At 60.3% G+C, this 57,671-nt stretch carries 46 protein-coding genes, 1 pseudogene and 1 riboswitch (2 of these 48 only partly in view); of the genes and pseudogenes, 32 read left to right on the top strand and 15 right to left on the bottom strand.

Annotated elements, in window-relative coordinates; genetic code table 11:
* The 4 genes from mscK to AC0J6G_RS14430 form a co-directional block, all read right to left on the bottom strand.
* Positions 1 to 941 carry the 5' portion of a mechanosensitive channel MscK gene (mscK, locus tag AC0J6G_RS14445; RefSeq protein WP_475248814.1) on the bottom strand. 2,425 nt of this gene lie to the left of the window's left edge, so 941 of the gene's 3,366 nt are visible here — the first part of the coding sequence; it begins with the start codon at positions 939 to 941; the stop codon falls past the left edge of the window.
* Positions 942 to 974: 33 nt separating this feature from the next.
* Positions 975 to 2,720 carry a potassium/proton antiporter gene (locus AC0J6G_RS14440; RefSeq protein ID WP_475248812.1) on the bottom strand — a complete coding sequence of 582 codons (1,746 nt, stop codon included), beginning with the start codon at positions 2,718 to 2,720 and terminating at the stop codon, positions 975 to 977.
* Positions 2,721 to 2,861: 141 nt separating this feature from the next.
* Entirely contained in the window at positions 2,862 to 4,664 is a 1,803-nt protein-coding gene (locus tag AC0J6G_RS14435; RefSeq protein WP_475248810.1) for an acyl-CoA dehydrogenase, read from the bottom strand.
* Between the two features lie 209 nt (positions 4,665 to 4,873).
* Positions 4,874 to 5,917 (bottom strand): NAD(P)H-dependent flavin oxidoreductase, encoded by a 1,044-nt coding sequence (locus AC0J6G_RS14430; protein ID WP_475248808.1) that lies wholly within the window; start codon positions 5,915 to 5,917, stop codon positions 4,874 to 4,876.
* Positions 5,918 to 6,031: 114 nt separating this feature from the next.
* Between AC0J6G_RS14430 and AC0J6G_RS14425 the strand changes: the two genes are divergently transcribed.
* Positions 6,032 to 6,877, top strand: a complete 846-nt coding sequence (locus AC0J6G_RS14425) for a 23S rRNA (adenine(2030)-N(6))-methyltransferase RlmJ (protein ID WP_475248806.1) — start codon at positions 6,032 to 6,034, stop codon at positions 6,875 to 6,877.
* A 63-nt stretch (positions 6,878 to 6,940) separates the two neighbouring features.
* Entirely contained in the window at positions 6,941 to 8,551 is a 1,611-nt protein-coding gene (locus AC0J6G_RS14420) for an FMN-binding glutamate synthase family protein (protein ID WP_475248804.1), read from the top strand.
* Between the two features lie 68 nt (positions 8,552 to 8,619).
* On the opposite strand, the gene AC0J6G_RS14415 is transcribed toward AC0J6G_RS14420, so the two are convergent.
* From AC0J6G_RS14415 to AC0J6G_RS14405, 3 genes are all read right to left on the bottom strand, one after another.
* Entirely contained in the window at positions 8,620 to 8,817 is a 198-nt protein-coding gene (locus AC0J6G_RS14415) for a putative motility protein (RefSeq protein ID WP_475248802.1), read from the bottom strand.
* Between the two features lie 39 nt (positions 8,818 to 8,856).
* Entirely contained in the window at positions 8,857 to 9,504 is a 648-nt protein-coding gene (msrA, locus tag AC0J6G_RS14410) for a peptide-methionine (S)-S-oxide reductase MsrA (RefSeq protein WP_475248800.1), read from the bottom strand.
* Between the two features lie 66 nt (positions 9,505 to 9,570).
* Positions 9,571 to 12,213, bottom strand: coding sequence for a sensor domain-containing phosphodiesterase (locus tag AC0J6G_RS14405; protein WP_475248798.1), 2,643 nt, complete (start codon positions 12,211 to 12,213; stop codon positions 9,571 to 9,573).
* 131 nt (positions 12,214 to 12,344) lie between these two features.
* Between AC0J6G_RS14405 and AC0J6G_RS14400 the strand changes: the two genes are divergently transcribed.
* Complete coding sequence (locus tag AC0J6G_RS14400) at positions 12,345 to 12,821, top strand: hypothetical protein (protein ID WP_475248796.1); 477 nt, start codon at positions 12,345 to 12,347, stop codon at positions 12,819 to 12,821.
* Positions 12,822 to 13,055: 234 nt separating this feature from the next.
* On the opposite strand, the gene aceF is transcribed toward AC0J6G_RS14400, so the two are convergent.
* Together aceF and aceE are read right to left on the bottom strand one after the other, a co-directional pair.
* Positions 13,056 to 14,732 (bottom strand): dihydrolipoyllysine-residue acetyltransferase, encoded by a 1,677-nt coding sequence (aceF, locus tag AC0J6G_RS14395; RefSeq protein ID WP_475248795.1) that lies wholly within the window; start codon positions 14,730 to 14,732, stop codon positions 13,056 to 13,058.
* An 11-nt stretch (positions 14,733 to 14,743) separates the two neighbouring features.
* Complete coding sequence (gene aceE, locus AC0J6G_RS14390) at positions 14,744 to 17,389, bottom strand: pyruvate dehydrogenase (acetyl-transferring), homodimeric type (protein WP_475248793.1); 2,646 nt, start codon at positions 17,387 to 17,389, stop codon at positions 14,744 to 14,746.
* A gap of 264 nt (positions 17,390 to 17,653) precedes the next feature.
* On the opposite strand from aceE, the gene glnE reads away from it, so the two are divergent.
* The 13 genes from glnE to AC0J6G_RS14325 all read left to right on the top strand — a co-directional run bounded on the left by glnE (position 17,654) and on the right by AC0J6G_RS14325 (position 33,340).
* Positions 17,654 to 20,602 carry a bifunctional [glutamate--ammonia ligase]-adenylyl-L-tyrosine phosphorylase/[glutamate--ammonia-ligase] adenylyltransferase gene (gene glnE, locus AC0J6G_RS14385; protein WP_475248791.1) on the top strand — a complete coding sequence of 983 codons (2,949 nt, stop codon included), beginning with the start codon at positions 17,654 to 17,656 and terminating at the stop codon, positions 20,600 to 20,602.
* 85 nt (positions 20,603 to 20,687) lie between these two features.
* Complete coding sequence (gene ilvE / locus AC0J6G_RS14380) at positions 20,688 to 21,611, top strand: branched-chain-amino-acid transaminase (protein ID WP_475248789.1); 924 nt, start codon at positions 20,688 to 20,690, stop codon at positions 21,609 to 21,611.
* Positions 21,612 to 21,735: 124 nt separating this feature from the next.
* Positions 21,736 to 22,770, top strand: a complete 1,035-nt coding sequence (waaF, locus tag AC0J6G_RS14375) for a lipopolysaccharide heptosyltransferase II (RefSeq protein WP_475248787.1) — start codon at positions 21,736 to 21,738, stop codon at positions 22,768 to 22,770.
* Between the two features lies 1 nt (position 22,771).
* Positions 22,772 to 23,773, top strand: a complete 1,002-nt coding sequence (gene waaC / locus AC0J6G_RS14370; RefSeq protein WP_475248785.1) for a lipopolysaccharide heptosyltransferase I — start codon at positions 22,772 to 22,774, stop codon at positions 23,771 to 23,773.
* On the top strand, positions 23,773 to 24,894 hold the full coding sequence (locus tag AC0J6G_RS14365) for a glycosyltransferase family 4 protein (protein WP_475248784.1): 1,122 nt from the start codon (positions 23,773 to 23,775) through the stop codon (positions 24,892 to 24,894). Before waaC ends, AC0J6G_RS14365 begins: the two co-directional genes overlap by 1 nt.
* On the top strand, positions 24,891 to 25,697 hold the full coding sequence (rfaP, locus tag AC0J6G_RS14360) for a lipopolysaccharide core heptose(I) kinase RfaP (RefSeq protein ID WP_475248782.1): 807 nt from the start codon (positions 24,891 to 24,893) through the stop codon (positions 25,695 to 25,697). Before AC0J6G_RS14365 ends, rfaP begins: the two co-directional genes overlap by 4 nt.
* Positions 25,697 to 26,431: a lipopolysaccharide kinase InaA family protein gene (locus AC0J6G_RS14355; protein ID WP_475248780.1), complete on the top strand. Its 735-nt coding sequence runs from the start codon at positions 25,697 to 25,699 to the stop codon at positions 26,429 to 26,431. The genes rfaP and AC0J6G_RS14355 overlap by 1 nt, the downstream gene beginning before the upstream one ends.
* The gene (locus AC0J6G_RS14350) at positions 26,428 to 27,180 is read left to right on the top strand and encodes a lipopolysaccharide kinase InaA family protein (RefSeq protein ID WP_475248778.1); all 753 of its coding nucleotides are present in this window, start codon (positions 26,428 to 26,430) and stop codon (positions 27,178 to 27,180) included. Before AC0J6G_RS14355 ends, AC0J6G_RS14350 begins: the two co-directional genes overlap by 4 nt.
* The gene (locus AC0J6G_RS14345; protein ID WP_475248777.1) at positions 27,180 to 28,628 is read left to right on the top strand and encodes a lipopolysaccharide kinase InaA family protein; all 1,449 of its coding nucleotides are present in this window, start codon (positions 27,180 to 27,182) and stop codon (positions 28,626 to 28,628) included. Before AC0J6G_RS14350 ends, AC0J6G_RS14345 begins: the two co-directional genes overlap by 1 nt.
* 14 nt (positions 28,629 to 28,642) lie before the next feature.
* On the top strand, positions 28,643 to 30,397 hold the full coding sequence (locus AC0J6G_RS14340) for a carbamoyltransferase family protein (RefSeq protein ID WP_475248776.1): 1,755 nt from the start codon (positions 28,643 to 28,645) through the stop codon (positions 30,395 to 30,397).
* On the top strand, positions 30,384 to 31,298 hold the full coding sequence (locus AC0J6G_RS14335; RefSeq protein ID WP_475248775.1) for a glycosyltransferase family 2 protein: 915 nt from the start codon (positions 30,384 to 30,386) through the stop codon (positions 31,296 to 31,298). Before AC0J6G_RS14340 ends, AC0J6G_RS14335 begins: the two co-directional genes overlap by 14 nt.
* Positions 31,298 to 31,876: a serine acetyltransferase gene (locus tag AC0J6G_RS14330; protein WP_475248773.1), complete on the top strand. Its 579-nt coding sequence runs from the start codon at positions 31,298 to 31,300 to the stop codon at positions 31,874 to 31,876. Before AC0J6G_RS14335 ends, AC0J6G_RS14330 begins: the two co-directional genes overlap by 1 nt.
* Before the next feature lie 9 nt (positions 31,877 to 31,885).
* Positions 31,886 to 33,340, top strand: a complete 1,455-nt coding sequence (locus AC0J6G_RS14325) for a hypothetical protein (protein WP_475248771.1) — start codon at positions 31,886 to 31,888, stop codon at positions 33,338 to 33,340.
* A gap of 50 nt (positions 33,341 to 33,390) precedes the next feature.
* Here AC0J6G_RS14325 and AC0J6G_RS14320 read toward each other — a convergent pair whose 3' ends face one another.
* Positions 33,391 to 34,020 carry a lipopolysaccharide kinase InaA family protein gene (locus AC0J6G_RS14320; protein ID WP_475248769.1) on the bottom strand — a complete coding sequence of 210 codons (630 nt, stop codon included), beginning with the start codon at positions 34,018 to 34,020 and terminating at the stop codon, positions 33,391 to 33,393.
* 105 nt (positions 34,021 to 34,125) lie between these two features.
* Here AC0J6G_RS14320 and msbA point away from each other — a divergent pair, with 105 nt between their 5' ends.
* From msbA to AC0J6G_RS14285, 7 genes and pseudogenes are all read left to right on the top strand, one after another.
* Positions 34,126 to 35,958 carry a lipid A export permease/ATP-binding protein MsbA gene (gene msbA / locus AC0J6G_RS14315; RefSeq protein WP_475248767.1) on the top strand — a complete coding sequence of 611 codons (1,833 nt, stop codon included), beginning with the start codon at positions 34,126 to 34,128 and terminating at the stop codon, positions 35,956 to 35,958.
* Positions 35,958 to 36,854 (top strand): GNAT family N-acetyltransferase, encoded by an 897-nt coding sequence (locus AC0J6G_RS14310; RefSeq protein ID WP_475248765.1) that lies wholly within the window; start codon positions 35,958 to 35,960, stop codon positions 36,852 to 36,854. Before msbA ends, AC0J6G_RS14310 begins: the two co-directional genes overlap by 1 nt.
* A 2-nt stretch (positions 36,855 to 36,856) precedes the next feature.
* The gene (locus AC0J6G_RS14305) at positions 36,857 to 38,257 is read left to right on the top strand and encodes a PIG-L deacetylase family protein (RefSeq protein WP_475248763.1); all 1,401 of its coding nucleotides are present in this window, start codon (positions 36,857 to 36,859) and stop codon (positions 38,255 to 38,257) included.
* Positions 38,258 to 38,322: 65 nt separating this feature from the next.
* On the top strand, positions 38,323 to 39,747 hold the full coding sequence (gene hldE / locus AC0J6G_RS14300) for a bifunctional D-glycero-beta-D-manno-heptose-7-phosphate kinase/D-glycero-beta-D-manno-heptose 1-phosphate adenylyltransferase HldE (protein ID WP_475248762.1): 1,425 nt from the start codon (positions 38,323 to 38,325) through the stop codon (positions 39,745 to 39,747).
* Positions 39,748 to 39,750: 3 nt separating this feature from the next.
* Positions 39,751 to 40,398 (top strand): acyltransferase, encoded by a 648-nt coding sequence (locus tag AC0J6G_RS14295; RefSeq protein ID WP_475248760.1) that lies wholly within the window; start codon positions 39,751 to 39,753, stop codon positions 40,396 to 40,398.
* 29 nt (positions 40,399 to 40,427) lie between these two features.
* Positions 40,428 to 42,383: an acyltransferase family protein gene (locus AC0J6G_RS14290; RefSeq protein WP_475248758.1), complete on the top strand. Its 1,956-nt coding sequence runs from the start codon at positions 40,428 to 40,430 to the stop codon at positions 42,381 to 42,383.
* Between the two features lie 121 nt (positions 42,384 to 42,504).
* Positions 42,505 to 42,793 (top strand): annotated as a pseudogene (locus tag AC0J6G_RS14285) (acyl-CoA dehydrogenase family protein); the annotation flags it as partial.
* A gap of 59 nt (positions 42,794 to 42,852) precedes the next feature.
* On the opposite strand, the gene AC0J6G_RS14280 reads toward AC0J6G_RS14285, so the two are convergent.
* From AC0J6G_RS14280 to AC0J6G_RS14265, 4 genes are all read right to left on the bottom strand, one after another.
* Positions 42,853 to 43,737, bottom strand: a complete 885-nt coding sequence (locus AC0J6G_RS14280) for a metal ABC transporter ATPase (RefSeq protein ID WP_475248756.1) — start codon at positions 43,735 to 43,737, stop codon at positions 42,853 to 42,855.
* Positions 43,738 to 43,806: 69 nt separating this feature from the next.
* Positions 43,807 to 44,625 carry an aldo/keto reductase gene (locus AC0J6G_RS14275; protein ID WP_475248754.1) on the bottom strand — a complete coding sequence of 273 codons (819 nt, stop codon included), beginning with the start codon at positions 44,623 to 44,625 and terminating at the stop codon, positions 43,807 to 43,809.
* Complete coding sequence (locus AC0J6G_RS14270) at positions 44,625 to 45,797, bottom strand: NAD(P)/FAD-dependent oxidoreductase (protein ID WP_475248753.1); 1,173 nt, start codon at positions 45,795 to 45,797, stop codon at positions 44,625 to 44,627. The genes AC0J6G_RS14275 and AC0J6G_RS14270 overlap by 1 nt, the downstream gene beginning before the upstream one ends.
* A gap of 53 nt (positions 45,798 to 45,850) precedes the next feature.
* Entirely contained in the window at positions 45,851 to 46,183 is a 333-nt protein-coding gene (locus AC0J6G_RS14265) for a DMT family transporter (RefSeq protein WP_475248751.1), read from the bottom strand.
* A 189-nt stretch (positions 46,184 to 46,372) separates the two neighbouring features.
* Here AC0J6G_RS14265 and waaA point away from each other — a divergent pair, with 189 nt between their 5' ends.
* A complete protein-coding gene (gene waaA / locus AC0J6G_RS14260; protein WP_475248750.1) occupies positions 46,373 to 47,665 on the top strand; it encodes a lipid IV(A) 3-deoxy-D-manno-octulosonic acid transferase in 1,293 nt (430 codons plus the stop codon).
* A 240-nt stretch (positions 47,666 to 47,905) separates the two neighbouring features.
* Here waaA and AC0J6G_RS14255 read toward each other — a convergent pair whose 3' ends face one another.
* The gene (locus AC0J6G_RS14255; protein WP_475248748.1) at positions 47,906 to 49,348 is read right to left on the bottom strand and encodes a TolC family outer membrane protein; all 1,443 of its coding nucleotides are present in this window, start codon (positions 49,346 to 49,348) and stop codon (positions 47,906 to 47,908) included.
* 216 nt (positions 49,349 to 49,564) lie between these two features.
* Positions 49,565 to 49,671: riboswitch (TPP riboswitch) on the top strand.
* 93 nt (positions 49,672 to 49,764) lie between these two features.
* On the opposite strand from AC0J6G_RS14255, the gene thiC reads away from it, so the two are divergent.
* The 8 genes from thiC to AC0J6G_RS14215 all read left to right on the top strand — a co-directional run.
* Positions 49,765 to 51,657, top strand: a complete 1,893-nt coding sequence (thiC, locus tag AC0J6G_RS14250; RefSeq protein WP_475248746.1) for a phosphomethylpyrimidine synthase ThiC — start codon at positions 49,765 to 49,767, stop codon at positions 51,655 to 51,657.
* An 88-nt stretch (positions 51,658 to 51,745) separates the two neighbouring features.
* Positions 51,746 to 52,345: an NUDIX domain-containing protein gene (locus tag AC0J6G_RS14245; protein ID WP_475248744.1), complete on the top strand. Its 600-nt coding sequence runs from the start codon at positions 51,746 to 51,748 to the stop codon at positions 52,343 to 52,345.
* Positions 52,336 to 52,800, top strand: coding sequence for a DUF1249 domain-containing protein (locus AC0J6G_RS14240; protein ID WP_475248743.1), 465 nt, complete (start codon positions 52,336 to 52,338; stop codon positions 52,798 to 52,800). The genes AC0J6G_RS14245 and AC0J6G_RS14240 overlap by 10 nt, the downstream gene beginning before the upstream one ends.
* A 174-nt stretch (positions 52,801 to 52,974) precedes the next feature.
* A complete protein-coding gene (cpdA, locus tag AC0J6G_RS14235; RefSeq protein WP_475248741.1) occupies positions 52,975 to 53,796 on the top strand; it encodes a 3',5'-cyclic-AMP phosphodiesterase in 822 nt (273 codons plus the stop codon).
* Positions 53,797 to 53,861: 65 nt separating this feature from the next.
* Positions 53,862 to 54,473 carry a YqiA/YcfP family alpha/beta fold hydrolase gene (locus AC0J6G_RS14230; RefSeq protein ID WP_475248739.1) on the top strand — a complete coding sequence of 204 codons (612 nt, stop codon included), beginning with the start codon at positions 53,862 to 53,864 and terminating at the stop codon, positions 54,471 to 54,473.
* Between the two features lie 15 nt (positions 54,474 to 54,488).
* A complete protein-coding gene (gene parE / locus AC0J6G_RS14225) occupies positions 54,489 to 56,393 on the top strand; it encodes a DNA topoisomerase IV subunit B (RefSeq protein ID WP_475248738.1) in 1,905 nt (634 codons plus the stop codon).
* Positions 56,393 to 57,376 carry an esterase-like activity of phytase family protein gene (locus AC0J6G_RS14220; protein ID WP_475248736.1) on the top strand — a complete coding sequence of 328 codons (984 nt, stop codon included), beginning with the start codon at positions 56,393 to 56,395 and terminating at the stop codon, positions 57,374 to 57,376. Before parE ends, AC0J6G_RS14220 begins: the two co-directional genes overlap by 1 nt.
* Positions 57,373 to 57,671, top strand: the 5' portion of a protein-coding gene (locus tag AC0J6G_RS14215) for a retropepsin-like aspartic protease family protein (protein WP_475248734.1). Its footprint extends 226 nt past the window's final position; only the first 299 of its 525 coding nucleotides appear in the window; the start codon lies at positions 57,373 to 57,375; the stop codon falls past the right edge of the window. Before AC0J6G_RS14220 ends, AC0J6G_RS14215 begins: the two co-directional genes overlap by 4 nt.

Here is a 57,671-nt window from a genome sequence, read left to right as displayed (position 1 = left end):
GCCTGGTCACTTTGGCTGAGGTTATCCAGTTGTTGCTTGGTCTGCAGGTTGAGGCGGGTCAGCTCATTGAGGCGGTCGGTGGCGCTCAACAGGTAGTCAGAAAGCTTCAGGTTAAGTGCGCTTTCACGGGCCAGCAGGGTGTCGCTGCCGGCTTTCTCGGCTTCACGCGATTGCTCGGCAACGGTTTGTTCGGACAGGCTGCGGCGTTTTTCGTTGATCAGGTTCTGCAGGTCGAGCAATTCCTGCTCAAGGCGTTTAATGCGCTCTTCCAGCAAGGTCCGGCGGCTGTTGCCGAGGTCTTGCAGCAGGCTGTTACCGGCCAGTTCCTGGCGGCGTAGCTGGGTTTGCGCGTCGAGCTTGGCCAGCTCGGCATTCAGTTGGTCGCGACGTTCATTGCTCAGCGGTTTGCCCGCGTCGCGGCCGCTTTTCAGGATGTTGTTGATTTCCTGGCTGCGGGTCTGGTTGCTGCTGATTTCCGCTTGCGCGCGCTCAGGGCGGGTTTGCGCCGTGATCACTAAGCTGTTGGCGTCGATGATCTGCTTTTGCCACTCGTTCAGTTGCGCGTTGCGCTCGGCCAGCAGTTGTTCGAGCTGTGGCAGCGCGCTTTTGCCATAGCGCTGGCTGACCTGGGTGGGCGGACTGTTTTTCAGCCGCTCATACTCGCGCTGGGCCTCGCCAATCAGCCGTGGCGCTTGCTGCAGTTGCTTCTCAAGGTCAGCCAGGCGCTGTTCGTTGTCGGCTTTTTCGTCCAGCAGCGCCAGGGTTTTTTCCAGCGTCTGTTTGACGGCCAGTTGCTCGGCTTCCGGCAATTTGCGATCAGCCAAGCTATCCAGGCTGCTTTGCACGTCAGCGCTCAGCGGTGGCTCAGCGGCCTGTAGTGAAGAAACGCTCAGGCAAAGCCCGAGCAGGGCAACGGCTAGATGGGTGCGCAGAGAGGGCATAGTGGCAATCGTTGGCTCGAAAAGAAGCTGAGTTTAGAGGAAGAGCCCAGGGCCTGGGCGACTGCCTTCGGGAAATTTGACGCCGACTTTGCGGATCTTGTTCCCATCTATTGCGGCCACGGTCCAGGTCAGGCCTTGCCATTCCACCTGGTCACCAATAACCGGCGAACCGCCAATCTTGTGGGCAATAAAGCGGCCCAGGTGCAACTGACCTTCGGCGCCTTCCAGTTTCAGGCCGTAGAGCGCCGCAATAGCCGCCAGCTCGGCATCGCCTTCGAGCACAAAATCACCGAAGAAGCGCAGGTCCTGGCCGCGTGCCGGCGCTTGGCTAAACAGTTTGCCGAGGGCAGTAAGGTCGTATTCATGGCCCACCACGCAAAGCAGGTCATCGGCTTCCAGGGTGGTGCTGCCGGACGGGTGCAGCAGTTCTTTACCCCGGAACAGCGCCGCAATACGTGTGCCTTCGGGCATTTTTAGCTCGCGTAGGGCAGCGCCGATGCACCATTTTTCGGCGCCTAGGCGGTAAATGAACAGCTCCCACTGGCTGGTGGGGTGGACTTCCAGGCCGGCGCGCGACACCGGTGCCGGCTCTGGCGGTACGGTCACCCGCAGTAATTTCGCGGCCCACGGCAGGCTGGTGCCCTGTAGCAGCAGCGATACCAGCACGATAAAGAACGCCACGTTGAAGAACAGTTGCGCGTTGGGCAGCCCCGCCATCAGCGGGAACACCGCCAGGATGATCGGCACCGCGCCTCGTAGCCCAACCCAAGCAATAAAGGCCCGCTCACGGTCATGGAATGCTTTGAAGGGCAGCAGGCCGATGATGATCGACAGCGGCCGGGCGAACAGGATCATCCATAGCGCCAGCCCCAGTGCGGGCAAGGCAATCGGCAGCAGCTCGTGCGGGGTAACCAGCAAACCGAGCACCAAAAACATGCCGATCTGCGCCAGCCAGGTCAGGCCGTCGAGCATATGCAGAATGCCGTGGCGCGAGCGGATTGGGCGGTTGCCCAGCAGCAGGCCGCACAGGTAGATCGACAGAATGCCGCTGCCCCCCACTGCCGTGGTGATGGCGAAGATGATCAAGCCGCCGCTGACCACCAGCAACGGGTACAAACCGTTGGCCAACTGCATCCGGTTGACCAGGTTGAGCAGCAGCCAGCCACCGCCCAGGCCAAGCAGGGCGCCAATGCCGAACTGTTGCAACAGCTGCACCAGCAGATCCCAGCTGACGCCGTTCTGGCCGCTGCCGAGCATGGCGATCAGGGTGACGGTGAGGAATACGGCCATCGGGTCGTTACTGCCCGACTCGATTTCCAGGGTGGCGCTGACCCGTTCGTTAAGGCCGCGCCCGCCGAGCAGGCTGAATACCGCGGCAGCATCGGTGGAGCCGACGATGGCGCCGATCAGCAGGCCTTCCATCCACGTCAGGTCGAACAACCAGGCCGCGGCAATGCCGGTGAGCCCGGCGGTGATCATGACCCCGACGGTGGCCAGCGACAGCGATGGCCACAAGGCCACACGAAAGCTCGACACCCGCGTACGCATACCGCCGTCGAGCAGGATGATGGCCAAGGCCAAGTTGCCGACCAGATAGGCCAATGGGTAGTTGTTGAAGATGATGCCGCCCGGGCCGTCCGTACCGGCGAGCATGCCCACGCCGAGGAAAATCACCAGAATCGGGATGCCGAAACGCGAGCCGAAGGCGCTGACCAGAATGCTCATTGCCACCAGCACGCCACCGATCAAAAACAGGTTATTGATGGTGCTGGCATCCAAGGCGCGTACTCCGTGCGGGTTGGTTGAGTGCGCCACTATGCATGGCGCGTGCCAGAGATTCTAACCGCTGCCTGAATTCATCGCTGAAAAAAAACGCCCCGCGTTTAGCAGGGCGTCAGGTTTACAGATGCGCGGGCGTGATCAGAACCAGGCGTCTTGCATGCCCAGGCAGGTGTCATCGCGGGCTTCAAGGATATCCAGATCGTGATGGCAGCTCGGCACTTCCCAGGTCAGGAAGTAGCGTGCGGCCTGCAATTTGCCTTGGTAGAAGTCGACATCAGCGGCATTGCCGCGCGCCAGGCCTTCTTCGGCGCGAATCGCTTGCTCCAGCCAGCGCCAGCCGATCACGGTATGGCCGAACACCTTGAGGTACAGCGCCGAGTTGGCCAGGCCTTCGTTGACCTTGCCGCTCATCAGGTCACCCAGCAGCGCCAGGGTCACGGTTTGCAGGCGTGCCAGCAGGTGCTCCAGCGGCTGGCGCAGGGCGGTCAGCGAGGCGTGGGTTTCGGCGCGCTGGCAGGTGCCGTGGATCAGCTTGAGCATTTGCTTGAGCGCCGCGCCGCCGTTCATCGACACCTTACGGCCCAGCAGGTCGAGGGACTGGATGCCGTGGGTGCCTTCATGGATCGGGTTGAGGCGGTTGTCGCGGTAATACTGCTCCACCGGGTAATCGCGGGTGTAGCCGTGGCCGCCGAGAATCTGGATGGCCAGCTCGTTGGCCTTGAGGCAGAACTCCGACGGCCAGGATTTGACGATCGGGGTGAGCAGGTCGAGCAGCTCCAGGGCAATGCGGCGCTCTTCCTCGGTCTCCAGGGTCAGGGTGTCGTCGAACAGCCGTGCGGCGTACAGGCCGAGGTCGAAGGAACCTTCCACGTAGGCTTTCTGGGTCAACAGCATGCGCCGCACATCGGCGTGCTCGATGATCGCCACTTGATTGCACGTGGGGTCTTTGCCATCGGGCAGGCGGCCTTGCGGGCGCTGGCGGGCGTAGTCCAGCGAGTACAGGTAGCCGGCGTAACCGAGCATCACCGCGCCCATGCCGACGCCGATGCGCGCCTCGTTCATCATCTGGAACATGTAGCTCAGGCCGTGGTGCGGTTTGCCTACCAAGTAAGCGGTGCAGTCGCCGTTATCGCCGAAGTTCAGCGCCGTGGAGGTGGTGCCGCGCCAGCCCATTTTGTGGAACAGCCCGGCCAAGACCACGTCGTTGCGTTTGCCCAGGCTGCCGTCATCGTTGACCAGAAACTTCGGCACGATAAACAGGCTGATGCCTTTCACGCCCGGCGGGGCATCCGGCAGCTTGGCCAGCACCATGTGCACGATGTTTTCCGACAGCGGGTGGTCGCCACCGGAAATGAAAATCTTGTTGCCCTTGAGCCGGTAGGTGCCGTCTTCGGCGGGTTCAGCGCGGGTGCGGATGTCCGACAGCGAGGAGCCTGCATGCGGTTCGGTCAGGGCCATGGTGCCGAAGAAACGGCCGTCGATCATCGGCTGCAGGAAGCGTTGCTTCTGCTCGGCACTGCCAAAGTTTTCGATCAGGTTGGCCGCGCCCATGGTCAGGAACGGGTACGAGGTGGTCGCCGCGTTGGCCGACTGAAAGTGCGCAAAACACGCCTGCGACAGCAGGTTGGGCAGCTGCATGCCGCCCATCTCAAACTCGCGGGTGGCGTTGAGAAAGCCGGCTTCGAGGAAGGCATCTACCGCTGGTTTCACTTCGGGGATCAGCACCGCCGCGCCGTCGACATACTCCGGCTCGTGCTCATCGTTTTTGCGGTTATGCGGGGCGAACAAGTTTTCCGCGATGCTGCGGGCGGTGTCGATGGCCGCGTCAAAGGTTTCGCGGCTGTGTTCAGCGAAACGTTCACGCTGGGTCAGGCCTTCGGCGTCCAGCACTTCATACAGCTCGAAGGCCAGGTTGCGGGAACTGAGCAGAGACTCGGACATGGGGATACCTCCGGTGGCGATGGGCCGAGTCTAAGCAGCTGCGCGCGCGCCTCCCAGCACTATCAATAAGGGTGATAACGAGCTGTTGGGCACAGGCAGTCGAGTAGGGTGGATGACGCTTTATCCATCCACCAAATCCATCCACCAAATCGCACTGGTGGATGGGTGCAGCGTCATCCACCCTACGGTTTGCAAGGTTGCGTTCGTGCTTACTGGATAAAACCCTGCGCCAGCTCGCGAGTCAGTTCGGCGGCGCTGATGGCTTTGCAGCCGCTGACATTCTGCCCCGCCCAGAGTGGCGAGAAGTCACCGCTGCCTTGGCTTTCTGCCTTACTGCGCAGCGGTGCAACAGCGGCCGTAGCCAGTGGGAAGGCGGGTGCCATCGGGCTGATTGGGCCCAACTCGCGCATCACCCGGTTGACGATGCCGCGCGCCGGACGACCGCTGAACAGGTTGGTCAGCGCCGTGTGTTGCGCGGCGGGGCTTTGCAGGGCTGCGCGGTGAATGGCGCTGGTGCTGGCCTCATCGCAGCACAGATACGCAGTGCCGACTTGCACACCCGCAGCGCCCAGCGCCATGGCCGCGCGCACTCCAGCGGCATCAGCAATTCCGCCGGCGGCAATCACCGGCAGCCTTACGGCCTGCACAATCTGCGGCAGCAGGGCGAAGGTGCCGAGCTGGCTGCTCAGCTCATCGGTGAGAAACATGCCGCGATGGCCGCCGGCTTCCAGGCCCTGGGCGATAATCGCGTCCGCGCCGTTGGCTTCAAGCCACAGCGCTTCCGCCACGGTAGTCGCCGAACTGAGCACCTTAGCTCCGCACGCTTTGACCCGTGCCAGCAGCTCAGCTGAGGGCAGACCGAAGTGGAAGCTCACCACGGCGGGGCGGAACGCCTCCAGCACATCTGCCATGTCAGCGCTGAACGGCTGGCGACCGGGGCCGCTGGCGATGCTCGCCGGATCAATCCCGAGCTCGGTGTAATAAGGGCCGAGCGCCTCGCGCCAAGCGGCCTCGCGAACGGTGTCGACGGGTGGCGGCGTGTGGCAGAAGAAATTCAGGTTGTAGGGTTTGTGGGTTTTCTCGCGCAGTAATTGCAGCTCCTTGCGTAACCCGGTGGCATCAAGCATGGCGCAGGGCAGTGAGCCGAGCGCGCCGGTATTTGATACGGCCGCGGCCAGGGCGTGCAGCTGCACGCCGGCCATGGGCGCTTGAATCAGCGGCAGTTCGATGCCCAAAAGAGCGTGCAGTGACATGTCGGTTCTCCCTAGCCAGACGGATCAGCGGCCACCGTACTGATCCACCTCGCGCATGGCAAATGCCTGCATCGGGTTGCCCTGTTAAACTGCCGGACCACAGGAGTCTGTCTAATGAACTACCGCCACGCCTTCCATGCCGGCAACCATGCCGACGTGCTGAAACATTACGTCTTGAGCCGCCTAATTGCCTTGCTCTCACGCAAGGAAGCGCCGTTCGCTTACCTCGACAGCCATGCCGGTATCGGCCTGTATGACCTGCGCGGCGATCAAGCCAGCCGCACCGGCGAGTGGCTGGAGGGCATCGCCCGCCTTTGGCAAGCCACCGACGTACCCGACCCGCTGCAGGATTACCTGGAAGTGATCCGCGCGATGAACCCGGATGGCGAACTGCGCCACTATCCGGGCTCACCGGAATTGGCACGCTTGCTGACCCGCGAGCAGGACCGTCTGCACCTCAATGAGAAACACCCAGAGGACGGTCAGCTGCTTAAGGAAAACATGCGCGGCGACCGCCGCGTGGCGGTGCACCTGGGCGAAGGCTGGCATGTGCCGCGCGCCCTGCTGCCGACCCGTGAGAAGCGCGCCCTGCTGCTGATCGATCCGCCGTTCGAGCAGGTCGATGAAATGGAGCGCTGCGCCCAATCGCTGAGCGAAGCCATCAGCCGCATGCGTCAGGCGGTGGTGGCGATCTGGTACCCGATCAAGGACCTGCGTCAGCTGCGCCGCTTCTACAGCGACCTGCAAAAAAGCAAAGCGCCCAAGCTGCTGCGCGTCGAACTCTATGTGCACTCCACCGATGAGCCGACGCGCTTGAATGGCTCCGGCTTGGTCATCAGCAACCCGCCATGGGGGTTGGAGGATGAGCTCAAGCAGATTCTGCCCTGGTTGGCCAAACTGCTCGGACAGACCCAGGGCGGCTGGCGGATGGATTGGCTGATTGAGGAAAAAACCGCCTAAGCCCTGCCTGCAAAGGCCCGGTCGTCTGACCTCTCGCCACATCGCATACCGCAAGGAGCTTGTATGAGTTTGTCGCTGCTAAACCGCTATGCCTCTTTTGCCTTCTGCGTGCTGTTCACACTAGGCGGTTTGCCCTTTGTGGCGGGGCATCCTGGGTTATGGGCGGTGGTGTTGATAACCGCGCTGCTTAGCGCGGTGGGGGTTAGTGACCTGCTGCAGCGTCGCCATGCGGTGCGGCGCAACTACCCAATCGTGGGCAATATCCGCTATCTGGTTGAGGCGATTCGCCCGGAGGTTCGCCAATACCTGTTGGAGTCTGATAGCGATCAATTGCCGTTCTCGCGCGCGCAGCGTTCGCTGGTGTATGCACGGGCGAAGAATGAGAGTGCCGATAAAGCTTTTGGCACCCTGGCGGATGTGTACCAGGGCGGTTTCGAGTTTATCGGCCATTCCATGCTGCCGGCGGCGCATGTCGACCCCCGTACCTTTCGCGTCAGTGTCGGTGGCCCGCAGTGCGCCCAGCCCTACTCGGCGTCGGTCTTCAATATTTCGGCCATGAGCTTTGGTTCGCTCAGCGCCAACGCCATTCGCGCGCTGAATCAGGGCGCTCAGCTGGGCGGTTTCTACCACGATACGGGCGAGGGCAGCATCAGCCCCTATCACCGTGAGTACGGCGGCGACCTGGTGTGGGAGTTAGGCAGCGGTTACTTCGGCTGTCGGCAGGACAATGGCCAGTTTGACCCGCAGCGTTTTGCCGCCCAGGCGGCCAACCCACAGGTGAAGATGATTGAGGTCAAGCTCAGTCAGGGCGCGAAACCGGGGCACGGCGGGATTCTGCCCAAGCACAAGATCACCCCTGAAATCTCCCAGACCCGTGGCGTGCCGATGGGCCAGGATTGCGTATCGCCGGCCAGCCACAGTGCTTTTTCCACCCCCATTGAGCTGCTGCAGTTTGTCGCCCAGTTACGTGAGCTGTCAGCGGGCAAGCCGGTCGGCTTCAAGTTCTGCCTGGGCCACCCGTGGGAGTTTATGGGGATCGCCAAGGCCATGCTGGAGACCGGCATTGTGCCGGACTTTATTGTGGTGGATGGCAAGGAGGGCGGCACCGGTGCAGCGCCCGTGGAGTTCACCGACCACATCGGCGTACCGCTGCGTGAGGGGCTGCTGTTTGTGCACAACACCCTGGTTGGTATCGGCCTGCGCGAGCAGATCCGCATCGGCGCCAGCGGCAAGATTGTCAGTGCATTCGATATTGCCAGCGTGCTGGCGTTAGGCGCTGATTGGGCCAACTCGGCGCGCGGGTTTATGTTTGCCATTGGCTGCATCCAGAGCCAGTCGTGCCATACCAACAAGTGCCCGACCGGCGTCGCCACGCAAGACCCGCTGCGGCAGCGAGCGCTGGTGGTGCCGGATAAGGCGGCGCGTGTGCACAGCTTTCATCGCAATACCCTCAAGGCGCTGGCGGAGATGCTCGCCGCCGCCGGCCTTGAGCACCCGTCACAGATCGAAGCAAAGCATTTGGTGCGGCGCATGTCAGCCAGCGAGATCAAGCTGTACTCGCAGTTGCACGTGTTCCTCAAACCCGGTGAGTTGCTTACCGGCGAAATATCCGGGGAGTTCTACTCGCGGATGTGGCACATGGCCCAGGCCAGCAGCTTCGCGCCCGCGCCATAAGCCCACGTCTGCCAAGCGGTGGGCACGGGTTAACGCAAGTGGGGTAGATGTCGCCGATGTGGCGGGCGTCAGACCATCAGGTCGACGTTGTTGCCCAAATTAGGCGGGTTGCTGGGCGCGCTGGCTGGGGCGATGGTCTGAACCAAACCGCCGATTTGGGCGGCTTGCAGCTCCAGGGTTTTACGCAGCAATAACAGCGAGGCCTGTGCAGACGCCTGCGTGGTCGCCAGGGTGGCGATCTGCTGGGTCAGGTTGTTCAGTTCCATCGTGGTTCTGCTCGCTGTGCTGCGTTTTTGCCAGTGGTGTTAAGCCGGTAAGCACACGCCAGTGCCGCCCAATCCACAATAGCCGCCTGGGTTTTTTGCCAAGTACTGCTGGTGGTAAGCCTCGGCGTAATAAAACGCTGGCGCATCACGGACTTCTGTCGTGATCGGGCCGAAACCGGCCTGTTCCAGCTCGGCCTGGAACCGGGCTTGGCTGGCTTGGGCAGCGGCCAGTTGCTCGGCGCCGTAGCAATAAATAGCCGAGCGGTATTGGCTACCGGTGTCGTTACCCTGACGCATGCCTTGGGTGGGGTTGTGCGCTTCCCAAAACACTTTCAGCAAGGCGGCGTAGCTGGTCAGCTGCGGATCGAAGATCACCAGCACCACTTCGGTGTGGCCGGTCAGGCCCGAGCAGGTTTCGTCATAGGTCGGGTTTGGCGTGTGGCCGCCGGCATAGCCGACCGCCGTGCTCCACACCCCCGGCTGCTGCCAGAAGCGCCGCTCGGCGCCCCAGAAGCAACCCATAGCGAACACGGCCTGCTGTAAACCCGCAGGAAATGACCCTTGCAGCGCATGGCCATTGACGAAGTGCGCGGTGGGCACTGCCATGGCTTCGGCGCGGCCGGGCAGCGCTTGCTCGGCGCTGGGCAGTTCGAGTTTGTGGGCAAGAATTTGTGAGCGCAGAACCATGAGCCATTTCCTCAGCAGAAGCATGTGTGTCATAGACCGTTAACCGGCGGGCTTGTTACACGCCGGTTATCCGCGATTTGGGTAGCGCTTGAGGCTTTCCAGCAGGTCGCGGCTGGCAATGGGTTTGTCGAACAGATAGCCCTGGCCGATATCGCAGTGTTGGCGGCGCAGGAATTTAAGCTGTGCGGCGGTCTCGATACCTTCGGCCACCACCTTGAGTTTCAGGTTGTGGGCCATGGCGATCACCGCGGAGGTGATTTCCATGTCGTCCTGGTTCTCGGGGATATCCTTAATAAAGCTGCGATCAATCTTGATAACATCAAGGGGGAATTTTTTCAGGTAGCTGAGTGACGAGTAGCCGGTGCCGAAGTCGTCCATGGCCAAGGTCAGGCCCAGGCTTTTCAAATTGATCAATTGTTGGCGCGTGTTGTCGGTGGCTTCCAGCAGCAGGCTTTCGGTCAGCTCTAGCTCGAGCAAGGCCGGGTCGAGTTGTTCTTCGTGCAGGATGGCGGTAATGGCGCCGACCAGATCCGGGTCGGAGAACTGTTTGGGTGAGAGGTTTATGGCCATCTGCAGCGGTGTGTAGCCGAGCGCGATCAGCTGTTTGGCCATGCGGCAGGCTTGGCGCGTGACCCATTTGCCGATGGGGATGATCAGCCCGGTTTCTTCCGCCACGCCGATAAAGTTGTCCGGGCTGATCATGCCTTTTTCGGGGTGGTGCCAGCGCAGCAGCGCTTCTAAGCCCATCAGTCTGCCGCTCTGCAAGCACAGCTTGGGTTGGTAGAACACTTCCAACTCGTTTTGCATCAGCGCGCGGCGCAGGTTGCTCTCAACGAAGAGTTTGTAGTGCGCCTCGGCATTCAGTACGTCGGTAAACATCTGCAGCTGGTTTTTGCCGTTGGCCTTGGCTTTGTGCAGGGCCAGGCCGGTGTGCTTCATCAGGGTCTGCGGGTCATTGCCATGCGCGGGCGCGCAGCCCAGGCCGATGGAGCCGGTGACACTGATCAGCTGGTTATCGACAAACAGCGGCTTGTCCAGGGTGTGCAGCAGCACCTGAGCCATGACCAGGCTGTCGCTCTGGTCCGCATTGAGCAGCACGGCAAATTCGTTACTGGCAAAGCGCGCCAGCACGCTGCTGGGGGGCAGGGTGTTGCGCAAGCGACGCGCCAGGCTGACCAGCAATTTGTCGCCCGTTTGATGGCCGAGGCTGTCGTTGATCCGCTTGAAGTTGTCGATATCCACCAGCAGCAGGCTGATCGGCTTATCCGGGCATTCGCTGAAGTGGCTCTCCAGTGCGCGGATAAACGCATAGCGGTTACCCAGCCCGGTGAGGTTGTCGCGAAAGGCCAGGCGCTCAATGTGCTGCTGCGCCTGCTTGTTGGCCGTCACGTCTTCGTAGATGCCGATGTAGTGAGTCAGGTTGCCGTTGTCAGCATGCACCTTGGACAGCGATAACTGCCCCCAGTAGGGGTCGAGATTTTTACGCCGGCTTTTGAATTCGCCTTGCCAGCTGTTGTGTTCGACCAGGCTGGAGCGGGCGTCGAACAGCAGGTCGCTGAGGTTTTCCAGGGCGGGTATTTCCGACAGGCGCCGGCCCTGCACTTCGCTGGCGCTGTAGAGGGTAATGGCGGTAAAGCTTGGGTTGACGTATTCCACCAGGCCATCACGGTCGAGCAGGATAAAGGCGCTGGAGCTTTGTTCAACCGCGCGCTGAAACAGGTACAAAGCGTTGGTGGCCGAGCGGCGTTGCTGGTTGGCCAGCACCTGCGCGTACTGGTCGGCCAACTCGCCAGCAAAGGCGATTTCATCGGCCTGCCAGGTGCGCGGCGCACCGATGTGCTCCAGGCACAGCACGCCCACCACTTCGCCGGCGATACGGATGCTGGCATCGAGCATGGCGTTAATGCCCATGGGGTGCAGGTAGCTTTCGCTTAACTCGCAGGTGCGCGGATCGTGCGCAGCATCATGGGCATCCAGGGCCCGGCCGCTGTGCAGCGCTGCCAGGTAGACGGGGTAAGCGCTGGCATCTACATCCGCCTGCGGGATGTGTTGCCCCACGTCCTGTTGATACAGGGCGACGGGTTTAAGCATGTGGCCGTTAAGGTTCCAGATGCCGGCGCGGCTCACCCCGTAAAGCTCGCAGGCGCTTTTACTGATCAGCTCGGCAGCCTGCCGCAAGGCTTGGTCATCGCTGTAATGCTGGCGCGTGAGGGTGACGATCAAGCGCTGTTGAGCTTGCGTACGAAGCTGCTGAGTCAGCCGTTCTGTCTGGCTGCGCTGGTACAGCTCAAGGGCTTGTGAGGCGCTGCTGTCCTGCTCGGTCATCACCATTAAATAGCCACGCAGCAGGTGGCGGTTGCGCTGTTTGAAGGCTTCGCCAACCTCCATCAGGCTCAGGCTGCCCTGTGGGGTGTGCAAACGATACTGCACGTTGTAATAGCGGTGTTTGTCCAGCTGCTGGGCAATGCTGTCGTGCAGCTGGTAGCGCGCGGTGGGTTCCATCAGGCTGGCATAGGGCGCGTCCAGCAGCGAACAGAGCGCTTGAGCCGGCAGCCCGAATTGCTGCTCGCAGCCCGCGTCGAGGTAGAGCAGGGTCCAGCTGGCCTCATTCAAGCGCTCGAAACGCAGCAGGCCAAGGCGCGAAGGCACTGGCAACTGCGTCACAACCTCGGCCGCTAAACGACTCGCGGCATCTGGATGGCTTTTCATTCGGTGGCGGGCTTCCAGTATGCTGATTGAAGTGGCAAACGACTCACTTCATTTATAGCGTCGGGTTAGGGTGCATCATGCAATTGCGACTGACAAGAAAACTAATATCGGCAGTGCTGCTAAGCAGCTGTATGGGCGCTTCGGTGGCAGGTGCCGCCGCCCCGGATGCGGGCTTGAGCAGTGCCGAGCAGGGCCGTTATGTGCTTGAGCTAAAACGCCTTTACCTGACCCAGAATGAGCGCCAGGCGCTGTTGGCCCATAGCAACGATCTGCTGAAAACCTACGCCCTGCGCGCCGCCTATCAAGTCGGTCAGGCGCAGCGCCAGGACCTGCTCTATCAGCTGCGTCAGGGCGAGTCCGGCGAGTTGCTGCTGCGTGAGGAAACCCGCAGCCAGCAGGGCACCGATATTACGGTGCGCAACCAGCGCCTGGCGCTGTTCGGCGTCGACCCCTTTGTGCGTTACGAGTGCCCAGCCACTGGCATTAGCTGTGTGCTGCTCAACCCCAGCGATGGCAGCCCGCTGCTGACCATCGTGCGTGATCATAAGGGCGCCGCCGAACTGGCCAAGGCGTTGAGTTTTCTGATTCGCAATCTGCAGAAAGGCTGAGTTTTTTCGGCTGCTGTTTTTGAGTTGAGAGTCTGTTTACGAGCTCGCGAGCTAGAGATAAACGGCGGCGAAAGCGGCCGAGGAAGCGGAGTTTACGGGTTGTAAATGAGCATTCCGAGGCCGTTTTCAACGCCGTTTAGCCGACGCGCAGCAGATCGTAGCCAAACCCTAAAAAAAACCCCGCCGAAAGTGGCGGGGTCGAGGATACGAGCGTGGCGCTCGAAAGTTGATGCGTTACAGCAGCATGGTGCGGATATCTGCCAGCACGTCACCCAGGCGCTTGGTGAAACGTGCAGCAGCGGCGCCATTGATCACGCGGTGATCGTAGGACAGCGACAGCGGCAGCATCAGCTTGGGCTGGAAGGCTTTGCCATCCCAGACCGGCTGGATGGTGGCCTTGCTCACCCCAAGGATCGCCACTTCCGGCGCGTTGACGATCGGCGTAAAGCCGGTGCCGCCAATGTGCCCAAGGCTGGAGATGGTGAAGCAGGCGCCCTGCATATCGTCGGCTGACAGCTTCTTGGTGCGCGCCTTCTCCGCCAGTGCGGCGGCTTCGGCAGCCAGCTGCAGCAGGCTCTTCTGATCGACGTTCTTGATCACTGGCACCAGCAGGCCATCCGGGGTGTCGACGGCAAAGCCGATGTGCACGTATTTCTTACGGATGATGGCTTTGCCGCTCGGCGCCAGCGAGCTGTTGAAGTCCGGCAGTTCCTTAAGCAGGAAGGCGCAGGCCTTGAGCAGCAATGGCAGCACGGTGAGCTTAACCCCGGCCTTTTCCGCCACGGCTTTTTGCGCGACGCGGAAAGCTTCCAGTTCGGTGATGTCGGCCGAATCGAATTGGGTCACGTGTGGCACGTTGAGCCAGCTGCGGTGCAGGTTGTTGGCGCCAACCTGCATCAGGCGGGTCATCGCTACTTCTTCGATTTCACCAAACTTGCTGAAGTCGACCACCGGGATCGGCGGAATACCCGCACCGCCGGTTGCGCCAGCGGCTGGCGCTTCCTTGGCCTTCTGCATCATCGCTTTGACGTAAACCTGCACGTCCTCTTTGAGCACGCGACCTTTCGGCCCGGTACCCGGTACGGCGGACAGCTCGACGCCGAACTCGCGAGCGAGCTGACGCACAGCCGGACCCGCATGCACCTTGGCGCCGTCGCGCTTAGGGGCGGCGGCAACGCTGGCGGCGGCGGCTGCCAGCGAGGCAATCGCGCTGACTTCGGCAGCGACCGCCGGGTGCGCGCCGGCCGGAACCTTGTGCACATCACTGGTGGGCGCCGCGGCGGGCGCAGCGGCCGGTGCCGGTGCTGCGGCAGCAGCAGGTGCTGCCGCGGCGCCGGCCACTTTCAGCGTGAGGATGAAATCGCCGGTGCCGACTTCGTCTTCCAGTTTGACGCTGATGCTTTCCACCACGCCGGCAGCCGGCGAGGGGATTTCCATGCTGGCCTTGTCCGATTCTAGGGTGATCAGCGACTGGTCGGCTTCGACGCTATCGCCGACCTTGACCAGTATTTCGATGACCTTGGCTTTGCCGTCCGAACCGATATCCGGCACATGCACGTCCCGCACGCTGCTGGCGGCTGGTGCGGCCGCAGCAGGTGCTGGCGCAGCGGCTTCGGTAGCTTTCGGCGCTTCGGCAGCAGGCGCTGCAGCAGGTGCCGGAGCAGCAGCAGCGCTGTCGCCCTCGACTTCCAGTTCCAGCAGTTCGTCACCTTCTTTCAGGCGATCACCCAGCTTCACTTTCAGGCTCTTCACCACGCCGGCTTTCGGCGCGGGGATTTCCATGCTGGCTTTGTCCGACTCAAGCGTCAGTACGCTCTGATCAGCTTCTATGCGGTCGCCCACTTTGACGAACAGCTCAATTACTTCACCTTCACCGCTGCCGATGTCGGGTACACGAATCAATTCACTCATCGTTTCGCTCCTTAGCAGTCCAGTGGGTTGAGTTTTTCCGGGTTGATGCCGAACTTGACGATGGCTTCAGCCACCACCTTTGGTTCGATATCACCACGGTCTGCCAGGGCTTCCAGGGCTGCCAGGACAACCCAGTTGCGGTCCACTTCAAAGAAGTGGCGCAGCTTCTTGCGGCTGTCGCTGCGGCCGAAGCCGTCGGTGCCCAGTACTTTGAATTCCTTGCTCGGCACCCACTGACGAATCTGCTCGGCGAACAGTTTCATATAGTCGGTAGAGGCAATCACCGGGCCCTTACGGCCGCCCAGGCACTCTTCCACGTAGGTCTGCTTAGGTTTCTGTCCTGGGTGTAGGCGGTTGCTGCGTTCCACGGCCAAGCCATCACGGCGCAGTTCGTTGAAGCTGGTCACGCTCCACACGTCTGCAGCGACGTTGAACTCGTCACGTAGAATCTTCGCCGCCTCGCGTACTTCACGCAGGATGGTGCCGGAACCGAGGAGCTGCACGTGGTGCGCGGCTTCCTTCTTGTCCTCTTCGAGCAGGTACATGCCCTTGATGATGCCTTCCTCAATACCGGCCGGCATGGCGGGCTGCTGGTAGGACTCGTTCATCACGGTGATGTAGTAGAAGACGTCCTGCTGCTCTTCGGTCATCTTCTTCATGCCGTCCTGGATGATCACCGCCAGCTCGTAGCCGTAGGTCGGATCATAGGTGCGGCAGTTAGGGATGGTCGCTGCCAGCATGTGGCTGTGACCGTCTTCGTGCTGCAGGCCTTCACCGTTCAGCGTGGTACGGCCGGCGGTGCCGCCAATCAGGAAACCACGGGTACGGCTGTCGCCAGCGGCCCAGGCCAGGTCGCCAATGCGCTGGAAGCCGAACATCGAATAGAAGATGTAGAACGGCAGCATCGGCTGGTTGTGGCTGCTGTACGAAGTACCGGCCGCAATAAACGAGCTCATGGCGCCGGCTTCGTTGATGCCTTCTTCGAGGATCTGGCCCTTCTTGTCTTCGCGGTAGAACATCACCTGGTCTTTATCCACCGGCTCATAGAGCTGGCCGACCGAGGAGTAGATACCGAGCTGACGGAACATGCCTTCCATACCGAAGGTACGCGCTTCGTCCGGGATGATCGGGACGATGCGCGAGCCGATGTCCTTATCCTTGACCAGCTGCGCGAGGATGCGCACGAAAGCCATGGTGGTGGAGATTTCACGGTCGCCCGAGCCGTCGAGGATGGCCTTGAGAGTATCCAGTGGTGGCGTTGGGATGCTGAAGCTCTTGGCGCGGCGCTGCGGCACAAAACCGCCGAGTGCGGCGCGGCGTTCGCTCAGGTAACGGGCTTCGGCACTGCCAGGCTCCGGCTTGAGGAACGGCAGATTTTCCAGCTCGTCGTCTTTAACCGGGATGTCGAAGCGGTCGCGGAACTGCTTGAGGCTGTCGACATCGACCTTCTTGGTGTTGTGCGCGGTGTTCTTCGCTTCGCCGGCACCGGTGCCATAACCCTTGACGGTCTTGGCCAGAATTACTGTCGGTTGGTCTTTGTGGTTGACCGCCTGGTGGTAGGCCGCATAGACCTTGTACGGGTCGTGGCCGCCGCGGTTGAGCTTCCAGATCTCGTCGTCGGACAGATCGGCCACCATCGCCTTGAGTTCTGGCGAGTTGAAGAAGTGCTCACGGACGAACGCGCCGTCCTTGGCCTTGTAGTTCTGGTATTCGCCGTCGATGACTTCGTCCATGCGGCGCTGCAGGATGCCGTCGACATCCTTGGCCAGCAGTGGGTCCCAGAAACGGCCCCACACGACCTTGTTAACGTTCCAGCCGCCGCCACGGAACACGCCTTCGAGTTCCTGGATAATCTTGCCGTTACCACGCACTGGGCCGTCGAGGCGCTGCAGGTTGCAGTTGATGACGAAGATCAGGTTGTCCAGCTTCTCGCGGCCAGCCAGGGAGATCGCGCCGAGGGATTCCGGCTCGTCGCACTCGCCGTCGCCCATAAAGCACCAGACCTTCTGCTTGCCGGCCGGAATAAAGCCGCGCGCTTCCAGGTACTTCATAAAGCGTGCCTGGTAAATCGCCTGAATTGGGCCCAGGCCCATAGACACGGTCGGGAACTGCCAGAAGTCCGGCATCAGCCACGGGTGCGGGTAGGACGACAGGCCTTGGCCATCGACTTCCTGGCGGAAGTTGTTCATCTGGTCTTCAGTGATGCGGCCTTCCATAAAGGCACGGGCGTAAACGCCGGGCGAGGCGTGGCCCTGGAAGAAGATCAGGTCGCCGCCGTGCTCCTCGGTAGGAGCTTGGAAGAAGTAGTTAAAGCCGATGTCATACAGCGTCGCCGACGAGGCGAAGCTGGAGATGTGGCCGCCCAAGTCGGAATCTTTCAGGTTGGTGCGCATCACCATAGCCAGCGCATTCCAGCGCACCAGCGAGCGAATGCGGCGTTCCATAAACAGGTCGCCAGGCATGCGTGCTTCGTGGGTCAGCGGGATGGTGTTGCGGTAGGGCGTGGTGATCGCATACGGCAGCTGTGAGCCACTGCGGGTGGCCAGCTCGCCCATACGGGTCATCAGGTAATGTGCGCGGTCTTCGCCTTCCTTGTCGAGGACGGACTCAAGGGCGTCCAGCCATTCCTGGGTTTCGACGGGATCGAGGTCTTGCATGGCTTGCTCCAGGGCGGAAAGGCTTCCAGAATCGGAGGCCTGGATTCGGCCCAACTTCGTGAGTGGGCCATGTGAATTCTTAGATTGACCGGGGGTAGGACCGGCGTGCTGTAGTTTTACTACATTACGAGGCGGATTTCAGCCCTTTGGATACAATCTTTGGTAGTAAAACTACAATATTTTTGTTGTCAGTGCTGCACCCCGCGCTAACCGGGGGCTGCCGAATAGGCGCACGCACGGGCAACTCGCCAAAAAGGATAGACCATGAGCCTGCCTGCGCTGGCCTCTTTACCTGCTGCACTGGCATCCCTTTGTGTACGTGCCGAGCAGTCCTTGCAGCAGGCGTTTACCGTGTTGGGCGACGAAGCAGTAGCGGCGTTCGCGGGTTGGTCAAGCGAACGGCGGGCGGCGTTGCAGCGAGTCGCCGCCGCCAGTGATTTTGTGGTGCAGCAGGGGCTGCGCGACCCCCAGATGTTGCTTGATCTGGCGGCCAGCGGCGAGCTGGAACGCAGCCTGGGAACGGACGAGTTGCGCGGCCAATTGGCCCAGGCGCTGGAGGAATGCGCCGATGAGGATGAGCTGGGGCGGCGCTTGCGGCGTTACCGTAATCGCCAGCAGCTGCGCATTATCTGGCGCGATATCAGCCGCCAGGCGGACCTGATCGAAACCTGTCGCGACCTGTCCGACTTGGCTGATGCCTGTATCGACCTGGCCTATCAGTGGCTGTATCCGCGTCATTGCACACAATTCGGCATGCCCATCGGTCGTCGTAGCGGCCAGGCGCAGCACATGGTCATCTTGGGTATGGGCAAGCTGGGCGCCCACGAGCTGAACCTGTCCTCGGATATCGATCTGATTTTTGGTTTCCCTGAAGGTGGTGAGACCGAAGGGGTGAAACGCCCGCTGGATAACCAGGAGTTCTTTGTCCGTCTCGGCCAGAAGCTGATCAAGGCGCTGGACGTGATCACGGTGGACGGCTTCGTCTTTCGCACTGATATGCGCCTGCGCCCTTACGGTTCATCCGGTTCGCTGGTGTTCAGTTTTAACGCGCTGGAGCAGTACTACCAGGACCAGGGTCGTGACTGGGAACGCTACGCGATGATCAAGGCGCGGGTCGTGGGCGGTGATCAGGTCGCCGGTGCGCAGTTGCTGGAAATGCTGCGGCCCTTCGTTTACCGGCGCTACCTGGACTTCTCGGCGATTGAAGCGCTGCGCGCGATGAAGCAGCTGATTCAGCAGGAAGTGCGGCGCAAGGGCATGGCCGAGAACATTAAGTTAGGCGCAGGCGGCATCCGTGAAGTGGAGTTTATCGCTCAGGCCTTTCAGCTGATTCATGGCGGGCGCGACCTCAGCTTGCAGCAGCGCTCGTTGTTTGCCGTACTCAATACTTTGCGCGACCAGGGCTATCTGCCGCCGGCGGTGACCGATGAGCTGCGCGATGGCTACGCCTTTTTGCGTTACACCGAGCATGCACTGCAGGCCATTGATGATCGGCAGACGCAGATGCTTCCGGATGATGATCAAGACCGCGCACGCGTCGCCTTTATTATGGGTTTCGACAGCTGGTCGGCGTTCCATGAGCAGTTAATGCACTGGCGCGGCCGGGTCGATTGGCATTTCCGCCAGGTCATTGCGGATCCTGATGAAGAAGAGGGCGGCGCTTCGGCTGAAGAGGTTGTCGGCGGAGAGTGGCTGCCGCTTTGGGATGACATGCAGGACGAAGAGGCTGCCTGCCGGCAGTTGGCCGAAGCGGGATTTGCCGAGCCGCAATCGGCTTGGCGGCGCTTGGCGGGGCTGCGCAACGGCACTCAGGTGCGCGCCATGCAGCGCCTCGGTCGTGAGCGTTTAGATGCCTTTGTCCCGCGCCTGCTGGCGCAAGCGGTGGAGCATGACAACCCGGATCTGGTGTTGGAGCGCGTCCTGCCGCTGATCGAGGCCGTGGCGCGGCGTTCGGCCTACCTCGTGCTGCTCACGGAAAACCCCAGCGCACTGCAGCGTCTGCTGACCCTGTGCGCCGCCAGTCCGTGGATCGCCGAACAGATCACGCGCTTCCCGCTGCTGCTCGATGAGCTACTGAATGAAGGGCGGTTGTTCAAGCCGCCGCTGGCCCCCGAGCTGGCCGCCGAGCTGCGCGAACGGCTGATGCGCATTCCCGAAGAAGATCTGGAACAACAGATGGAGGCGCTGCGTCACTTCAAGCTGGCGCATCGCTTGCGTGTGGCTGCTTCGGAAATCGCCGGCAGCCTGCCGCTGATGAAGGTCAGCGATTACCTGACCTGGCTGGCCGAGGCCATTCTTGAACAAGTGCTGGCCTTGGCCTGGCGCCACACCGTGAGCAAATACGGCGTGCCACGTCGCACTGACGGCAGCCTCTGCGATCCGGATTTCGTCATCGTCGGTTACGGCAAGGTCGGCGGCATCGAGTTGGGTCATGGCTCGGACCTTGATCTGGTGTTTATCCATGACGGTGATCCGCACGCGGAAACCGATGGCGAAAAGTCCATCGACGGCGCGCAGTTCTTTAACCGCCTGGGCCAGCGCATCATTCACCTGCTGACCACCCAGACCAATTCCGGCCAGCTCTATGAAGTCGACATGCGCCTGCGCCCGTCGGGTGCGGCGGGCCTGCTGGTCAGCTCGCTGGGCGCTTTTGAGCGCTATCAGCAAACCGAGGCCTGGACCTGGGAACATCAGGCATTAGTACGCGCGCGGGTGCTGGTCGGGTGTGCGCGGGTGGGCAAGGCCTTTGAGGCCGTGCGCGCCGGCGTGCTGGGGCGTGAACGCGACTTGGCCACGCTGCGCAGCGAGGTCAGTGAGATGCGCGCGAAGATGCGCGACAACCTCGGCAGTAAGGCCACGGCAGCCGGCACCGCGGCGAATGCCTTTGAGGCCACGGCGCGATTCGACCTCAAGCAGGATGCTGGAGGTATCGTCGATATTGAATTTATGGTGCAATACGCGGCCCTGGCCTGGTCGCGCCAGTACCCGGAATTGCTTGAGTTCACTGACAATATTCGCATTCTGGAAGGGCTGGAGCGGGTCGGCTTGCTACCGGGCGAAGATGCCCACTTGCTGCAGGATATCTACAAGGCCTACCGCTCGGCGGCGCACCGCCAGGCCCTGCAAAAGCAGCCTGGGGTGGTCGGCGGCGATCAGTTCGCCGAAGAGCGGCGCACGGTGATGCGCATCTGGCAGGAACTGGGTTTGAGCTGAAACAGGCTGAGCTGAATTTGAGGATGTCGGGCACCCAGGGTGGCCGGCCAATGTTGTACCAATCGAGTTTGAGGAGCAGGCAACTATGTCGATGGCCGATCGTGATGGCGTGATCTGGTATGACGGCGAGCTGGTGCCGTGGCGCAACGCGACCACCCACGTGCTGACCCATACCCTGCACTACGGCATGGGCGTGTTTGAAGGTGTACGCGCTTACAACACCCCGCAAGGTACGGCGATTTTCCGCCTGCAAGCACACACCGACCGCCTGTTCGATTCGGCCCACATCATGGGCATGAAGATTCCGTACAGCAAAGACGAAATCAACGAAGCCACCCGCGCCGCCGTGCGGGAGAACAACCTGGAAAGCGCCTACATCCGCCCCATGGTGTTCTACGGATCTGAAGCCATGGGCCTGCGCGCCAGTGGTTTGAAAACCCAAGTAATCGTCGCAGCCTGGAGCTGGGGTGCCTACATGGGCGACGAAGCCCTACAGGTTGGGATCAAGGTGCGCACCAGCTCCTTTACCCGTCACCACGTCAACATCTCGATGACCCGCGCCAAGGCCAACGGCAACTACATCAACTCGATGCTGGCCCTGCAGGAAGCCATCTCCGGTGGTGCCGACGAAGCCATGCTGCTGGATACCGAAGGCTATGTGGCCGAGGGTTCGGGCGAGAACATCTTCCTGGTCAAAAACGGTGTGATCTACACCCCGGAAGTGACCTCCTGCCTGAATGGTATTACCCGTAATACCATTCTGACCCTGGCCACCGAGCATGGCCTGGAAGTGGTCGAGAAGCGCATCACCCGCGATGAGGTGTATATCGCCGATGAAGCCTTCTTTACCGGCACCGCTGCCGAAGTTACGCCGATTCGTGAAGTCGATGGCCGGCAGATTGGCGCAGGCCGTCGCGGTCCGATTACCGAGAAGCTGCAAACCGCCTATTTCGACCTGGTGACCGGTAAAACCGATGCCCACGCTGAGTGGCGCACCCTGGTCAAATAAGCGGCCTGCTTCGTAGGATGGGTTGAGCACAGCGATACCCATCACGCGATGCAGACTAGGCTGATAGTCGAGCGTTAAGTCTGTCCAGGAGGCGAAAGCCTCCTTGGTCGTTTCTGGAAGTGGCATGAAAATACTGATCGTAGGCCCCAGCTGGGTGGGCGACATGGTGATGGCGCAGACACTGTTTCAGTGTCTGCAACAGCGTCATCCCGGTTGCGCAATCGATGTGCTGGCCCCCGAGTGGAGTCGGCCGATTCTCGAACGTATGCCCGAAGTGCGTCAGGCCTTGAGCCTTCCGCTCGGTCACGGCGTGCTGGAACTGGCCACGCGGCGCAAGATCGGCAAGTCCCTGGCCGGTCAGTACGACCAGGCAATTCTGCTGCCCAACTCACTCAAGTCCGCGCTGGTGCCGTTTTTCGCCGGTATCCCCAAGCGCACCGGCTGGAAGGGCGAAATGCGCTATGGCCTGCTCAACGATATCCGCACCCTGGATAAAGAACGCTACCCGCTGATGATCGAGCGCTTTATGGCGCTGGCCTTCGAGCCCGGTGTCGAGTTGCCGCAGCCTTACCCACGCCCAGCCTTGCAGATCGATGCGCAGAGCCGCGACGCAGCTTTGGCCAAGTTTGGCCTGAGCCTGGATCGCCCGGTGCTGGCGCTGTGTCCGGGTGCTGAGTTTGGTGAAGCCAAACGCTGGCCGAGCGAGCATTACGCCAAGGTCGCCGAACTGAAGATCCGCGCCGGCTGGCAGGTGTGGATTTTCGGCTCGAAGAACGATCACCCAGTCGGCGAAGACATCCGCAGCAGGCTGATTCCCGGCTTGCGCGAGGAAGCGGTGAACCTGGCCGGCGAAACCAGCCTGGCTGAAGCAATCGATCTGCTGTCCTGCGCGGGCGCCGTGGTGTCCAACGACTCTGGCCTGATGCATGTGGCTGCAGCGTTGAATCGCCCACTGGTGGCGGTTTACGGCTCGACCTCGCCGGGCTTTACCCCGCCGCTGGCTGAGCAGGTGGAAATCGTGCGTCTGGGCTTGGAATGCAGCCCCTGCTTCGACCGCACCTGCCGTTTCGGCCATTACAACTGCCTGGGCCAACTTAAGCCGCGCCCGGTGATCGAGGCGTTGGATCGCCTGGTCAGTGATCCGGTTGAGGTTGAATAGTTTGCGGGTCCTGTTGATCAAAACCTCCTCGCTGGGCGATGTGGTGCATACCCTGCCGGCGCTCACCGATGCGGCGCGCGCCATTCCCGGCATTCAGTTCGACTGGGTGGTGGAAGAGGGTTTCGCCGAGATTCCAGCCTGGCACCCCGCCGTGGCGCAGGTGATCCCGGTGGCCATTCGCCGCTGGCGCAAGCACCTCTGGCAAACCCTGAAAAATGGAGAGTGGAAGCGCTTTAAGCAGCGTCTTGGCGAAACCAAGTACGACCTTGTCATCGATGCCCAGGGCCTGCTGAAAAGCGCTTGGCTGACCCGTTACGTCAAGTCGCCGATTGCTGGCCTGGACCGTGATTCAGCCCGTGAGCCACTGGCCAGCCGTTTCTACGACCATGCCTACGCCGTGCCAAAGGAGCAGCACGCCCTTGAGCGCACGCGCCAGTTGTTTGCTCAAGCGCTCGGCTATGCACTGCCGGACAGTATCGGTGATTACGGCCTTAATCGCGCGCAACTGGCTGATCCCGCGCCGCTGCCATATTTGTTGTTTCTGCACGGCACCACCTGGCCCAGTAAGCACTGGCCAGAAGCCGAGTGGCGTGCGCTGGCTGAACAGATGAGTTCGCAAGGCTGGGCCATACGCCTGCCCTGGGGGAATGCCGATGAAAAGGCCCGTGCCGAACGAATCGCCGCCGGCATTGAAAACGCGGCGGTGTTGCCCAAATTAAACCTTGCCGGCGTGGCCAAAGTGATCGCTGGCGCCAGTGCCTGCGTGGCCGTGGACACCGGCCTAGGCCACCTGGCCGCTGCGCTGGATGTGCCGAGTATTTCCCTGTACGGCCCGACCTTGCCTGGGCGCGTGGGTGCCTATGGTCGCGGTCAGGTGCACCTGTGCGCCACTGGGCCGAACGCCGGCTCGGGTGATCGCCACAAACCCTGTTTCGACGGTTTGGATGCCGAGCGCGTCGCCACACACTTGCAGGCCCTGTTGCTGGCCGAGGACGTTGTCTGATGCAGCTCGCGTTTATCCTCTACAAATACTTCCCCTTCGGTGGCCTGCAGCGCGACTTTATGCGCATTGCCCTGGAGTGCCAGGCGCGCGGCCATGCCATCCGCGTTTACACGCCGATCTGGGAAGGCGAAGTGCCCGCAGGTTTCGAGGTGGTGGTGGTGCCGGTCAAAGCGCTGTTCAACCATAAACGCAATGAGAAGCTCACCGCCTGGGTCGAGGCTGATCTGGCTAAACGCCCGGTGGACCGGGTGATCGGCTTCAACAAAATGCCTGGCCTGGACGTCTACTACGCTGCCGATGGCTGCTATGAGGACAAAGCGCAGACCTTGCGTAACCCGCTGTACAAGTTGTGGGGCCGTTACAAGCACTTCGCCGATTACGAGCGGGCGGTGTTTGCGCCTGAGTCGAAGACCGAGATTCTGATGATCTCCGAAGTGCAGCAGCCGCTGTTTATCAAGCATTACCACACCCCGCTGCAGCGCTTTCACCTGCTGCCGCCGGGCATCGCCGCTGACCGCCGCGCGCCCGCGAATGCGCCTGAGATCCGTGCCGAGTTCCGCCGTGAGTTCAAGCTGGCCGATGATGATCTGCTGTTGGTGCAGATCGGGTCAGGCTTCAAGACTAAAGGCTTGGACCGCAGCCTCAAGGCGCTGGCTGCCTTGCCGCGTGAGCTGAAAAAGCGCACCCGCCTGATCGCCATCGGCCAGGACGACCCGCGCGCGTTCCAGCTGCAGGCCAAGGCATTGGGTGTGTCCGACCAAGTGCAGATTCTCAAGGGGCGCAGCGATATTCCGCGTTTCCTGCTGGGTGCTGATCTGCTGATTCACCCGGCCTACAACGAGAACACCGGCACCGTGCTGCTGGAGGCGTTGGTGTCTGGCTTGCCCGTGCTGGTGACCGATGTGTGCGGTTATGCCCGCTACATTGCCGAGGCGGATGCAGGGCGGGTGCTGGCCAGTCCCTTTGAGCAAAGCGCGCTTAACCACCTGCTCGCCGATATGCTCGCCGACGACTCGCGTCGCGCCCTGTGGTCACGCAATGGTCTGGCGTATGCCGACTGCGCTGACCTCTACTCCATGCCGCAACACGCGGCCGACATCATTCTGGCGGCGCGTCCATGAAGCTGGTCCTGGTTGAACCGTTCAAAACCTTATGGGCCGGGCGCGATGCCTTCGCCGCCGTCGAGGCCCTGCAGGGGCAGGTGTATCGTGAGCTGGAAGGTCGCCGCACGCTGCGAACCGAAGTCAATGGGCGCGGTTACTTCGTCAAGATTCATCGCGGCATCGGTTGGGGCGAGATCATCAAAAATCTGCTCACTGCAAAACTGCCGGTGCTAGGTGCCCGCCAGGAGTGGCAATCGATCCAGCGCCTGACCGAGGTCGGTGTCGCCACCATGACCGCTGTGGCCTACGGCGAGCGCGGTGGTAATCCGGCCGCGCAGCATTCGTTCATCATCACCGAAGAGCTGGCGCCGACCACCGACCTCGAACAGCTGAGCTTGAATTGGGCACAGCAAGCGCCCGACCCAAGGCTGAAGCGGGCGCTGATCAAGGAGGTGGCCAGCATGGTCGGCAATATGCACCGCGCTGGGGTTAATCATCGCGACTGCTATATCTGCCATTTTCTGCTGCACACCGACAAACCGGTAACCGCCGATGATTTCCGCCTATCAGTGATCGACCTGCACCGCGCCCAGGTACGCCGCCAGCTGCCCTTGCGCTGGCGTAACAAGGACCTGGCTGCGCTGTATTTCTCGGTGCTGGATATCGGCCTGACTCAGCGCGACAAACTGCGGTTTTTGCGTGGTTATTTTCAACAGCCGCTGCGCCAGACACTCAGCGCCGAGCGCTCGCTGCTGCTCTGGCTTGAGCGCAAGGCTGACGCATTGTATGCGCGCAAGCAGCGTTACGGGGATGCACTCTGATGGCAAGTTGGACTCTTGAGCTTCGTTATGCTGCGTTGGCCGATGACTTTGGTAGCCTCTCGGCGGTCTTTGCTCTTGAGGGGGAAGAAATTACCCGTGATCCTATGTCCGAAGTGATACGTGTCGAGCGTGCTGGGGTGCGCTATTACATCAAGCGTTATCACAATGCAGGTAAAGGAATTCGTCCCTATCTGCCTCGTCCGAGAATTAGGGCCGAGTGGCAAAATCTTTTTCATTTCGTAACTTGGGGTATTCCAACCGCCGATATGGTGGCGTGGGGTTTGGAGCGGAAAATGGGAGGCTTCGTTCGCGGGGCTTTAATTACCCGAGAGCTGCCTGGCACCGAGAATCTATGGATGCTTGATCATCTTGACGACTCTAGGTTGCGCGACCCCGCGTGGGTCGATCTCATCAGTCGCCAGCTTGCAGACTCGACGCGGCGCATGCACGAACATCGCTTTGCCCATAATGATCTCAAGTGGCGCAATCTGTTGGTTGACGATCAGGGTCATCTTTTCTTCATCGACTGTCCAAATGGCACTTTCTGGTGTTGGCCGTTTCTTAGCTACCGCATTGAGAAAGACCTGGCTTGCTTGGACAAAGTGGCCAAGAGGGTTCTGAGCCGTAACCAGCGACTACGTTTCTACCTTCGCTACTGCGGTCGTCAGCGTTTGAATACGCATGACCGAAAGCGTGTCCGGCGAATACTAGGGTTCTTCGAGGGGCGCGAATGAGCGATTTCATTGCCGATACGGATCGCGCGCTGCTTGAGCAGCATGGTCTGGCCGACTTCGATGCATTATGGGCGCTGACACTGGAGGCTGTGGATGAGCCGAATGTCGCGCGCGGGGGCTGGAGTAGCGTCTATCGTCTGGAGCTTGGCGATCGCGCCTATTACCTGAAACGGCAGAGCAACCATCTTACCCGTAGCCTCTGCAAACCATTTGGTGAACCGACCTTCGCTCGGGAGTACCGCAATATCCAGCGCTACCGCGCTCTGGGTATACCAGCGTTGCAGGCTGCTTTCTTCGGTGAGCGGCGTTTTCCGGGTGAGCGGCGTGCTCTGTTGCTCACCCTCGCCTTGGATGGTTGGGAAGACCTCTATGCTCTGTATCAGCGCTGGGAGGGATTGTCGTTGGAACAGCGTCAGGCACTAATTCGTGCCAGCGCTGAGCTGGCTCGGCACCTTCATGCTGCCGGGCAGATACATGGCTGTTTTTATCCCAAGCATATTTTTCTGCGCGGAGAAGGGCGCGGGTGTGAGGCATGCCTGATTGACCTAGAAAAGACCCGGCCATTGCTGCTCGGCTGGCGAGATCGAGTCAAGGATTTGGAAACGCTTATTCGACGAGCCGACCCTTGGACGCAGGAGGATATTGTGACTTTCGTCGCTACCTATCTTGATGTGCCTACAGGCAATGCTCTTGTCGCAAAGTGGGTTGCACGTTTGGGGCGACGTCTTTATGCAAAGGAAGACCGTTGATGTTACTGGCCGAGTTGGTCTTTGCGGGGCGTGTGCCGGAATTGCCGCTGCAGTTGCAATTAGCCGATGGTGAAGTGCAACTGCAGCGTCTGCTGCGTGTACTTCCAGGCCAACGCTATGTCGGCGTGGCCGAATGGTGCGGCCAGCCAGTGCTGGCCAAGCTGCTGGTGGGAAACAAGGCTGCGCGACATTTTCAGCGCGAGCGTGACGGTGCCCTTCTGCTCGCGGAGCAAGGGCTGAATACGCCGCAGCTGTTGTCGGATGGGCTGCGTGACGGTGAGGGCGGCTGGCTGCTGTTCGAGTATCTGCAAGGTGCTGAAAGCCTTTGGGAGGCTTGGCGCGCGGTGGAACATCAGCCGCTGCTGAGTGCCGATCAGCAGGCGGTGCTGGCCGATGCGCTGGTCAGTATCGCGCAAATGCACCTTAACGGGTTGTGGCAGGCGGACCTGCATCTGGACAACCTGTTGCGCCATAACGGCCAGCTGTTTGTTATCGACGGCGGCGGCGTGCAGGTTGAGACGGCAGGTAAACCGCTGTCGCGCGCTAAGGTCCTGGAAAACCTTGGGGTGTTCTTCGCCCAGCTGCCCGCCGAGTTGACGCCGTTTATCGAAGAGCTGCTGGTGCATTACCTGCTGGCGAACGGCGAGCATGCCTTGCCGCTGGAAGCATTGCTCAAAGAAGTAGAAAAAGTGCGCCAATGGCGTTTGCGCGATTATTTAAAGAAAATCGCCCGCGATTGCAGCCTGTTCGCCGCGAAAGTCGGTGCGTTCGGCCTTCAGGTGGTTCGCCGTGACAAGCAGGCTGAGCTGCAGCCGCTGTTGAGTAATCTGGATCAGCTCACCGAGCAGGGCCATATCTACAAAACCGGTGGTACGGCCACCGTGGCGCAAGTGCAGCTGCAAGGGCGGCCGCTGGTGGTCAAGCGCTATAACGTGAAGAGCCTGGCGCATTGGCTCAAGCGCTTCTGGCGGCCCAGCCGCGCCTGGCACAGTTGGGTCGAGGGCAACCGCCTGCAGCTGCTGGGCATCGCCACGCCACAGCCACTGGCCGTGCTAGAGCGGCGCTGGTGCTGGCTGCGCGGGCGCGCCTACCTGATTACCGAATACTGCGGTGGGCAGGATATAATCGTGCGTTTTCAGGCGTTCCACGATGGATCGCCCCCAGAAAGCGACCTGTTGGCTCTGGATCGTCTGTTCGCTGCCTTGTTGCGCGAACGCATCAGTCACGGTGATTTCAAGGGGCACAACCTGTTCTGGGACGAGCGCTTGGCATGCTGGTCGCTGATTGACCTCGACGCCATGCAACAGCACCGCAGTGCGCGCAGTTTCGCCGCGGCCTATGCCCGCGACCGCGCCCGTTTTCTGCGTAACTGGCCCGCCGACTCGGCGCTGCATCAGTTGCTCAACCAACGTTTACCGCTGACGCCCGCCGTCGGCTCAGAAGACTAAAAGAGGCACAACCAGTGGCATTGACGATTCTCGGCCTTTCCGGCGCCCTCAGCCATGATCCATCCGCCGCCCTGTATATCGACGGCAAGTTGATCGCGGCCGCCGAAGAAGAGCGCTTTGTGCGCGACAAGCACGCGAAGAATCGCATGCCCTACGAGTCGGCTAAGTTCTGTCTGGAACAAGCCGGAATCAAGCCGAGCGACGTCGACGTCGTGGCCATTCCGTTCGCGCCGATCAGCATCTTCGAGAAGGCCCGCTGGCAGTACGCGAAGCGCTACTGGTACGCGCCGGACCGTGCGCTTGACGCGATCTTGATGGGCAATCGTCGCTACAAGCGCTACTACAAGCACATTCAGTGGTGCCTGCAGCAGCTCGGCTTCGACCTGAAGAAGATCAAGATTGAGCCGGTCGAGCATCACCTGGCTCACGCCGCCAGCGCCTATCACTGCTCGGGTTTTACCGAGAAGACCGCAATCCTCGGTATCGACGGCAAGGGCGAGTACGCCACCACCTTCTTCGGCTACGGCGAGAACGGCAAGATCCACAAGATCAAGGAATTCTACGATCCGGATTCGCTCGGCGGCCTGTACGGCGCGATCACCGAATTCCTCGGCTTCGAGATGCTCGATGGCGAGTTCAAGGTCATGGGCATGGCGCCTTACGGCGATGCCAGCAAGTACGATTTCTCCCGTTTGGCCAAGTTCGAGAACGGTGAGCTGATAATCAACACTGAGTACGCCAACGTCATCGGCCTGCGCCGCTATAAAGAAAACGGCAAGGGCTTCTACTTCTCCAAGAAGCTGATCGAGTGGCTGGGGCCGAAGCGTCAGGGCGATATCGCCGATGACCCTTACATCCACTACGCCGCCAGCATGCAGGCGCTGTTCGAGAAGCTGGCGCTGCAGATGATGGAGCACTACCTGGGCGACATCATCCGCGAGACTGGCAAGATCGCCTTCGCCGGCGGCTGCGCGCTGAACGTCAAGCTGAACCAGAAGATCATCGCCCGCGATGATGTGAAGGAACTGTTCGTCCAGCCCGCGTCCGGCGATGCCGGCACCGCGGTAGGCGCTGCAGCCTACGTCTCGCACCAGCGCGGTGTGTCGGTGGAGAAGATGGAGCACGTCTACCTCGGCCCGTCCTACTCCAACGAAGACGTAATCGCTGCCTGCGCCCGTCACCCGAGCAAGCCGGTATTCAAACGCATCGACAACATGCCGCAGCGCATCGCCAAGATCATGGTCGACGCCAATCCGGTGGCTTGGTTCCAGGGTCGCATGGAGTTCGGCCCGCGCGCCCTCGGCGGTCGCTCGATCATCGGTTGCCCGAGCGTGGCCGGCGTGGCCGACCGCATCAACGAACAGATCAAGTTCCGCGAGCGCTGGAGGCCTTTCTGCCCATCGATGCTCGACACCGTCGGCCCGCAGATGCTCAAGGTCGATCACCCGAGCCCGTTTATGACCTTCACCTTCGAAGTCAACGAAGAGTGGAAGACCCGCGTCGGCGAAGTGGTGCACGAAGACGGGACCTCGCGCGCCCAGGTGCTTAAGCGCGAATACAACCCGCGCTACTACGACATGATGCTGGAGCTGGAGAAGCTCACCGGCAATGGTGTGTCGCTGAACACTTCGCTGAACCGCCGCGGTGAACCGATGATCTGCTCGCCGACCGACGCGCTGAACATGTTCTACGGCTCCGACCTGCAGTACCTGATCATGGAAGACATCTTGGTGGTCAAGGACGGCAAGGATTGGTATGACAACGTCTGAGGTGCTGATCAGCGTCGTCATTCCCGCGTACAACTATGGGAAGACCTTGCCCAGGGCTGCCGAGTCTGTGTTGTGTCAATTAGATGAGCGTGCCGAGTTGATAATTATCGATGATGGCTCGACTGATGATACGCCAGTAGTGATTGCAGCTCTTGAGCAGGCATACCCTGGTCGGTTTCGAGGGATTCGTCAGGTCAATGCGGGGTTGGCTGCGGTGCGTAATCGCGGCATCGATGAGGCTCGCGGCGTTTATCTGGTATTTCTCGATGCTGATGATGAGATGGTCGATGGGGCGTTAGCTTTGTTGCTCGGGCATATCGCTGAAAATCCTGATAGTCGATTGATTATTGGTGGGCATATCTCTGTGTACGCGAATGGGCGGCGTAACGAACATGCCCCCGATCCGTTACCTGCTACGGCAATTGAACGGGTGAGAGGATATCTGCTGGATAAGACCTTGGGTGTGTCGAATGGCGCTTGCGCCATGCATCGCGAAGTTTTCGGGCCCGGCCGCTACCCGGAGCGGTTTCGCAATGCTGAAGACATTCCAGTATTCGCTCAGGTTTTTGCTGCCTACCCTTGTACTTTGTTGCATAGCCCTCTGGCGCTGATTTACAAGCATGACGACAGCCTGCGGCACAATCTGAGTTACGGAATGCAAATTGGAGAGCAGCTGATTGGGGAAGTCTTCGATAGTGGGCGTTTGCCTGTGTCGATGAATGTATTAAAAAAACCGTTTACCGCTCAACGCTATTTGTCTTTGTTCCGAACATTCGCGACTGCTGGCGAGCCTCAAAAGGCTCGTGAGTTTTACCGTCAGGCGTTGAAGGCCGACTGGCGGGCAGTTTTGCGTTGGTCTTACACGCGTAAAGCCATCAAGCTGTGGCTCGGGGGGCAATGATGGGTGCCGGTGTGCAGCGCAAACCTTTGAGGTATTACTGGCAGGTCGAGATATTGGATGGGGCTGATAAGGGTTTTTCCTGGATAAGACTCTGGCGTCGTGTTCGTCGCAACCGACCGTCACATTTCCTTTTTTGGTTTCGTTTGGCCGAACATCTGTCTCTGCAGCGTAATCGGATGCTCAAATCGTTGGCTAAGGGGATTAACAACAGGCTGATACAGCGTCACGGTATTGAAATAATGCTGGGAGCGGAAATCGCTGAAGGCCTGCACTTAAGTCATATGCAGGGTGTTGTTATTTTCCGAACAGTGCGTATTGGTCGTAATTTTACCATTAGGCAGAATACAACCATTGGTACAGACTTTAAAAGTGATGCGTTGTTGGTGATTGGCGATAATGTTGATGTGGGTGCCAATAGTTGCATAATTGGTAGCGATATTTCTATTGGGGATAATGTCACCCTGGGCGCTATGAGTTTCGTTAATAAAAGTATTCCAGCCAATCATATTTATATTACGGAGAAGCAATCCAGGCTTATTCAAAAGGTTTTTGAAATCCCATTTTTTAATAAACATTAGGGCTCTGTTGTGTCGAATGCCAAGGAATATTTACTGGGTTGGGTGGCTCGGTCACCACTAGCTGTAACATTTATCGGTAGTTTAATTCTGTCGTTAATTGCCGTTATGGGCGCAGCAACTGTTGGTAAAGATGCTGCGTTTTATTTGGATATTGCACAGCAAGCGAGTGAGCATGGCCTCACTGTCGCACAGGAGCGGTTCAACTGGCCTTGGTTTGCATTGCTTCTTGCTGGCACCCACAAGTATTTTGGGGTACCTCTAGAATTAGCAGCTTACCTTTGGTGTGCGCTATTTATGGCTGGCACCTGTGCCTTACTGGTCGCTTCTCTACGTCGAGCTTTTCCTGATGCTGTTCCTTGGTTGCTGCTACTGGTGTTGGCATTACCAGCTTTTAACGCCTTCCGTGACGATATTTTACGCGAACAGGGGTTCTGGTTTTTCTCTGCGCTGGCGCTCTGGTTGGCTCTGGCCTGGTCTGAACGGGGGGGCTTGCTGCGTGCTGCTGCGATTCACCTGGCGATACTTGGTGCGGCTCTGTTCCGTCTGGAGGCGCTCATGCTCTTGGGCGCCATTGCGCTGTGGCGGCTCCCAGATATGTTCAGTCGCGCAGGGTGGTGGCGCTTACTGCAACTGGCTGCATTGCCTCTTCTTGGGGTGGTTGCTGCAATTGTCGTACTGGGCGTAGTTGGTGAACTCTCTCAGAGTCGAGTCGAGTATTACCTGAGACTACTTGATCCGGGCGCTCTCAAGGCTGTTTTCGATGCTAAGACCGCTGCGTTGGCTGATGCAGTCTTTGCCAAGTACATGGATGATGAGGCTGGTTCATTACTGATGGGCATGATTTTGCTGGCGATCCTGCTCAGCTTTATCAAGCTCTGCGGTCCTGTGGCTCTGGTGTTTTTGCAGCGTGATGGCTGGTCCGCGTTCAGTTCTTACTGGCAGCGTTACCGCTTGTTTGCTTGCGCGGCGCTTATTTATGTTGCCGTGCTGGTAGTGTTCTTTATTCAACAGGGCTTCGTTAATTCTCGGTATGTCAGTTATCTGAACCTGCTCGCGCTGCCGTTACTGGCCTTTGCCCTGGTCGGTTTTGTTCGGCGTTTTCCTAGTATGGGTAAGGTTCTAGCTGCGCTGCTGGTGCTGCAAATGCTAGATAACGTGATTTCTCTGGGGGCGAAGAAAACTCACTATGTCGAAGCGGGCCATTGGTTATCGCATCATGCAGCGCATGATTCGGCCATCTACTATGATGATCCACGCATCGGTTACTACGCTGGTTTCGGCTATCAAACCATGAAGCAGCCGCTGGAGCAGGTGCTGGCCGAACCACAGCGCTACCGCTATCTGTTAATTGAAGCCGATGGTGATGAGCCCTGGCTCCTGCAGTGGCTGGAGCGGCATGACCTACGTGTTCTGGTACGCTTCGCCAACCGGAAAGATGATGCGGTACTGGTCATCAGCAACTGAATAGCTTATTGCATATGCACACGGGCCTTAGGGCCCGTTTGTGTTTTTACCTATTCCAGTGTGTCTAGGTGGAGGGGGCTGCCGCTTGCATCACGGTAGGCCCTGGCGAATTGTGCGTTACCTGCGGAGCGCAGCCAATCGCGGTCTTCGGCATCGCGCAGCATGTGCCGGAAGTTGCGCACTCGCTGAGCGCGGCTTAGTGCGCAACGCTGAGTTTTGAGGTCTGCGATGTCGATCAGCCCCAATTCTCCCTGTGGGGTCAGTACCACGTTACCTAGATGCAGGGAGCGAAAATAGACTCCTTTTTCGTGCAGCTCGGCAATGAAAATGGCCAGTCTTTCGAGTAGGTCGCTCGGTGCATCGGGAGCGTTGCGCAGTTGGCGTAGGGTCAGCCCAGGTAGGGGGTGATAGTGCACGATGTCGCGCTCAAGTGCTGCTAGTCGATAGACACCAATAACCTTGGGGCAAGGGATGCCGAGGTCTTGTAGGCTTTTCGCGTTGTTGGCGAAGCGCTGTGCATAGGGCCATATCAGGGCAGAGGACAGTAGGCGCTTACGGCGAAACAGTTTGATGAAATTGCCATCAGCCAGTCGCAGGACCTTGTCTCCGAAGCTGTCCGCTTCGAGGATTTGGGCGCCGGCGCGCATTTGCTGGTAACGCTCATGGGGAAGGGTTTGCATGGAACATCCCATTTGATCGGAGGACGCCATCTTAACCGAGTCCATTGGAGTTGGTGGCAGAGGCACCATGCTACAATTCTCACTTTTTAGAGCCTAGGCGATTACATGAGTGGCACTGAGCAAAACAACTCCTCCAGTCTGGCTATCTACCTCCGCCTGCTGAGCTACGTAAAGCCTTATATCGGCTTGTTTGTGATCAGTATTGCGGGCTTTGCCATGTTCTCTTCGACTCAGCCAATGCTGGGTTACATCCTTAAATTTTTTGTCGACGGGTTGTCTAATCCCGATGCCAGCCTTTTTGCCGAGATGCCCTGGCTGTTGGAGAAGTTGCCTTGGTTGGCTGACCTGCGTCTGCTGCAGGCGGTACCGCTACTCATTGTTTTGATTGCAGTTTGGCAGGGTGTCGGATCCTTTCTGGGTAATTATTTTCTTGCTCGGGTTTCTCTGGGGCTAGTGCATGATCTGCGGGTGGCGCTATTCAATAATTTGCTGCAATTGCCTAATAGTTATTTTGATCGGCATAACTCTGGGCACCTGATCTCAAGGATTACCTTCAATGTCACCATGGTTACCGGTGCTGCCACCGATGCGATTAAGGTAGTTATCCGCGAGGGTATGACCGTGGCATTCCTATTTACCACACTGTTGTGGATGAATTGGAAGTTGACGTTGGTGATGGTCGCCATTCTCCCGGTTATCGGTTTGATGGTGAGCAGTTCAAGTCGCAAGTTCCGTAAACAGAGCAAGAAAATTCAAGTGGCCATGGGGGATGTTACCCATGTTGCATCCGAAACTATTCAAGGTTATCGAGTGGTGCGTAGCTTCGGTGGAGAGGCGTATGAGCAGTGCCGCTTTCTCGAGTCCAGTCAGAGTAACAATGATAAACAGCTACGTATGACCAAAACCGCTGCTATTTATACCCCCATGCTCCAGGTGGTTATATTTACTGCCATGGCCGTGCTGATGTTTCTCGTATTGCTGATGCGCGGCGATGCATCGGCGGGCGATCTGATCGCTTATATCACTCTTGCTGGCATGTTGCCAAAGCCGATTCGTCAGCTCTCCGAGGTCAGTTCAACTGTGCAAAAGGGGGTGGCTGGTGCCGAAAGCATTTTCGAGCAGCTCGACGAAACGCTGGAGGTTGATCGTGGCACCGAGGAGCGTGAACGCGTCAGCGGGCGCCTTGAGATGCGTGATCTGAGCTTCCATTATCCGGGCGCAGAAAAACCGGTGCTCAATAATATTTCTTTTGTTGTCGAACCTGGCCAGATGGTCGCTCTGGTTGGACGTTCGGGCAGTGGCAAATCCACTCTGGCGAATTTGATCCCGCGTTTCTATCACCACGAGCAAGGCCAAATTCTGCTCGATGGTTTGGACATTGAACAATACACACTGCGTAACTTGCGCCGTCACATCGCTTTGGTGACCCAGCATGTCACTTTGTTCAACGACTCTGTACGCAATAACATCGCATATGGCGATCTGGCCGGTGCGCCGCTGGACGCCGTCAAGCGTGCCGCTGAAGATGCCTATGCCGCCGAATTTATCGAGAAAATGCCGCAGGGCTACGACACCCTGGTGGGCGAGAATGGCGTGTTGCTCTCGGGTGGTCAGCGTCAGCGCCTGGCCATTGCCCGTGCGCTGTTGAAGGATGCGCCGTTGTTGATTCTTGATGAGGCCACTTCGGCGCTGGATACCGAGTCCGAGCGGCATATTCAGGCTGCACTGGATAAGGTGGTTGAAGGGCGTACCACGATTGTGATTGCCCACCGCCTGAGCACCATCGAGAAAGCGGATCTGATCCTGGTGATGGAGCAGGGAGAGATTGTTGAGCGTGGTACTCACGCAGAGTTGTTGGCGCTCAATGGCTACTACGCGCGCCTGCATGCCCGTGATTTTGCTGACGACACCAACCTGGATGCGGAGCCAAGTGCCTGATGCTCAATCATCTACGTGCCTGGCGTGAGCGCGGTTGGACGCCGATTGATGCCGTCACTTATGCCACTGCCTGGCAAAAGTTGGGCGGCAGCGTTGCCACCCATCCGCAGGTGATCGAGCGCCTGGCGGGGCTGGCGGGTTTGCCGGTGCGTTATCTTGGCTGGTTTGAGCAAGGCGAGTTGTGCGGTGCGCTGCCAACCTGGGGGCGTCATTTGGCGTTGTCCAAAGACGTTCTTAAACAGCAAGGTAAGCGTGGTCTTTTTGACTTGGGGAATGCTGAGATTATTTTGCCCCTGGCGAGTGATGTGCGCGTGCCAATAAGGCATAAGGTGCGCTATCTGTCGGGCTTGAATGCCGAACAGGTGCTCGATCGCCGTGAGCAGCCCGAAGGCCTCGCACTGGCCCGCGAGCCTGAGGCGTACAGCAAGAAATTCCGCTATAACCAGCGCCGTGAGCAGCGCTTGCTAGATGATGCCGGTGGGGTTGTCCGGCCGATGCTGGAGTTAAGTGCTGGTGAGCAGGCCGCGATTTACGCCGATCTGTTTCAGCGGCGCTGGGGCTTCGAGGCGACCGGCAAGGCGCATTTGGCGGAGGTGTTTAGCTTGATGCGCGATTTTATGACCGGCTCGCTGATTTACTTAAATGACCAGCCAGTGGCGATTCAGGTGCTCTATCGTGTCGAGGCGCCGCAGTGGGTCAGTTTGGAGTACATCAACGGCGGTGTTGACCCACAAAATCGTGAGTTCAGCCCCGGCAGCGTGCTCAGCTTTATCAACACCCAAGCCGCCTGGGCTGACGCGCGAGCGCTGGGCAAACCGCTGCGCTACTCCTTCGGTCGGGCTGATCGCGAGTACAAAGATCGTTGGTGTAACCGCGTACCGGTCTATCAGGTCTGATTATGTCTGCCCGGAAGCAATCACTCCTCAAGCGCCACCGCCGGCAGAAGCGTATCGCGCTTTTATTGGCGTTGGCGCTGCTGCTGTCACTTGGCGTATTCGTCGCGTGGTGGTGGTTGCCACTGCTCTTGGTCGTGGGTTGGGTCGCGCATGAGGCCTGGTTTGCCGATCACCTGTTCTACGCGGCAGAGGATGACTACCACTATCGCTTTACTGACGATGTGCCCGCACTGGCAGGGCGCATTGAGGCGGGATGTCTACGGCTAGCAGGCGATATTGAGGCTGCGGAAACCCTCATCCTGCAAGTACAGCTCAAGGCCGGTTGGCTTGGCCGCTGGCTGGATCCTTTTGTGCTGATCGGTACTGATCGGCAGGATTTCGAGCGGGGTGTGAACGGTCGTCGTTATTTGAATTTGTCCGGCCAGCGTGAGGAGTTGGCCCGTGGGCAATTACAGATTCGCGGTCGTTTCTGCAATATTGAGCCAGTGGTCACTCTATATGCCCTAAGCAACCCCAATTACGCCGAGCAACGGCTGATGATTGTGGCTCCGCATGCTGACGACGCTGAGCTGGCGGCGTTTGGCCTTTATAGCCGGGCGCATGACGTCAGCATTGTGACCCTGACCCAGGGCGAAATTGAGGCGCAAGCCTATCAGCAGTTGGGGTTGGGTCAGGCTGCAGCTGCTCGCCTCAAGGGGCGTCTACGGGCATGGGATAGCCTTGCTGTGCCGCTCTGGGGCGGTGTGCCCCAGCGCCAATGTGTGCAGTTGGGTTACTACTGCCTGCAGTTACCGGCCATGCAGGCGCAACCCGAACAAGGCTTTGGCTCGCGCGAGTCGACAGACCGTGATATTCGCAGCGTGCGTGCCGCCAATTCAGTGCCGCTGCCCGGCGACAATGACGGCGTGCCCAGCTGGCATAATTTGGTTGCTGACTTGCGCGGCGCCCTTGAGCATTTTCAGCCTGAGGTGGTGGTAACGCCTCACCCGCAGCTGGACCCCCACAGCGACCATGTGGCGAGCACCCAGGCCTTGCTGGAGGCGATTGAGTTGAGCAGCTGGAAGCCAAAAACCTTACTGCTGTATGCCAATCATCTGCACGATAACGACCGCTGGCCAATGGGCCCGGCAGGCTTTGGCATTGCTTTGCCGCCTGCCATTAAACTGCTGCCAGCCGATGGTATGTGGAGCCCAAGCCTTGATGCCGCGCAGCAGCTGGACAAGGCCATGGCGTTGGCCATGCAGCACGACTTGCAAGGCGCACTGCCACTCAAGCGGCGCATTCGCCGGCTGATCCAGCGTGTACTGGTGGGGCGGCGTTGGCCGGTAACCGGTGACGATGAGTTCTTCCGTAAGGCTGTGCGCCGCCATGAATTATTCTGGGTGCGTACCCTCGGCGGCTAGCCGGCGTATTGGCCTGCAAATGTTATGATCTGCGGCGATTTGCATCAGCCGCTTCTGGAGTCTTTATGAAATTGTCCATGCCACGTTTCGACCAGGCCGCCGTTCTGGTGGTGGGCGATGTCATGCTCGATCGTTATTGGCACGGCGCTACTTCGCGAATCTCCCCGGAAGCACCGGTGCCGGTGGTTAAGGTCGAGCAAATTGAAGATCGTCCCGGCGGTGCCGCCAACGTCGCGTTGAATATCGCCGCCCTCGGCGCGCCGGCCGTGCTGATCGGTGTGACTGGTGAAGATGAGGCCGCGGCCAGCTTGGGTGACAGGCTGCACGCGGTAGGGGTGAAAACCCTGTTTCAGCGCATCAAAGACCAGCCCACCATCGTCAAATTGCGGGTGATGAGCCGCCATCAGCAATTGCTGCGCATGGACTTCGAAGAACCCTTTCGTACCGACAGCGCCGCACTGGCCGCCAGTGTTGAATCGCAACTGGACGGCATCAAAGTGCTGATCCTGTCTGACTACGGTAAGGGCGCCCTGCAAAACCATCAGGCCCTGGTTCAGCTGGCCCGCAGCAAAGGTATTGCCGTGCTGGCCGACCCGAAGGGTAAGGATTTTTCCATCTACCGCGGTGCCAGCCTGATTACCCCGAACCTGCACGAGTTTGAAACCATTGTTGGCCCATGCGCTGATGAGGCCGAGTTAGTGGCAAAAGGCGCCGCGTTGATGGCTGATCTGGAGTTGGGCGCGCTGCTGGTGACTCGGGGTGAGCATGGCATGACCTTGCTGCGCCCTCAGCACCCAGCGTTGCACCTGCCGGCGCGCGCCCGTGAAGTATTTGATGTGACCGGTGCCGGCGATACGGTGATTTCAACCCTGGCTGCCAGCCTTGCCGCAGGCGAGGAACTGCCGCAGGCCGTGGCCCTGGCCAACCTTGCTGCTGGCATTGTCGTGGGCAAGCTCGGCACTGCGGCTATTAGCGCGCCCGAGCTGCGTCGCGCGATCCAGCGTGAGGCCGGCTCCGAGCGCGGCGTATTGAGCCTCGATCAGCTGCTGCTGGCGATTGAGGATGCTCGCGCCCATGGCGAGAAAATTGTTTTCACCAACGGCTGCTTCGACATTCTGCATGCCGGTCATGTGACCTATCTGGAGCAGGCCCGCGCTCAAGGTGACCGGCTGGTGTTGGCGGTCAACGATGACGCATCGGTAAGCCGCTTGAAGGGCCCGGGTCGGCCGATTAACGCAGTGGATCGGCGCATGGCCGTGTTAGCCGGCCTGGGTGCAGTGGACTGGGTGGTGAGCTTTAGCGAGGACACCCCGGAAAACCTATTGCGCGCGGTTAAGCCGGATGTATTGGTCAAGGGCGGCGATTACGGTATCGAGCAGGTGGTGGGCGCCGACATCGTCACTGCTTATGGCGGCACCGTGCGGGTGCTGGGGCTGGTGGAAAACAGCTCGACCACATCTATCGTCAAAAAGATTCGCGGCCAGGATTAAGACATGTTTGAGCGTTTATACCTTTCGTTGCGCAATCTGGCTTACAAAAATCGTTTCAAGATCAAATCCGGTAACCTTATCGAGCTTCCTCGCAACTCTGAGCGGTTGCTCAAGAAGGTGACTATCAAGCTAGCTGGGCGTAACAACCGCCTGGTTTTCGGTGAGGGCGTAGAAGTCAGTCACTGCGAGATTCGTCTCGATGGCGAAGATAATTTGATTGAAATTGGTGCGCGTGCGCGCATCAGCTCCGGCAAGATCTATTTGCGATACACCCGGGGTCAGCATATCCGCATTGGGGCCGATACCACTGTGGAAGGGGCATATCTGCTAGTCGACGAGGCTGCAAGTATCGACATCGGTAACGATTGCATGCTGTCCACCGATATTCTGATCCGTACTGGCGATAAGCACTCGATCATTGATATGGCTAGCAATCAGCGCGTCAACCTTTCCCGTGATGTGCGCATTGCCGATCGGGTGTGGGTTGGTCGCGATGTACAGATTCTCAAAGGGACAGTGTTACATCCGGAAAGCGTGGTCGGTGCTTGTTCGCTAGTGGCCAAGGCCTTTGAAGAAGGCAACTGCGTGGTTGCTGGCGTGCCGGCAAAGATCGTCAAGCGTGGTATCCGCTGGGACCGCGAGCTCATATAAAAAAGACCATGGCGCGGCAGGCGCCCTTTATGCAGGGAAGTGTTGCTGTGAGTGGAGTGGCAGGCGCGGTGGCGCAAGAATTTCGGCAGGATATCAATGGTCTGCGCGCTTGGGCCGTGATGGCAGTGGTGCTTTATCACTTCGGTGTGACAGGCATCAGCGGTGGTTTTGCTGGGGTTGATGTGTTTTTCGTCATTTCCGGCTATTTAATGTGCGGCATCATCAGCGGTGGCATCGAGCGTGGCGAGTTCTCGGTGTGGCGTTTCTATCTGGCGCGGGCTCGGCGCATATTCCCGGCGCTGATCGTGCTGTGCATGGCGGCGTTAGTTTTTGGCTGGTTCTTCCTTATGCCGGAAGAGTACAAGTTGCTGGGTAAGCATGCCCGTGAAAGCCTTACGTTTAGCTCCAACCTCCGCTACTTCGAAGAGTCAGGATACTTCGATGTCGCTTCTCAGGAGAAGTGGCTGCTACATACCTGGTCTTTGTCGGTGGAGTGGCAGTTCTATCTGATCCTGCCGCTGGTGTTGATGCTGGTTAGCAAGGTACTGCCGGGCCGGCGTGCGATCACGGCGGTGCTTGGGGGGCTCTTCGTCGTTTCTCTAGGTCTGTGCCTGTGGCGTACCTCTGTGGCGCCCAGTGAGGCCTTCTATATGCTGCAGACTCGCGCCTGGGAGATGCTAGCCGGTGCACTGGTATTTATGTTTGGCCATCGAAGACTGCCTGATGGTTTGCGCAGGGCGCTGGAATTAGCGGGTTTCGGTTTGATCCTCGCTACGATCATGCTCCTCGACAAGCAAAGTGTATGGCCTGGCTGGCGAGCCATTCTCCCCGTCGTGGGTGCCGCGTTGGTGCTGTTGGCTGCGCGCGGTCATTCAGCGTGGACAGCCAATTTGCCTGCCCAGTGGTTGGGTACGCGCTCCTATTCGATCTATCTCTGGCACTGGCCATTGGTAGTGGCGCTAGCCTATCTCGAGTTGCTGAGCGATCCGTTTTGGGTTGCAGTAGCCATCTTCGCATCGATTTTGTTGGGGCACCTGTCTTACATGTTTGTCGAAGTACCGGCACGCCGGCGCCTGAGTCTGCTTTCCGTAGGCCGGGCCGGGATCGTCGTTATAGTGGTGTTGGTGCTGGCTGCCACGGTGGCTCAACAAGTGCGTCGCAGTGGTTTCCCTGACCGTCTGCCGGAAGCGGTGGCGCTCGTCGAAGCTGAGCGTAAGAACCACAACCCGCGACTGGAGGATTGCCTCGACCCTGCGGCTTCATGCATATACGGCCAAGAGCCTGTGAAAGCCATACTGATTGGCGATAGCCATGCCGATGCAGTGGTGACTGCCCTGCAGGCGGCGCTGCCTGATGAGCAGGGTGGCGTACTGTTCCGCGGCGGCAGCGGCTGTCTGATCGCCTTCGGCATGCAGACTGATAAGGAAAAACCCTATTGCGACAAGCTCAACGCTGATCTGGAAAAAGAGCATGCCGGCTATCCGGCTGGTGTTCCGGTTGTGATGGTGGGCCGCACCTCCGAATATGTTCATGGCGGTTTACCGACCAGTGCTAAGCCAGCTTTTCACTTCGGCGAACCGGTCGAACAGTTCAGTGCAGAATTCCTTGAGCAGTTCCGTCAACGGTATGTGACGACTATGTGCAGTATGGCCGAGCATCGGCCAGTTTATATTGTGCGGCCGACCCCGGAAATGGGTGTCGATGTTCCGACGCTTATCGGACGAGCCATGTTGTTGGGGCGGGAGCGAAATTTCAGTCTGTCGCTGACGGAGTATCATGAACGGCATGCTTTTGTCTGGTCGTTGCAAGACGAGGCAGTCAGGAGTTGTGGGGTGCATGTGCTTGATCCTCTACCCTACCTCTGTAGCGAAGGCAAATGTCCCAGTGCCGAAGGCAATCGCCCGCTCTATCGCGATAGTGATCACTTCAGCGAATTTGGGAATCTCTTGCTAGTGCCTATGTTCAGGGCGATTTTCTCACATTAAATAACTTACCATTTTGCTAGTTGTCAGCGTCGTCGCAGGTGCTTGCCCCTGCCGCTCGTATGATTGCTTACACCTCACGCATGGCGCTAGATGCCATAAGTTCCGGCATACAAATAGGACTGAATGGGAAGCTGCTTAGTTGCTGACCCTGAAAGCTATCTGGATCGCCGAAAACAAACCGACCAACTCCAAAGGGGCGTCCATCGCCAAGGCTAAAGCCGGGCGTGTGGCCAACGAGGTGATCCTGAAACGCGTCGAGTCGGCCGGGGCGGGATTATGAGGAGAATGAGTTGCTGGAGAAGTGGGCGCGCGACGCGAAGATTCTCGACATCTTTGAAGGCACCCAGCAGATCCAACTGCTGATCGTCGCCAGGCGCTTGCTGTGTAAGAGTTCCAGCGAATTGAAGTAGTTGTTCACGCGGGCTGGGTGCCCCCCCCCCCGCTTGCCTGAAATCCCTGTTTGCCTTGCTTAGGTGGGGCCTTTTTGCGTCTGCACCAGCCAATCCTTCCAGCGGATGCGTTCGTCCCGTACCAGCCAGCCATCCTGTGGCGCAAAGCTCTCCGCCAGCCATAGACCGCGGGTGCTGGCGGGTGACAGTTGACCTTGCTTCAGGGTCAGCAGCTCGGCGGTCGGCCGGCCTTGGTCCAGCGGAATCAGAAACAGATCGGGACGGGCGCGGTTGAGGCGGGCGATCAGCTGGCCATCTTCCAGGTGTTCATCGACATGCAGCAGGCTGAGCTGGCGCGTCTCCTTGGGCAGATCCAGGCGCAGGTTGTAGACCAGCTGTAGCGAGGCGGTTGGCAGGTGCACGTAGGCGCGCGGGCGTTCGAGCAGCTTGAGGTTGCCGCACTGCACTGGGCGCGCCGCGCCGGACAGCGGGCTGAGGCTGAAGTGCGCGGTTTCCCGGTAGCGCAGGCTGCTCTGGTAGGGCGTTGGCAGCCAGGTGTCGCCAAAGCGCCCGCTTAGCCAGCCTTCCGGGGTTTCCAGCAGGCATTCTTCGGCCACTTCCTGAATCGCGGTGAGCAGCGGAAGGTTGAGTTCATGGGCCGGCACGTAGCCGGAGATCAGCTTGAGCACCACGTCGCCGCGATCCGCGCGGCGCTGGCGCACCAGTACCCAGTATTCGCGGCCCTGCCAGCTGAGGGTCAGCCGCACCGAAACGCCCAGGTTGGCCAGCTCCACGGCAAAGCGCTGAGTGTCGGCCACTACCGCCGGTTTGCGCTTTTCCAGCATCTGGCTGAAGTTCAGCGGCATGCCCAGGCCCTGGTAACTCAGGCCTTCCGGGGTGGCTTCGACAAACAGTTGCAGGGTCTTGAAGCTGCTTGGGTCTTTGCGGATCAGGGTGCGCGGCATGGCAACTCCTCGCGGGCATGGGCGTAGGCATGGCCTGAGAGCTTGGCACAGATCGTCGGGTGAGGGCCGTCAGGCAATATCCTGAATTACAGCGGCAGCGGTGGCGACGTTATGTGCCAGGTGATGCGGGTTGATGGTGCCGATAATCGCGCTGCAGGCGCCTGGGTGACCAAAGATCAGCTCGAAACTGGCGCGCACTGGGTCGATGCCCGGCGCCAGGCAGGCGTGGCCGCTGGTCAGGGCCTTCTTGATCAGGATGCCTTTGCCGTGCAGTTCGGCGTAGTCGAGCACTGCCTGCTCGCCTTGCTCATTGAGGTTATAGGTGACCATCGCGCAGTCACCGTGTTCCAGTGCCAGCAGGCCGCCTTCGACGGTTTTGCCAGAGAGGCCGAATCCGCGAATCTTGCCCTCGCGCTTAAGCTCGGCGAGGGTTTCGTACACGCCACTGTCACGCAGAATGGCCACGTCGTTACCGTCGGAATGCACCAGTACCAGGTCGATAAAATCGGTTTCCAGACGCTTGAGGCTGCGCTCTACCGAGAAGCGCGTGTGCGCCGGGCTGAAGTCGAAGCGCGACTGACCGTCCTCGAACTCTTCACCGACCTTGCTGACAATTACCCACTGCTGGCGCTGGCCGCGCAACAACGGGCCGAGGCGGGTTTCGCTGGTGCCGTAGGCCGGCGCGGTGTCGATCAGGTTGATGCCCAGGTCATGGGCCTGGGCCAGCAGTTCGCGGGCTGCGGCGTCGTCGGGGATGGTGAAACCGTTGGGGTATTTCACCCCCTGGTCGCGGCCCAGCTTGACCGTGCCCAGGCCCAGCGGCGAAACCAGCAGCTCGGTCTCGCCCAATGGGCGATGCAGGTTGTGCAGGCTGTGCAGTGGATGCATCAGAACAGTTCCTCCCAGGCGGGTGGGGCGACGCTCGGGCGCGGCAGCGCGGGCAGTGGCGCATGTGTGGTGGGCTGAATACCGTCACGGCTCAGCGCCGCTAGCACGCGGTCGGCAAAGTCCGGGGCTAACGCCAGCTTAGTTGGCCAGCCCACCAGCAGTTTGCCGTGCTCGTGGAGAAAGGCGTTGTCCGGACGTACAAGGCCGGACTGCGCCGGCTCGGCGCGATCCACTCGCAGCGTGGCCCATTGCGCGGCGGACAGATCGACCCAGGGCAGCAGCTCGTTCAGCTCTTTTTTCGTCGCCTGGATCTGCGCAGCTTCGTCGCGGGCCACACCATCGGCTTCGGCCAGATCGCCGCCCAGGTACCAAACCCACTGGCCGTCGGCCGCCGGGTGGGTGGTAATGGTCACGCGCGGCTTCGGTCCACCGCCCAGGCAGTGGGCGTACAGCGGTTTGAGTGTCGGACCTTTTACCAGGGCCATATGCAGCGGGCGCAGTTGCTGGGCCGGCTGAGTCAGGCCAAGGGCGCTGAGCAGTTCGGCATTGCCACGGCCGGCACTGAGGATGATACGTTGTGCGCGAATCTCGCTGCCGTCGATGCGCAGGCCTACCAGCTCGCCGTTTTCCCGCAGCGGTTCGATGCGCTCGGCGGCCAGCAAACCATCGCCGGCCAGCTCGCTCAGGCGGCTGATCAGGCTTGGCACATCCAGCACCAACTCGGCCAGGCGGTAGACCTTGCCTTTGAATTTGGGGTGCTGCAGCGCGGGGGGCAGTTGCTCGCCCTTGACCTGATCGACCCGGCCGCGCACGGCCTTGCTGGCAAAGAAACTGGTGATATTGCCGGCCAGGCTGCCGGGGGACCACAAGTAGTGGGCATCGGAGAGCAGGCGCACGCCAGCCAGATCCAGCTCACCGCTGCCGGCCAAAGCTTCGCGCCAGCGCCGCGGCATGTCGGCGATGGCTTCGGAGGCGCCGCTCAGCGCGCCGTGTAGGGCGTATTTGGCGCCGCCGTGAATGATGCCCTGAGATTTCACACTCTGCCCGCCGCCGAGGCGGGCGTTTTCCACCAGCACGGTGGCAAAGCCTTGACGGCGCAGGCGCGCATTTAGCCAGAGGCCGGCGATGCCGCCGCCGACGATCAAAATATCAGTGCTTAACGCCTGGGACATGCGTGTGTCTCACCGGGAAAACAGGCGCGCAGTATAACCCGCTTGCAGCACGGTCAATGCCCGGTGCTCTGCGAGAACAGCTGAATCACCACCACGCCCGCGACAATGAGGCCCATGCCAAGCATGGCCGGCAGATCCAGTTTTTGTTGGTAGAGAAACACCGCGGCGATACTCACCAGCACAATGCCCAGGCCCGCCCACACTGCGTAAGCAACGCCGACCGGGATGGTTTTCACCACCAGGCTGAGCATCCAGAACGAAATGGCATAGCCGACCACAACGAGTAGCAGGGGCAGGGGTTTGTTGAAACCATCTAACGCTTTCATCGAGGTGGTGGCGATGACTTCGGCCGTGATGGCGATAGCGAGGTAAATATAGCCGCCCATATTTGTGGCTCCGTGTGGTCTGGTGGCCATTCTAATGAGCTGGCGGCTGGGATAAAGCGATTCTCTATCAGCGTCGTACTGTTCGAACGTGCGACTGACTACCTGCTGCAAAGATTGCGGCCGGTGCCCGCTGCCGGAAGAGGCGCGCGTGACTCGACGCTGTTTGCCAAAGTGCATAAGCTGCGCGCCATGAATAGACACCTCTATACCCTGCTGTTTCACGTCGGCCTGCCGCTGGTGGCTGGTCGTTTGGCCTGGCGTGCCTGGCAGGCGCCGGCTTACGCCAAGCGTATTGGCGAACGCTTTGCCCTCGGCTTACCGGCGCTCAAGCCCGGCGGTATCTGGCTGCACGCCGTGTCGGTGGGCGAGAGCATCGCCGCCGCGCCGCTGGTGCGTGAGCTGCTGGCGCGCTACCCACAGCTACCGATCACCATCACCTGCATGACACCGACCGGTTCGGAGCGTATTCGGGCGATGTTTGGCGGTGCGGAATACGCGGGTCGTGTGCAGCATTGCTACCTGCCTTATGACCTGCCCTGGGCGGCAGCGCGTTTTCTCGATCAGGTGCAGCCACGGTTGGCAGTGATTATGGAAACCGAGCTGTGGCCCAACCATATTCACCAGTGCGCCAAGCGCGGTATTCCCGTGGCGCTGGCCAACGGGCGGCTGTCCGAGCGTTCGGCCCGTGGTTATGCGCGTTTTGCCAACCTCACCGCACCGATGCTGGCCGAGCTGAATCTGCTGGCGGTGCAGACAACGCTGGAAGCCGAACGCTTTCGCAGCCTGGGCGCGCGCGCTGAGTGCGTCGAGGTCACCGGCTCGATCAAGTTTGATCTGACGATTGATCCAGAGCTGCTTACCCGCGCTGCGGTCTTGCGTGAGCAATGGCAGGCGACGCAGCGCCCGGTATGGATCGCCGCCAGCACCCATGCCGGTGAAGACGAGATCGTTCTCGCCGCCCACCGCCAGCTGATTCAGGAGAACCCTGAAGCGCTGCTGATTCTGGTGCCGCGTCATCCCGAGCGTTTCAATGCGGTGTTCGAGTTGTGCCAGCGGCAAGGCCTCAGTACGCGGCGTCGTGCAACGGGCGAGGCTCTGCAGGCCGCTGATCAGGTGTTGCTCGGCGATACCATGGGCGAGCTGCTGTTTCTCTATGCCCTGGCCGATATCGCCTTTGTCGGCGGCAGCCTAGTGGCCAATGGCGGGCATAACCTGCTGGAGCCGGCGGCGTTGGGCAAGCCGGTATTGAGCGGCCCGTACCTGTTTAACTTTCTGGAGATTGCCGCGCAGTTACGCACGGCCGGTGCGCTGAGCGAGGTGGCCGACGCCGCAGAGCTGGTGCAACGGGTTGCGCAGCTGTGGTGTGAGCCTGATACAGCGCAGGCCATGCGTAATGCTGGGTTGGCGGTGATGCAGGCCAATCAGGGTGCACTGGCGCGACTGCTAGCGGGCTTGGAGCGGTTGCTCAACCGTCAGCCCTGACACCTCCGCCGTAGGGGCTTTGGGGTGGATGGTGTTGCGGCTGATGCAAACGCCGTGGGAGGGGCTTTAGCCGCGACTGAGCCAACCGCCGCTGGGCTTCAAATATGTCGCCGCTAAAGCGCCTCCCACAGGTTGTGGTGCTTCTGAGTGAGGTCACTTGAGTCTGTTCAAAAGCCATGCGTTAAGCAGCCAATAAAAAGCCCCGCTGGCAAAACCAGCGGGGCTTTTTTACTTCTCAACTCAGTACTGCGGGTTGCTGCGCAGCTGTGCTTCGGCGGCTTTGGCCAAGTCCGGTGGGAGGAAGTCTTCGTCCGGGTTGTAGTCGGATTTCAGGTACTGCTCCAGGGCGGCCAGGTCGTCCGGGCTGAGGGTGCCGGCGGCCTGCTTCAAGCGCAGGTTGTTGAGGATGTAGTCGTAACGCGCGTTGTTGTAGTTGCGCACTGAGCTGTAAAGCTGGCGCTGGGCGTCCAGCACGTCAACGATGTTACGCGTACCGACCTGATAGCCGATTTCGGTGGCTTCCAGGGCGCTCTGGTTGGAGATGATCGACTGCTTGCGCGCCTGCACGGTTTCCACATCCGTGTTCACTGCGCGGTGTAGGTTACGGGTGTTCTGCACCACCTGACGGCGCAGGCTTTCACGCAGCTGTTCGGTCTGGTTCAGGCGCTGGTAGGACTCGCGCACCTGCGAGCTGGTCAGGCCGCCGCTGTACAGCGGGATATTCAGTTGTAGGCCAATCGAGCGTTGCTCAATATCACCGCTGAAGCGATTGGCGCTGGCGGCGTTGTTGCTGAAACCGAGGCTATCGTTGTCGCCTTTCTGGTAGCTGGCAACCGCATCCAGAGTGGGCGCGTGGCCCGATTTACGCTGGCGCAGGGTTTCTTCGGCGGCTTCAACGGCGTAGTTGCTGGCTTGCAGATTAAGGTTCTGCATCGCGGCGGTATCGACCCAGGCCTTGGCGTCATTCGGCGTCGGCGCAAGGATCGGCAAGCTGTGCTCGATGCCTTCGAGGGCGGCGAAGTCGCGGTTGGTCAGGGTGATCAGGGCCTCGAAGGCATCTTCTACCTGTTGCTGGGCGATGATGCGGTTGGCGCGGGCGGTGTCGAAACCAGCCTGGGCTTCCAGCACGTCAGTCTTGTCCGACAGGCCGACATCAAAGCGCTCGTTGGCTTGATCCATCTGCCGCTTGAACGCCGCTTCCTCGGCCTTGGTCGAGGCCAGGTTGTCCTGAGCGCGCAGCACCGCAAAGTAGGTTTCCGCGCTTTGTAGAATCATGTTCTGTTCGGTGGCGGACAGCTCCAGCGCGGCCTGCTCGTCGCTCGCAACAGCGGCCTGCAGCTGGAACCAGCGGTCGGCGCGGAACAGTGGCTGGCTGAGGTTGGCTTGATAGGCCATGCCACTGCGCGAGCTGGTGTTGGCTGGCGAGTCGACCTGGGTGCGGCTGTCGCTCAGGTTGGCACCGGCAGACAGATTGGGCAGCAGGCCGGCGCGGGCCTGGGGCACCACCTCGCTGCGTGCTTCGTAATCCGCACGGGCGGCGGCCAAGTCAGCATTGTTGGCGGCGGCTTCCTGGTAAACGGTGACCAGGTCAGTTTTGGTGGACAGCGGGGCTTGTTCAGCAGCCCAGGCCATTCCGTTGGACGCGGCGGCCACAGCGAGAGCCAGAGAGAGTCTGCGCAACATTAAGGTGATCCTGAATTTGGCGGTAATCGGCAAGGCTAAGGGGCGGTGCCTGAGGGGTCAAGGGCAGTTATTACCGGGGTAGTGTAGTTTGCAACAAGCTATGTTGCCTGGTTGCAACAATTCCGGGGCTGCAGCATCGCGCCACGATTCGACGCATGGCCCATAACTATTTGACTCGCGGGTTGGTTTTATTAAGCGCGGTTGATTAGACTGAGCGCGTTCTTGTCGGGGTGCCCTAATTGAGGGGCTGAGATTGGCTACTGCCGGATCCCGTTGAACCTGATCAGGTTAAAGCCTGCGTAGGGAACAAGATGTGCTCGCCTTTCCTCCGGCGAGCCTCTGGCACCGCCCCAGGTGCACCTCTCGCTGCTCATCCGCCCAGGTTCGCTCCGACACATAGCCCTGGAGAACCGCCGATGAGCACACAACAACAAAACCTCAACCCGATCCTGAGTGAATCCGCCCAAGTCGACCAGCAGTCGATCCAACCTTTTCCGCGTTCGCAGAAAGTCTATGTGCAGGGTTCGCGCGCGGACATTCTGGTGCCGATGCGGGAAATCAGCCTGGACGTCACGCCTACTGACTTCGGCGGCGAGATCAACGCGCCCGTGGTGGTCTACGACACCTCCGGCCCCTACACCGATCCCAATGTCATCATCGACGTGCGCAAGGGCCTGGCCGATGTGCGCTCGCCGTGGATCGAAGCCCGTGGCGACACCGAACGCCTGCCGGGCCTGAGTTCGAACTTCGGCCAGCAGCGCCTCGCCGATGCCGAGCTGACCAAGCTGCGTTTTGCCCACGTCAACAACCCGCGCCGCGCCAAGGCCGGCGCCAACGTCAGCCAGATGCACTACGCGCGCCAAGGCATCATCACCGCAGAGATGGAATACGTGGCCATCCGCGAGAACATGAAGCTGGAAGTGGCGCGTTCCGCCGGCCTGCTTGATCAGCAGCACCCCGGTCACAGCTTCGGCGCCAGCGTGCCGAAAATCATCACCCCCGAATTTGTGCGTGAAGAAATCGCCCGTGGCCGCGCGATCATCCCGGCCAACATCAACCACACTGAACTGGAGCCGATGATCATCGGCCGTAACTTCCTGGTGAAGATCAACGGCAATATCGGCAACTCGGCGCTGGGTTCGTCCATTGAAGAAGAAGTGGCCAAGCTGACCTGGGGCATTCGCTGGGGTTCCGACACGGTCATGGACTTGTCGACCGGCAAGCATATTCACGAAACCCGCGAGTGGATCATCCGCAACTCGCCCGTGCCAATCGGCACCGTACCGATCTACCAGGCGCTGGAAAAAGTCGGCGGCGCAGCCGAAGAACTGACCTGGGAACTGTTCCGCGACACCTTGATCGAGCAAGCCGAGCAGGGCGTGGACTACTTCACCATCCACGCCGGCGTGTTGCTGCGCTATGTGCCGATGACTGCCAAGCGCGTCACCGGTATCGTTTCGCGCGGCGGTTCGATCATGGCCAAGTGGTGTCTGGCGCACCATAAAGAGAACTTCCTCTATACCCATTTCGAAGACATCTGCGAAATCATGAAGGCCTACGACGTCAGCTTCTCGCTGGGCGATGGCCTGCGTCCGGGCTCGATTGCCGACGCCAACGACGAAGCGCAGTTCGGCGAGCTGGAAACCCTCGGCGAGCTGACCAAGATCGCCTGGAAGCACGACGTACAGACCATGATCGAAGGCCCCGGCCACGTGCCGATGCAGTTGATCAAAGAGAACATGGACAAGCAGCTGGAATGCTGTGACGAAGCGCCGTTCTACACCCTTGGCCCGCTGACCACTGACATCGCACCAGGTTACGACCACATCACCAGCGGCATTGGTGCGGCGATGATCGGCTGGTTCGGTTGCGCCATGCTCTGCTACGTCACGCCCAAGGAGCACCTAGGCCTGCCGAACAAGGATGACGTGAAGACCGGCATCATCACCTACAAAATTGCCGCCCACGCGGCCGACTTGGCCAAGGGGCATCCAGGCGCGCAGATTCGCGACAACGCACTGTCCAAGGCGCGCTTTGAATTCCGCTGGGAAGACCAGTTCAACCTCGGCCTCGACCCGGACACCGCACGCAGTTATCACGACGAAACGTTGCCCAAGGACTCGGCGAAGGTGGCACACTTCTGCTCCATGTGCGGGCCGAAGTTCTGCTCGATGAAGATCACCCAGGAAGTCCGCGTCTATGCTGAAGAGCAACGCATCGCCGCACTCGACCTGGATGCCGAGGCGGGTATGCAAGCTAAGGCGGAGGAGTTTAAGGCGCAGGGGGCACAGCTCTACCACAAGGTGTAATGGAGCTTCTGCTGTGCGATTTTTCGGCGCAGCATAGGGTGTAACCAGGACGGGCCTTCGGGCCCGTTTCTGTTAATTAGGGGGCGTTATGCAACGAGAAGATGTTCAAGTGATCGAGCGCGAGGCCTGTTTTAGCGGCTTCTACAAACTCGATCGGCTGCGTTTGCGCCATCGCCAGTTTGCCGGTGGTATGGGGCCGGAGCTGAGTCGCGAATTGTTTGTGCGTCGAGATGCCGTGTGTGTGCTGCCTTATGACCCGCAGCGCGATTGCGTGGTGCTGATTGAGCAGTTCCGCATTGGTGCCCTGGAGAAAAGCGCCAATCCCTGGCTGCTGGAACTGGTGGCAGGGCTGATCGACAAGGACGAGCAGCCCGACGAGGTGGCGCACCGTGAGGCGCTGGAAGAGGCCAATCTGCCGCTGACCTCGCTGTGGCCGATCACTCAGTACTATCCCTCGCCCGGTGGCTCGGACGAGCGCGTGCATCTCTACATCGGCCGTTGCGACAGTGAGGGCGCGGGTGGTGTGCACGGGTTGGCGGAGGAGGGCGAAGATATTCGTGTGCATGTCTGGCCACTGGAGGATGCTCTGGATGCCATCAAAGACGGTCGCATCGACAACGCCGCCAGCATCATCGCGCTGCAGTGGCTGGCACTGAATCGCACTGAAGTGCGCGGGTTGTGGTCGTGAACCTGCTGCGCGAGCGTTATCGGGTCGACCTGGTCGAGCTGCAAGCTGCTTGCGAAGCCAACTATGCGCGCCTGATGCAGTTGCTGCCGGGCATGCGTGACGGTGCGGATAGCAAGCGGCAGGCGCGCCGTGTCGCGCTGAGCCAAGGCGAACAGTTGCTAGGCGTGCTGGCGCTGGATGTGCTGGAAACCTGCCCTTACACCTCGACCCTTTCTGTGCGTCAGGAACACAGCTTGGCTTGGTTGCCGGTGCCGCAGTTGGAGGTTCGCGTCTACCACGATGCGCGCATGGCGGAAGTGGTTGGCGCGCAAAGCGCGCGGCGCTTTCATGGCCGTTACCCGTATCCGAATGCGGCGATGCACCAACCCGATGAGAAGACCCAGCTCAACCTGTTTCTCGGTGAGTGGTTAAGCCATTGCCTGGCCTGCGGTCATGAGCCGGCGCCCGTTCGCTAGCCTGCTGGCGGTATTCGGCTGCTGCGCGGCGCCTGGGCTGCCCCGTGGCGCGCGTTAGCCGCTGCGTCAGGGGCTGGATTTACAGCGGGCGTTCTGTGATCTATTCCTCTTTCACGGGTTTACCGTCGATCAGGCTGCCAGCATAATCCACGCATTCCGCTCAAGGAGAAGGTCTTGCCGGACGCATCGACCAAAACCACTGCTGTTGATCGCTCGGTACTGCTGGTGCAGTTGTCCGACAGTCATTTGTTTGCCGATGCGGCCGGTAAGTTATTGGGGCTGGATACCCAGGACAGCCTGCAGCGGGTGATCGAGCGGGTGCTGCAGGAGCAACCGCAGATTGATCTGGTTCTCGCCAGCGGTGATCTCTCGCAGGACGGCAGCGTTGAGTCTTACCAGCGCTTTCGTGACACAACCGCCGCCATCCCCGCGCCTGCGCGCTGGCTCCCCGGTAATCACGATGAAGTGCCGGCCATGCAGGCCGCTTGCGTGGGCACTGCTCTGCTCGAGCCGGTGATTGATTTGGGTAACTGGCGCGTGACCCTGCTTGATTCCTCAATCCCAGGCGCCGTGCCGGGGTATCTCAATGACCAACAACTGGCGCTGCTAGAGCGTTCGCTCAGTGAAGCGCCAGATCGCCACCACTTGGTGTGTTTGCATCACCACCCCGTGCCTATCGGTTGTAAATGGATGGAGCCCATTGGCCTGCGTAATGCCGACGCCCTGTTTGCCCTGCTGGCACGCTTCAGCCATGTGCGTGCGCTGCTGTGGGGGCACATCCACCAGGAGATCGACCTGCAGCGCGGCCCTCTTCGCCTATTGGCCTCGCCCTCGACCTGCGTGCAGTTCGCCCCGGGTAGCGAGGAGTTTCAGGTTGATAAAACCGCGCCGGGCTATCGCTGGTTGCGCTTGTTCGATGATGGTCGCCTGGAAACCGGTGTGTCGCGGGTGACCGGGATCAAGTTCGAAATCGATTACACCATCAAAGGCTATTAAGCCCTGTACAGCACGGCGGCTAACCGGTTGCAGCCGGTCGCCGCAACCGGTTAGCCTCCCGCCCCATGACCACATCCATACTCTATCTTCACGGGCTTAACAGCTCGCCAGCTTCGCTCAAGGCCAGCCAGTTGCAGCGTGCCATGACGCAGCTGGGCTTGGCTGCGCAGCTTCGAGTGCCGGCCCTGCACCATCATCCGCGTGAGGCAATCGCCCAGCTTGAGGCGCTGATTGCCGAGCTTGGTCGGCCCGTGCTGGTTGGCAGCTCACTGGGCGGCTACTATGCGACCCACTTGGCCGAACGCTATGGGCTGCCTGCGTTGTTGATCAACCCGGCCGTGCGTCCACACCTGCGCTTCGATGGCTACCTAGGCCCGCAGAAGAACCATTACTGCGATGAAACCTGGGAGCTGACCACCGACCACGTGGCGGCCTTGGCCGAACTAGATGTGCTGACGCTGCAAGACCCCGCGCGCTATCAGGTGTGGTTGCAGACCGCCGACGAAACCCTTGATTACCGTGATGCCCAGCACCATTACCGCGCCTGCGCGCTGCGCATCCAGGCTGGCGGCAATCACGGCTTTCAGGGCTTTGCTGAACGCCTGCCGATGCTGTTCGCTTTCGCCGGTATTCCTCGCTATTTGTGGCAGGATATCGACTTTTCCGCTCTCAATTGACCCACAAGAGACCCCATGGCCCAGCAAGGTTCTAGCTCTTACAACGCCGATGCCATCGAAGTCCTTTCTGGCCTCGACCCGGTGCGCAAACGCCCGGGTATGTACACCGACACCAGCCGGCCCAACCATTTGGCCCAGGAAGTCATCGACAACAGCGTCGACGAGGCGCTGGCCGGGCATGCCAAATCGATTCAGGTGATCCTGCACGAGGACAACTCCCTGGAAGTGCTCGACGACGGTCGCGGCATGCCGGTGGATATTCACCCGGAAGAGGGCGTGCCGGGGGTCGAGCTGATCCTCACCAAGCTGCATGCCGGCGGCAAGTTTAGTAACAAGAATTACCAGTTCTCCGGCGGCTTGCATGGCGTGGGCATTAGCGTGGTCAACGCCTTGTCGACCCGCGTGGTCGTTACGGTCAAACGCGACGGCAACGAATACCAGATGAGTTTCGCCGACGGCTACAAGGCCAGCGACCTGGCCGTGGTCGGCACGGTGGGCAAGCGCAACACCGGCACCAGCGTGCATTTCTGGCCGGACGCCAAGTATTTTGACGCCTTCAAGTTCTCGGTCAGCCGCCTTAAGCACGTACTGAAAGCCAAGGCCGTGCTGTGCCCGGGGTTGTCCGTCAGCTTTGAAGACAAAGCCAGCGGTGAGAAAGTTGAATGGCTGTATGAAGACGGCCTGCGCTCCTACTTGGTGGATGCGGTCAGCGAGTTTGAACGGCTACCCAATGAACCCTTCTGTGGCAGCCTGGCGGGCAATAAAGAAGCAGTAGATTGGGCGCTGCTGTGGCTGCCGGAAGGCGGCGACGCGGTGCAGGAAAGCTACGTCAACCTGATCCCCACCGCTCAAGGCGGCACCCACGTCAACGGCCTGCGCCAAGGCCTGCTGGATGCCATGCGCGAGTTCTGCGAGTTCCGCAGCCTGTTGCCGCGCGGGGTTAAGCTGGCCCCGGAAGATATCTGGGAGCGCATCGCCTTCGTTCTGTCGATGAAAATGCAGGACGCGCAGTTCTCCGGGCAGACCAAGGAGCGCCTGTCGTCCCGTGAGGCGGCTGCCTTCGTTTCCGGTGTGGTGAAAGATGCCTTTAGCCTGTGGCTTAACGGCCATCCGGAGCTCGGTCAGCAGCTCGCCGAACTGGCGATCAGCAACGCCAACCGCCGCCTCAAGGCCGGCAAGAAGGTTGAGCGTAAACGCATCACCCAAGGGCCGGCGCTGCCTGGCAAGCTGGCTGATTGCGCGGGCCAAGACCCGATGCGCTCCGAGCTGTTTCTGGTGGAAGGTGACTCCGCCGGCGGCTCGGCCAAGCAGGCGCGCGATAAAGAATTCCAGGCAATCCTGCCGCTGCGCGGCAAGATTCTGAACACCTGGGAGGTCGATGGCAGTGAAGTATTGGCCAGCCAGGAGGTGCACAACATTGCCGTGGCCATTGGTGTAGACCCAGGCTCAGCAGACCTGCGCGAACTGCGTTACGGCAAGGTTTGCATCCTCGCTGACGCCGACTCCGATGGCTTGCACATCGCCACCCTGATTTGTGCGTTGTTTGTGCGGCACTTCCGCACACTGGTGGATGCCGGCCATGTGTATGTGGCCATGCCGCCGTTGTACCGCATTGACCTGGGCAAGGAGATTTTCTACGCCCTGGATGAAGCCGAGCGCGACGGTATTCTCGACCGTCTGGTGGCCGAGAAGCGCCGTGGCAAGCCGCAGGTCACCCGCTTTAAAGGCCTGGGTGAAATGAATCCGCCGCAGTTGCGCGAAACCACCATGGACCCCAACACCCGGCGCTTGGTGCAGCTGACCCTGGAGGATTACCCCGGCACCCAGGAAATGATGGACATGCTGCTGGCGAAGAAGCGCGCCGGCGACCGTAAATCCTGGCTGGAGTCCAAGGGTAACCTGGCCGAGGTGTTGCTCTGATGCAGCGGTTGCTAGCTGCCTGCCTGCTGCTGTGCTCGTCATTACTGACCAATGCCTCGGTCCTGGAAGAGTTGCAGCTGCTTAACGAGCAGCCGGTGAGCGGCGTCGATGGCGGCAACCTGTCCGGGTTGGCCTGGTGCGATAACGCGCTGTGGGCGGTTTCCGACCGTGAGGATCAGCAGCTGTATCGCCTGCAGTCGGATGAGTCGCAGTGGCACGCGACGGCCGAAACGTTTATCGCGCCGCCGGCGCCAGATGTGCGTCTGCCCTGGGGGGTGCGCATGCGCAGCTGGGCCGCCGGCCTGGTGCGCGGTGGTGCGCTGGATTTCGAAGGGCTGAGCTGCGACGCCGCCGGCAACCGCTACTTGGTCAGTGAAGCCAGGGCGGCCGTGCTGCAGTTGCCGGTTGTCGGTGAGCCCAACTGGCTGAACCTGCCGCGGGGTCTGGTACGTCAGGCGCGTGCCAGCGGCATGCTGCTGCACCACAACTCACTGTTTGAAGGGGTTGCGGTCGACCCCGCCGGCGAGCGCCTGTATCTGGCGGCCGAGCGTATGCGCCGCGGCGTGTCGGTGGTGCACAAGCAGCGTGCGATTTGGCGGTGCACCGGTGGCTGCGTGTTGTTCAGTGAAGCGGGCACGGACGCGGGGCCTGAGCCGCTGGGCAGCAAGCCGCAGCCACGGGATTTCTCGGGGCTGGCTTTTTATAACGAAAAACTCTTCACCCTTGAGCGTCAGGCGCACCGCATCTGTCGGCGCAACCTGAGCAATGGTCAGGCGGAAATGTGCTGGTCGTTTGCGGCCGAGGCCCTGACGCCAGAGCGGCGCTATGCGCCCACCTACGGCCTGGCAGAAGCGCTGTGGGTGGATCAAGACGGTGCCTGGATTGCGGTCGACAACGGCAACCTTACCCGTGCTGACGGTGAGTCGCGGCCGATTATCTGGCGCTTTGCCGCCCCCCAAGGCGGCTGGGGGCGCAAGCCGTGAGCGAGCAGCCTGCAGGCAAGCGCGCCGGCCGCGTGATGTTAGTGCTGGCCTGGGGCGCAGCGCTGTTACTGGCGACCAAGTTTTTTGGCGACTGGGAAGACGCTCAGCGCAACCCGAATCAGGCGCCTGAGTCGCTGCATGGTAGCGGCTATGTCGAAGTGCACCTGGCCAGCAGCCGCCAGGGCCACTACATGGCGGGCGGCACGATCAACGGTGAGGAGGTGACCTTCCTGCTGGATACCGGCGCAACGTCGGTGGCCGTGCCGGTGGATGTGGCGCAGCGCCTGGGTTTAAA

The sequence above is a fragment of the Pseudomonas sp. TS_SC_3 genome, assembly GCF_056156225.1.
Note: the sequence above shows the minus strand (reverse complement) of the source record. Positions and strands in the feature narration are given on the sequence as shown.

Coding starts and splice junctions, on each gene's coding strand:
- AC0J6G_RS14435 (WP_475248810.1), bottom strand. CDS start 4,664: ATGTCCGAGTCTCTGCTCAGTTCCCGCAACCTGGCCTTCGAGCTGTAT.
- AC0J6G_RS14430 (WP_475248808.1), bottom strand. CDS start 5,917: ATGTCACTGCACGCTCTTTTGGGCATCGAACTGCCGCTGATTCAAGCG.
- AC0J6G_RS14425 (WP_475248806.1), top strand. CDS start 6,032: ATGAACTACCGCCACGCCTTCCATGCCGGCAACCATGCCGACGTGCTG.
- AC0J6G_RS14420 (WP_475248804.1), top strand. CDS start 6,941: ATGAGTTTGTCGCTGCTAAACCGCTATGCCTCTTTTGCCTTCTGCGTG.
- AC0J6G_RS14415 (WP_475248802.1), bottom strand. CDS start 8,817: ATGGAACTGAACAACCTGACCCAGCAGATCGCCACCCTGGCGACCACG.
- msrA (WP_475248800.1), bottom strand. CDS start 9,504: ATGGTTCTGCGCTCACAAATTCTTGCCCACAAACTCGAACTGCCCAGC.
- AC0J6G_RS14405 (WP_475248798.1), bottom strand. CDS start 12,213: ATGAAAAGCCATCCAGATGCCGCGAGTCGTTTAGCGGCCGAGGTTGTG.
- AC0J6G_RS14400 (WP_475248796.1), top strand. CDS start 12,345: ATGGGCGCTTCGGTGGCAGGTGCCGCCGCCCCGGATGCGGGCTTGAGC.
- aceF (WP_475248795.1), bottom strand. CDS start 14,732: ATGAGTGAATTGATTCGTGTACCCGACATCGGCAGCGGTGAAGGTGAA.
- aceE (WP_475248793.1), bottom strand. CDS start 17,389: ATGCAAGACCTCGATCCCGTCGAAACCCAGGAATGGCTGGACGCCCTT.
- glnE (WP_475248791.1), top strand. CDS start 17,654: ATGAGCCTGCCTGCGCTGGCCTCTTTACCTGCTGCACTGGCATCCCTT.
- ilvE (WP_475248789.1), top strand. CDS start 20,688: ATGTCGATGGCCGATCGTGATGGCGTGATCTGGTATGACGGCGAGCTG.
- waaF (WP_475248787.1), top strand. CDS start 21,736: ATGAAAATACTGATCGTAGGCCCCAGCTGGGTGGGCGACATGGTGATG.
- AC0J6G_RS14365 (WP_475248784.1), top strand. CDS start 23,773: ATGCAGCTCGCGTTTATCCTCTACAAATACTTCCCCTTCGGTGGCCTG.
- rfaP (WP_475248782.1), top strand. CDS start 24,891: ATGAAGCTGGTCCTGGTTGAACCGTTCAAAACCTTATGGGCCGGGCGC.
- AC0J6G_RS14355 (WP_475248780.1), top strand. CDS start 25,697: ATGGCAAGTTGGACTCTTGAGCTTCGTTATGCTGCGTTGGCCGATGAC.
- AC0J6G_RS14350 (WP_475248778.1), top strand. CDS start 26,428: ATGAGCGATTTCATTGCCGATACGGATCGCGCGCTGCTTGAGCAGCAT.
- AC0J6G_RS14345 (WP_475248777.1), top strand. CDS start 27,180: ATGTTACTGGCCGAGTTGGTCTTTGCGGGGCGTGTGCCGGAATTGCCG.
- AC0J6G_RS14335 (WP_475248775.1), top strand. CDS start 30,384: ATGACAACGTCTGAGGTGCTGATCAGCGTCGTCATTCCCGCGTACAAC.
- AC0J6G_RS14330 (WP_475248773.1), top strand. CDS start 31,298: ATGGGTGCCGGTGTGCAGCGCAAACCTTTGAGGTATTACTGGCAGGTC.
- AC0J6G_RS14320 (WP_475248769.1), bottom strand. CDS start 34,020: ATGCAAACCCTTCCCCATGAGCGTTACCAGCAAATGCGCGCCGGCGCC.
- msbA (WP_475248767.1), top strand. CDS start 34,126: ATGAGTGGCACTGAGCAAAACAACTCCTCCAGTCTGGCTATCTACCTC.
- AC0J6G_RS14310 (WP_475248765.1), top strand. CDS start 35,958: ATGCTCAATCATCTACGTGCCTGGCGTGAGCGCGGTTGGACGCCGATT.
- AC0J6G_RS14305 (WP_475248763.1), top strand. CDS start 36,857: ATGTCTGCCCGGAAGCAATCACTCCTCAAGCGCCACCGCCGGCAGAAG.
- hldE (WP_475248762.1), top strand. CDS start 38,323: ATGAAATTGTCCATGCCACGTTTCGACCAGGCCGCCGTTCTGGTGGTG.
- AC0J6G_RS14295 (WP_475248760.1), top strand. CDS start 39,751: ATGTTTGAGCGTTTATACCTTTCGTTGCGCAATCTGGCTTACAAAAAT.
- AC0J6G_RS14290 (WP_475248758.1), top strand. CDS start 40,428: ATGCAGGGAAGTGTTGCTGTGAGTGGAGTGGCAGGCGCGGTGGCGCAA.
- AC0J6G_RS14280 (WP_475248756.1), bottom strand. CDS start 43,737: ATGCCGCGCACCCTGATCCGCAAAGACCCAAGCAGCTTCAAGACCCTG.
- AC0J6G_RS14275 (WP_475248754.1), bottom strand. CDS start 44,625: ATGCATCCACTGCACAGCCTGCACAACCTGCATCGCCCATTGGGCGAG.
- AC0J6G_RS14270 (WP_475248753.1), bottom strand. CDS start 45,797: ATGTCCCAGGCGTTAAGCACTGATATTTTGATCGTCGGCGGCGGCATC.
- AC0J6G_RS14265 (WP_475248751.1), bottom strand. CDS start 46,183: ATGGGCGGCTATATTTACCTCGCTATCGCCATCACGGCCGAAGTCATC.
- waaA (WP_475248750.1), top strand. CDS start 46,373: ATGAATAGACACCTCTATACCCTGCTGTTTCACGTCGGCCTGCCGCTG.
- AC0J6G_RS14255 (WP_475248748.1), bottom strand. CDS start 49,348: ATGTTGCGCAGACTCTCTCTGGCTCTCGCTGTGGCCGCCGCGTCCAAC.
- thiC (WP_475248746.1), top strand. CDS start 49,765: ATGAGCACACAACAACAAAACCTCAACCCGATCCTGAGTGAATCCGCC.
- AC0J6G_RS14245 (WP_475248744.1), top strand. CDS start 51,746: ATGCAACGAGAAGATGTTCAAGTGATCGAGCGCGAGGCCTGTTTTAGC.
- AC0J6G_RS14230 (WP_475248739.1), top strand. CDS start 53,862: ATGACCACATCCATACTCTATCTTCACGGGCTTAACAGCTCGCCAGCT.
- parE (WP_475248738.1), top strand. CDS start 54,489: ATGGCCCAGCAAGGTTCTAGCTCTTACAACGCCGATGCCATCGAAGTC.
- AC0J6G_RS14220 (WP_475248736.1), top strand. CDS start 56,393: ATGCAGCGGTTGCTAGCTGCCTGCCTGCTGCTGTGCTCGTCATTACTG.